This is a genomic window from Oleomonas cavernae, from assembly GCF_003590945.1.
Taxonomy (GTDB): domain Bacteria; phylum Pseudomonadota; class Alphaproteobacteria; order Zavarziniales; family Zavarziniaceae; genus Zavarzinia; species Zavarzinia cavernae.
This window is the reverse complement of sequence record NZ_QYUK01000011.1, coordinates 3,067,732-3,124,374: the sequence shown is the minus strand read 5'-3', so window position 1 is coordinate 3,124,374 and position 56,643 is coordinate 3,067,732. Positions and strand designations below refer to the sequence as shown.

The window sequence follows — 56,643 nt, the reverse complement described above, 5'->3', positions numbered from 1 at the left end:
GGTGATCATTGTTCGTGAGCGTGAACGGAGAATTCGTGGGGTGTGGCTTCTGGCTGATGGGTGCGGGGGGTAAGTTGTAGGGCATGAGCAAGCCGCCGAAGTGTGGCAACGCCGAATAAACAGGAGGACGAGATGGACCGTTATCTGGTGATTTCGGGCGATGGCCATGCCGGCCTGCCGCCGGAGAAGTATCGGGACTATCTCGACGCCAAGTACCACGCCGAATTCGACGAGCGGCTGCCCAAGGAAATCGCTATGCGCGCGGCGATGGAAGAAAAGCTGCTGGTCAAGGAATTCAACGACAAGTGGCGCGCCGCCTGCGGCGACGACATCTACGGCGTCTGGGACAGTGCGATCCGCGACAAGGTATTGGACGGCGATGGTGTCGCGGCCGAAATCCTGTTCCCCGATGGTATCACCGAGCGCAACGCGCCGCCTTTCGGCGCCGACGTCGGCCTGCGCTGCCAGGGCGCCAACCCCGAACTGCTGTGGGCAGGCGCGCGGGCGCATAACCGCTGGATGGTCGATTTCGTCGCCATGTCGCCGCTGCGCCGCATCGGCCTTGCCATCATCCCGGTCGTCTTCGACATGGAGATGGCGGTGGCCGAGATCAAATGGGCGCATAAGAACGGCTTGAGGGGCGTGCTGTTCCCCTGCATGACCGACGGCTACGACCCCTACAATCACCCCAAGTACGACCCCGTGTGGGCGGTCTGCGAAGACCTGAACATGGGCATCCATTTCCATTCGGGCGCCTCGCCGCCGCTGGCGCCGCTGCCCGGCGCGATCGGCTCGTTCCTGATGGAGTTCCCCTTCTGGATGACCCGCTCCATGTGGCAGATGATCTTCGGCGAAGTGTTCGAGCGCTTCCCCAGGCTCAAGGTCGTCTATACCGAGGGCAGCGAATTCTGGTTCCCCTGGATGGTCAAGATGATGGACATCCGGGCCAGCGTGAAACACACGTCGGGCAAGCTGGGCGATTTCCGCGCCAAGCTGACCATGCCGCCGTCTGGTTACTTCAATCGCAACATGTGGGTCGTCGCCTCGGCCCTGGCCGACCGCGATACCATGACCGCCTGTTACGAGCTGGGCCTCAGCCGTGTCATCTGGGGGTCGGACTATCCGCACCCCGAGGGCTGCTGGCCCCGCACCAAGGACAAGATGATGGTGAGCCTGGGCGGCCTGCCGGAAGCGGACCTGGAGCAGATCTTCTGGAAGTCGGCGGCCGACGTCTACGACCTGGACCTGCCCGCCCTGAATAAGATAGCGGCCAAGATCGGGCCTGAGAAACAGTGGCTGGCCACGCGCCAGGCCGCGGAATAAGGGGCGGATCATGGCCGAACGTTTTCCGATGGATATTCCCTACGGCTGGTTCTTCATCAGTTACGCCGATGAACTGGCCCCGGGCGAGGTGAAGACCGTCCATTATTTCGACGAGGAACTGGTCCTGTTCCGCACCAAGACCGGCAAGGCCGGCCTGATGGAAGCCTATTGCGCCCATCTGGGGGCCCACCTGGGTCATGGCGGCACGGTGGATGGCGAGACCCTGCGCTGCCCCTTCCACGCCTGGGCCTATGACACCCAGGGCTGGGTCAAGGATGTGCCCTATGCCAAGAAGCTGCCGCCGATCACCACCCGGCGGCCGTGCATGAAGGCCTATCCGATCACCGAGAAGAACAATGTGATCTGGGCCTGGTACCACCCGGAAAAGGTCGAGCCGTTCTTCGACGTGATCGAGCACGAGGAGATCGGCGCCGACGATTGGGAGGAGCTGGACCGCTACTATTGGGTGGTCCATTCCAATCCGCAGGAGATCGCGGAGAACGGCGTCGACATCGCCCACTTCCGCTATGTCCACGGCATGGACGACGTGCCCGAGGGCCACACCACCTATGACCGGCACATCCGCCATTCGATCGCCGAGGGCCAGCGCACGCTGCCCATGCCCGACGGCGAGATGAAGACCTTCCCGACCAAGGTGGTCACGGTGCAGAGCGGGGCGGGCCAGAAATACACCCGCATCACCGGCATCACCGACACGCTGCTGATGGTCCTGGTGACGCCGATCACCAAGGAAAAGATCGAGCTGCGCTTTGCCTTCACGCATCGCAAGTTCGACAAGGAGAGCATGGAATACAACATCGCCCGCATGGCGATCGCGCTGGTCATCGGCCAGACCGGCGTCGAGGGCGACATTCCGATCTGGAACCACAAGATCCACCGCAAGAACCCGATCCTGTGCGACGGCGACGGCCCGATCATGCCGTTCCGCGAATATTTCGAACAGTTCTACCTCCCCGCCCAGCAGCGCGAGGCGGCGGAGTAGCAAGCGTCTGAAGGCCACCGAACAACCACGGCCGGGGAGCGTCGCCTCCCCGGATTACCTGGGCTTTGCCCGCAGAATCAAAAGGGGAAACGATCATGGCACGTGTGCGTTACGTCAAGGATGTGGTGAAGCCGGCCGGCGGCACCGGCGGGGTGGCGTCGGCCTCGATGCGGACCAGCGTGCGGACCTTCCGCGCGGTCTATGAGACCGATCCCGAGATCGTCGCGGCCCTGCTGCCCCAGCCGCTGGTGCCCGGCGCCGAGCCGCAGATCTTCATGCAGTTCGCCCATGTGATCATGCATGTCTCCGACACGCACAAGATCGAGATCGGCGCCACCACCGTGGGCGTCGCCTCGGAACACGAGGGCACCAAGGGCTGGTACGTCCTGTCCATGCCGATGGAAGGCGAGTTCGTCGTCATCACCGGCCGCGAATATTTCGGCGAGCCCAAGAAGATCGGCAAGGTCGACTTCGACAAGAGCGGCGACAAGATCAAGGTGGCGGTTACCCGCAACGGCATCAAGTTCATCGAGATGGAAGGCACCATCGGCGAGGCCAAGGGCCCGGCCGACTTCACCGAGCATTTCTTCTGCTACAAGGGCATGCCCGCGATCACCCGCAAGGGCGGCTTCGACGGCCCGGTGTTCCTGACCCAGCTCGACTGGGAGCGCAAGTACACCAACATGAACAAGGTGACGGGTACCATCACCCTGCACGAGAGCCCCTATGACCCGATCATCGACGTGCCGGTGAAGCGCATCGTCGAGATGGCCTATTGCGAGGGCGGCTCGATCACGAGCGGCAAGATCCTGCGCGAAGTGCCGGCGCAGTGGGTCGAGCCGTTCTGGCATCAGCGCTTCGACGAGCCCGGCACGGTCGGCATCGAGGTGCCGCTCGAGTCCGAGAAGAAGGTGGCCAATGCGTGATCTGAAGGGGAAAGTCGCCGTCGTCACCGGCGGCGCCTCCGGCGTCGGCCTGGCCCTGGTGCGCCTGCTGGGCCAGCAGGGCATGAAGATCGCCATCGCCGACATCGACCAGGCGGCGCTCGACGCCACCGTCGCGGAACTGACCGCGGCGGGGGTGCCGGCGATCGGCGTCAAGGCCGACGTCACCAAGGCGGAGTCGGTCGATGCCCTGGCCGACAAGGTCTTCGCGGCCTATGGCAATGTCCACCTGCTTTTCAACAATGCGGGCGTCGGCCTGGGCGAGGCCCAGCGGCGGATCTGGACCCTGCCGGTGAAGGACTGGGACTGGGGCTTTGCCGTCAACCTGATGGGCATCGTCCACGGCATCCGCGCCTTCGTGCCGCGCATGCTGGAAGCCGGCGACGAGGGCATGGTGATCAACACCTCCTCGGCCAACGGCGGCCTGTTCGCCCTGCCGGCGACGCCGATCTATGCCGCGACCAAGGCGGCGGTGACGGCCCTGACCGAGACGCTGCAATTCCAGTTCCTGATGGACAAGACCAGGCTGCGCGCCGCCGTCCTGTTTCCGGGGCCCAATGTGGTCAACACCCGCATCCACACCTCGGCCCGGGTGCGGCCACAGGAGTTCGCGTCGGGCAATGGCGAGAGCAAGCCGGCGCCCTACAACACCATGCGCGAACTGGTCGAGGCGACAGGCCTGAAGATGGCCCTGACCGAGCCCGAGGATGTGGCGTCCTTCGCCCTGGAAAGCGTGCAGGCCGACCGCTTCTGGATGTTCCCGCCCAGCGATGCGCATAATGCGATTCTTCGCAGACGGGTAGAGAACATCATCGAGCGTGGTGACCTGCCCATTCCGAACATGGGGATTTGATGGCCGACACGGTTCGTTTTTCCAGCCCTCGCGACCTGATCGGTCGCGAGGGTGCCGCCCTTGGCACCTCTGACTGGGTCCTGATCGACCAGGACCGGGTGAACAAGTTCGCGCAAGCCACGGGCGACTTCCAGTGGATCCATGTCGACGTCGAGAAGGCCAAGGCCGGCCCCTTTGGCGCCACCATCGCCCACGGCTACCTGACGCTCAGCATGGTGGCGTTCTTCCAGCCGCAGATCGTCGATGTCGGCCCCATGCGCATGGGGGTCAATGTCGGCACCGACAAGGTGCGCTTCCTCTCGCCGGTCAAGGTGGGCTCGCGCATCCGGGCCAAGGGCGAGTTGCTCAAGGCGCAGGAGACCCCGGACGGCGGCATCCAGGCCACGATGAAGGTGACGATCGAGATCGAGGGCAGCGACAAGCCCGCCTGCATCGCCGAAGCGGTCAGCCGTTATTATCCATAAAACCATTCCCTGTCAGTCGTCATCCCGGCCTTGAGCCGGGATCTTTGGACCAGTGTTCAAGGTGCTTGAGCGTCACAAGATCCCGGCTCAAGGCCGGGATGACGAGGCGGGGAAGAAGAAATTGAGGGAGAGAAACCATGCGTGAGGCCGTCATCGTCTCGACCGCCCGCACCCCGATCGGCAAGGCTTTCCGTGGGGCATTCAACGATACCGAGGCGCCGGCGCTCTCGGGTCATGTGGTGGCCGAGGCGGTCAGGCGCGCCGGCATCGAGGGCGCCCGGGTCGAGGACTGCATCATCGGCTGCGCCGGCCAGCAGGGCACGCAGGGTTACAATATCGGCCGCCTGAGCGCTGCCGCCGCCGGCCTGCCCGATAGCGTCGCCGGCATGTCGGTCGACCGCATGTGCGCCTCGGGCCTGATGGCGATTGCGACAGCGGCCAAGCAGATCGTCGACGACGGCATGGAGGTGACCGTCGGCGGCGGGGTCGAGTCGATCAGCCTGGTGCAGAACCAGCACAAGAATGCCTTCCGCGCCCGCTCGGAGTCGGTGGTCGCCCGCTCGCCCCACATGTACATGCCGATGATCGAGACGGCGGAAGTGGTCGCCCGGCGTTACGGCATCGGCCGGGCGGCGCAGGACGCCTATTCCCTGCAAAGCCAGAGCCGCGTCGCCGCCGCCCATGCGGCCGGCCGCTTCGATGCCGAACTGGCACCGCTGACCACCCGCATGGCGGTGGTCGACAAGGACACCAAGGAAACCTCGTACCGCGAGGTGACCTTGAAGTTCGATGAAGGCCCGCGCGCCGATACCACGCTGGAAGGCCTCACCGCGTTGAAGCCAGTGTTCAAAGACGGCAGTGTTGTCGCCACCGGCGACTTCATCACCGCCGGCAATGCCAGCCAGTTGTCGGACGGCGCCTCGGCCAGCGTCCTGGTCGAGGGCAAGCTGGCGCAGAAGCTGGGCCTGACACCGCTGGGCGCCTACCGCGGCATGACGGTGGCCGGCTGCAACCCCGACGAGATGGGTATCGGCCCGGTTTTCGCGGTGCCCAAGCTGCTGGAGCGCCACGGCCTGAAGGTCGACGACATCGGGCTGTGGGAATTGAACGAGGCCTTCGCGGTCCAGGTGCTCTATTGCCGCGACCGGCTGGGGATTCCCGACGAGCGCCTGAACGTGGACGGCGGCGCCATCGCCGTCGGCCACCCCTACGGCATGTCGGGCGCCCGCCTGGTGGGCCACGCCCTGATCGAGGGCAAGCGCCGCGGGGTGAGATATGTCGTCGTCACCATGTGCGTGGGCGGCGGCATGGGGGCTGCCGGTTTGTTCGAGGTTTATTGAGCCCGTTTACAAACTCGTCATCCCGGCCTTGAGTCGGGATCTCGTGCCGGAGCAGGCGCCGGAAACACTGGTCGGGAGATCCCGGATCTGCGCTTCGCTTCGTCCGGGATGACGAGGCGGGGAGATCTGCTGCCACGGATATGAAACGCCGCTAGGCTAGGTTCCTGTACCTTTCAGGAGCCGCCGATGCCCGTCACCCCGTTCCGCCAGCTCAAGGCCGTGGTTTTCGATTGGGCCGGGACGATGGTCGATTTCGGCTCGCGGGCGCCCATGGGGGCTTTCGTCGAAGCCTACAAGCGGCTGGGCGTCGATATCTCGATCGCGCAGGCGCGCAAGCCCATGGGCCTGCCCAAGCGGGCCCATATCGCCACCCTGATGGCCGACGCGGACATTGCCGCGCGCTGGCAGGCGGCCCATGGGCACCTGCCGGGCGAGGCCGATATCGACCAAGTCTACGCGGTTTTCGTGCCGCTGAACGAGGCGGTGGTGACCGACTATGCCGACCTCATTCCCGGTGCCGTCGAGACTTATCGATCGTGCCGCACGCGGGCCTGAAGGTCGGCTCCACCACCGGCTATGTCCGCTCGATCATGGAGCGGCTGGTGCCGATCGCTGCTGCGCAAGGTTACACACCCGACAACCTGGTGTGCGCCGGCGACCTCGCCGATGGCCGGCCGGGACCGCTGATGATGTACCGCACCTTTGCCGATCTCGGGGTGGCACCGCCCCACACGGTGGTGAAGATCGACGATACCGAGCCGGGCATCCTGGAAGGCAAGGCCAGCGGCACCTGGACCGTGGGCCTCAGCATCTCGGGCAACATGGTCGGGCTGTCCCTGGACGAGTGGACGGCGCTGGACCCGGCCGAACAGGCGCGGCTGCGGGCCAGGGCGGAAGCCAAGCACAATGCCCTGGATGTCGACTATGTCATCGATTCCGTGGCCGACCTGATGCCCGTGCTGGAGGATATCGACCTGCGCCTGTCGCGCGGCGGGCGGCCCAATCCCTAGCGGGCAATGCCGTGCAGCATGGCCTCGACCGACAGGTCCAGGAACTTGTCGAGGGGCGTCCACTCGAAGTCGGCATGGGTGATCATCAGCGAGACCATGCCGTGGCCGGTGGCCCAGACGACCTCGGCCAGCGCATAGGGATCGTCGCCCTTCAGCCGGCCCAGGGCCATCAGGCGCTCGATCTCGCCTTCCAGCACGGCGAAGGCGCGCATGCCGAAACCCTCGTCTTCCCCCGGGGGCGGGGCACCCGGGCGGCGGCGGTGGCCCTTGGGGAACTTGTCGCGCTTCAGCGACGCGATATGGCTCATGAACACCAGCTTGTAGATGTCCGGATTCTCCAGCCCGAACATCACATAGGCGCGCATGATGCCGCGCAGGCGGGTGAAGGGGCCTTCGCGCTCGTCGTCGGGGGCGGGGGCTGCATCGCCGATCGCGATCAGGCCCTTGAAGAACTCCTGGCAGACCGCCAGCAGCAGGGCCTCCTTGTCCTCGAAATGGTGATAGATCACCGGCGAGGTCACCCCGGCCATGGTGGCGATACGCCGGATCGAGGTGGCCTCGACGCCTTGTGTCACGAACAGTTCCTGGGCGACCGCCAGGATCTGGGCCCGGCGATCCTCGGCGGCGAGGCGGCGCTTGACCTGCGAATTGGGCATGAGAGGGGTGCGGCGAACCATGGCTTGACCCTAGCGCGGATCGGAGTAACTTAACAGCGTAAACTTATCGCTGTTAACCGGAGTTGGACATGCGCCAGAGGCTCTTGCCGATCGGGCTCGCTTTTGCGGGGCTGCTGGGCCTTGCCGCCTGCGGCGACAGTACCGCCCAGACGACGGCTGGGAAAACCCAGCCGGATCAGCCGGTTGCGGCCGCGACTGTCGAACTGGCGCCGGACGCCACGGCGGTGCGCGGCACCGGCATGGTGGCCTACAAGCGCGAAGTGGTCCTGTCGTTCAAGATCACCGGCATCATCCAGGGCTTCAACGTCGACATGGGCGACACGGTCCTGGCCGGGCAGAAGCTCGCCATCCTCGATGCCGCCGAGATCAATGCCCAATGGCGCGAAACGGTCGCCAGTGTCGAGAAGGCGCAGCGCGATATCGATCGCCTGGCCCCGCTGGTCGGCAACGGCTTTGCCACCCAGGCACGGCTCGACGATGCCAGGACCGCCCTGAAACTGGCCCTTGCCGCCCGCGACGCCATCGAATTCAACCGCAGCCTGGCCGAGATCAGGGCGCCTGCCGACGGCATCGTGCTGTCGCGCGAGGTCGAAAGCGGCCAGATCGTGCCGGCCGGCGCGGCGATCCTGACCCTGGGCGACACGGCATCGGGCCATGTCGTGCGGGTGGGCCTGGCCGACCGCGACGCGGTCAAGATTTCCCTGGGCGATCCGGCCACGGTGAAGGTTCCCGGCATCGAGCGGCCGCTGGCCGCCCATGTCTCGCGCATCGCGCCCAAGGGCGACATGCGCACCGGCACCTTCTTCATCGAGCTGGCGATCGACGACAGCGGCCGCGCGCTGCCCTCGGGCCTGATCGCCGATGCCCTGATCCACCCGGCCAGCGCCATCAACACCAGTATCGTCGCCATTCCGACCTCGGCCATCCTCGAAGGCTTCGGCCCCGAGGGCACGGTGTTCGTGATCGATCCTGCGACCTCGACCGTTACCCGCCGCCGGGTCGTCTTCGGCAGCCTGTCGGGCGGCATGGTGCAGGTCCGCGAGGGCCTGAGCGTGGGCGAGCAGGTGGTCTCCGTCGGGGCCGGCTATCTGCGCGAAGGCGACAAGGTGCGGGTAACCGACCTCATTGCCCTGCGCGACGAAGCGCCCGCGTCGGCCACGAAGTAGGGCGGGCGGATCATGGGGGGTATCGGCGCGTTCTCGGTCCGCCAGTGGCAGTTCACCCTGGTGATGTTCGCGATGCTGGCGGCCATGGGCATTTCGGCCCTGTTGTCGATTCCGCGGGCGGAAGATCCCAATTTCCCCACCCCGATCGTCTCGATCGTCGCGGTCCTGCCGGGCGCCGATCCGCTGGACATGGAAAAGCTGGTCACCGACCCGATCGAGGATGCGGTCGACGGCCTGGACGACCTCGACCACATCGAATCGAAATCGCGCGACGGCGTCGCCGGGATCACCGTGCATTTCGACTGGGATTCGGACACCGAGCGGAAATTCGACCAGGTGGTGCGCGAGGTCAACGCCATCCGCCCCACCCTGCCCGACGGCCTGGTCCGCCTGGACATCAAGAAGATCCAGACCTCGCTGACCAATTTCGTGCAGATCGCGCTGGTCTCCGAAACCGCCTCCCCGCGCGAGTTGGAAGAGCGTGCCGACGATCTCAAGGACCTGATCGACCGGGTGCCGGGCGTGCGCGAAACCGAAATCTGGGGCGAGCCGCGGACCGAGGTGCGGGTGGCCCTGGACCTGGCGCGCCTGGCCACCCTGGGGCTGCCCGCCTCGGCCGTCGCCGACGCCCTGAAGGCCGAAGGCGCCAGCATGCCGATCGGCGCCATCCACGCCGGCGCGCGCCGCTTCAACGTCAAGGCGACCGGCGACTTCAAGACCCTGGAGGATGTCGCCAACACGGTCATCACCGCCCATGACGGCATGGCCCTGAAGGTCGGCGACGTCGCCACCGTCTCCTGGGCCGCCGACGAGCCGACCCATGTCACGCGCTACAACGGCCTGCCGGCGGTGTTCATCACGGCGAACCAGAAAGACGACCAGAACATCTTCGCCATGCGCGACGGCATCTATGCCGTGCTCGACGATTTCGAGAAGCAGCTGCCCTCGAACATCACGCTGGAGCGCGGCTTCGACCAGTCGGTCAGCGTCGATCACCGGCTTTCGAGCCTGTTCCGCGACTTCGCCATCGCCTTGGGGCTGGTCCTGCTGACCCTGCTGCCCCTGGGCGTCCGCGCCTCGCTCGTGGTCATGATCTCGATCCCGCTGTCCCTGGCCATCGGCGTCTTCCTGCTGAAGACGGCGGGCTTCTCGCTCAACCAGCTCTCCATCGCCGGCTTCGTGCTGGCGCTCGGCCTGCTGGTCGACGATTCGATCGTGGTGACCGAGAACATCGCCCGCCACCTGCGCCAGGGCGTGGAACGCGGCCGGGCGGCGATCGCCGGCACCAGCCAGATCGCAGTGGCCGTGGTCGGCTGCACGGCGACCCTGATGCTGGCCTTCCTGCCCCTGCTGTTCCTGCCCGAGGGCGCCGGCAAGTTCACCCGCTCGCTGCCGGTCTCGGTGCTGTTTACCGTGGCGGCCTCGCTGCTCGTCTCGCTGACCATCATTCCCTTCCTGGCCAGCCGTATCCTGTCGCGTCACGAAAGCCACGACGGCAACTGGCTGCTGCGGGCGATCATGCGCGGCATCCATCTGCTGTACCGGCCGCTGCTGCATGTCGCCCTGGGGCGGCCGCTGCTGACCTGCGTCGTCGCACTCGCCCTGTTCGCCGGCTCGGTCATGCTGGTGCCGCGCATCGGCTTCTCGCTGTTTCCGCCCGCCGATTCGCGCCAGCTCCTGATCGATGTCGACCTGCCCGACGGCGCGCCGCTGGCCGAGACCCAGGCAGCCGTGCGCTTTGTCGAACGCGAGGTGGCGGCGACCCCGGGCGTGCGCTGGAACATGTCCAATGCCGGCCACGGCAACCCGCGCATCTACTACAACGTGATCCCGCGCGAGGAAGACCCGACCCATGGCGCGGTGTTCGTCGAACTCGACCATTGGGACGGCCGCACCAGCCCGGCGGTGATCGACGATTTGCGCCGCCGCCTCGACCGCTATCCCGGCGTCCAGGTCGTGGTGCGTATCTTTCAGAACGGCCCGCCGATCGAGGCGCCCATCGCGCTGCGCGTAAAGGGGCCGCAGATCGACACCCTCAAGACGCTGGCCGCCGACATGACGCGCGTGATCGAAAGCGTGCCGGGCACCCGCGACGTGGTGAACCCGCTGCGCCTCGACCGGACCGACCTCGACCTGGGCATCGACCAGAACAAGGCGGCGGTGCTGGGTGTGCCCGCCGGCGCCGTCGACCGGGCCGTGCGCCTGGCCCTGGAGGGCGAGGAGGTGGCGAGCTACCGCGAGGCCGATGGCGACGATTTCCCGGTGATCGTGCGCGCGCCGGTCGAGGAGCGCCACGACCTGGATGCCCTAGGGACGGTCTATGTCCCGACCGCCAGCGGCGCCACACCCCTGTCGGCCGTGACCGATCCGCGTTTCGAGGCCGGTCCCGCGCGGATCGACCGCTATGACCGCGAACGTTCCGTCACCATCACCGCCTTCACCATGACCGGCTATAATACCGAGCGGGTGACCACCGAGGTCATGAAGGCGATGGCCGAGCTGCAATTGCCGCCGGGCTATCGCCTGACCGTGGGCGGCGAGGCGGAGGCGCGGGCCAAGAGCTTCGCCGGCCTGTCGACCGCGGTCATGGTCGCCATTTTCGGCATCTTCGCCGTGCTGATCCTGGAGTTCCGCAGCTTCGCCTCGACCGCGGTGGTGGCCGGCGTCATTCCGCTGGGCATGATCGGCGGCTTCGTCGCCCTCTACCTGACCGGTTACACGCTCAGCTTCACGGCGATCATCGGCTTCATCGCCCTGATCGGCATCGAGATCAAGAACTCGATCCTGCTGGTCGACTTCACCACCCAGTTGCGCCGCCAGGGCGTCGGCCTGAAGGAGGCCATCGAGCAGGCGGGCGAGATCCGCTTCCTGCCCGTGTTCCTGACCTCGCTGACCGCGGTCGGCGGCCTGCTGCCGCTGGCGCTCGAAGGCTCGGGCCTCTACTCGCCGCTCGCCGCGGTGATCATCGGCGGCCTGGTGACCTCGACCTTCCTGTCGCGCCTGGTCACCCCCGCCATGTACCTGTTGCTGGCCCCCAAGAAGTTCGAGGCCGAGGCCCCGGCCGGCCTGCCCCACGCGGCGGAGTGATCCCATCATGCCCTCTCCGCCGCGTGGCGGGGGAGAGGGAGGGGACCCGTCGCGTCAGCGACGGGGAGGGTGAGGTGGTGGATCGGGACAGATCACGCCTTATGCCGTCGACCCACCTCACCCAACCCTCTCCCCCTGAAGGGCGGAGAGGGCTAACCGGACGCAGGATGTTACGGCAGGGCGGTCGGCTTTGGCACGTCCCTGGGTTTGCCGCGGCGGATGCTGGCGGCGTAGAGGGCGGCCAGCAGGACGATGGCGGCCAGGGCGCCCAGGGTTGCGGGCGTCGACCAGACGTCCCAGAAGCGCTCGATCCGGGCGCCGGCGGGGTCGGACTTGCTGTAGCCGACGGTGACCCGTTCGCCGGGCTGGAAGGCGCCGGGCTCGACCGTGTGGTCGACGTAATCGATGCTGACCCCGTCGGCGGTGGTGAAGCGCACCACTGGGGCGGTTCCTTCCAACCCGACCACCTCGCCCCGGCTGTGGGGGAAGCGGCCCAGGGTATCGACCACGGCCTGATATTCCAACCAGGCCAGCACGGTAACGGCGAGACCGGCGGCAAGCAGGCCGGCGCGCACGAACCAAGGCAGGCGGGGCAGGTCCTCGGGCCGCCGGCGCGGCGCGGTCAGCCAGGCAAAGCCCAGGAGGAAAACCAGGAAGCCGCCACCGGCGGGCAAGGCGGAGGGCGACCAGATCGCGACGAGATCGCCCGATTGCGCCAGGTCGGGCCGGCCGGGCGGGTAGACCAGGCGCACCGGCACGCCCATGGCAGCGGCAGGCCGGTCGACCGGGGGCAGCTTCACCTCGACCGTGCCGCCGTCGGGCACCGACAGCTTGACCACTGGGATGAAGCCTTCGGTGCCGGCCGGGGCGGGATCGTAACGGGCCAATTGCCCGATCACCTCCTCGACCTTGTCCATGCGCTGCCAGGTGGCGAGGCCTTCCTCGACGCCCAGCCAGATGAAGATGCCGCCGGCAACAATCAGGATCAGACCAAATAGCCGCATCATCTCAAGGCACCCTGCGTCCACGCTGCGCCAGGACATGGAACAGCACCGAAAGACCGATAAAAATAGCGGCGAAGATACCGAATACCAGGGTGATCAACCACCGGGTGAAAAAGCCGCCGAAGGCCGCGTTGTGCGGATCGGCGGGGTCGTAGTCGACGCTCAGCGTCTCGCCCACCTCATAGGCGCTGGGGGTGGTGCAGGTCTGGCTGGCGATTTCCACCTGCTCGCCCCGCCGGGTGGTAAAGGCGATCACCGGGCAATAGGTGGTCCGGTAGCTGCCGTTGCCGCTGCGCAGGCGGCTGGTTTCGAGCCTGACCACGGTCGCGATGGCCTGTTCGCTGCCGCCTTTGCCAAGCTGCAGCCAGACGGCCACCGCGACCACCGCCACAAAGGCGACGGCCATGCCGAACACGATCCAGAAGGCCAAGCGGAAGGTCGACACGCACCTGTCCCCCCAACAGCAGCGAACGCCAGCGCGATGCTGCGACGGGTGCGGTCGCCCGAACAAGCAAAATCAAAGATGCAGGGTAACGTGGACGATGTCGGGTTCGCCCGGGATCGCCTCGGCCTCGAAGCCCAGTTCGGCGGCCAGGGTCAGCATGGTGCGGTTCTCGCGCAGCACCTCGCCGTAGATCTCGGTCAGGCCACGCTCCCGGCCATAGGTGATCAGCCGCTCCATCAGGAAGCGCCCAAGGCCGCGGCCGATCCGGTCGGAGCGGACCAGGATCGCATATTCCGCCCGCTCGCCGTCGGCATCGGCGACCAGGCGGCCGGTGCCGAACCATTCCGCCTCGCCCGGCGGGCCGTCGCCGACCAGCACGAAGGCCATTTCGCGGTCGTAGTCGATCTGCGTCAGCTTGGCCGCGAAGGCATGGCTCAACTCCTTCATCGGGGCGAAGAAGCGCAGGCGCGTGTGTTCCGGGCTGACCGCGCCGAAGCCGGCGATCAGCGAGCGTTCGTCCTCGGGCCGGATCGGGCGGATGATGTAGCGGTCGCCCGCCTCGTCGACGACTTCGCCCTCCAAGGCCTTGGGATAGGGCCGGATGGCCAGGCGGCGGCTGCCGGGCAGGCGCGGCTCGGCCAGGCGCAGGCGGGCATCCAGGACGATGAGGCCGGCGGGATCGGCGATCATCGGGTTGATTTCCAGCTCGACGACCTCGGGATGGTCGATGGCCAGTTGGGCCACCCGCATCAAGGCCAGCTCGACCGCGCGCTGGTCGACGGCGGGCCGGCTCGGCCCCTTGGCCAGCAGGGCCGAAACGCGGGTCCGGCCGATGGCGTGGCGGGCCAGGGCCAGGTTCAGCGGTGGCAGCGCGATCGAGCGGTCGCCGATCACCTCGGCCGCCGAACCGCCGTGGCCGAACACCACCGCCGGGCCGAACTCGGCATCCTCGACCAGGCCGACGATCAACTCGTGGCCGTCGGGCCTCGCCACCATCGGCTCGACCGTGAAGCCTTCGACCCGGGCCTGGGGCGCCCGCTGGGCCACACGCCGCAGCATCAGCTCGGCGGCACGGCGCACATCCTCGGGCTCGTCCAGCCCCAGGGAGATGCCGCCGACCGATTTGCGGTCGATGGGGTCGAGGGTGGCGATCTTCAGGGCGACGGGGCCGGCGATGGCGCGGGCCTGTTCTTCCGCCTCGCGCGGGGTGGCGGCGAAGCGGGGCGTGTTGGTGTGAAAGCCGTAGGCGGCGATCAGGCGCAGGGCGGCGGGGCCATGCACCCATTCCCGCCCGGCGGCGCGATGGCTTTCGATTTCGGCGGCGACCGCGGCCGAATCGACCGAGAAGTCCGCCGGAATCGAGGCCGGCGTTTCGGCCAGCAGTTCCTGGTTGCGGCGATACTCGACCATGTGCATGACCGCCCGGACGGCCTGCCGCGGGGTTGAAAAGGTGGGAACGCCGGCACCGCGCAGGGCCGCCCGGGCGGCCCGCGCCTCGGTCTCGCCCATGAAGCAGGTGATCAGGCGCGGGTGCCGCCGGGTGCCGAAGCCGCCCACGATCTCGGCCACCGCCGGCAGGGCCGCGCTGACGGCAGAGGGGGTGTGAATGACCAGCAGGCCGTCGATGCCGCGGTCGGCCGCCAGGATCGGCACCGCCTGGGCATAGCGTTCGGGCGGCGTGTCCGGCCCCAGGTCGATCGGGTTGAGGTCGGACTTCAGGCCGGGGACCGCCGCCAGCGCGGCCAGGGTCTCGCTCGACAACTCGGCCAGGCGGGCGCCGCGATCCAGCAGGTGATCGGCCGCCATCAGGCCGGCGCCGTAGCCATTGGCCAGCACCGCGATGCGATCGCCCATGGTGGCCCCCGGGAAGCCCAAGGTGGCGGCGGCGTCGAACAATTCCTCGATCGCCTCGACCCGCACGCAGCCGGCCCGGGCGAACACGGCATCATAGATGGCGTCGCTGGGGGCCATCCGATGGACCACGGTGCCGGTCACCGCCGGCGGCGGGTTGTGGCGCCCCGATTTCAGCACCACCACGGGCTTGACACGGGCGGCGGCGCGCAGCGCCGACATGAACTTGCGCGGCCGGGTGACGTCCTCGATGTAGAGGATGATCGCGCCGGTTACCGGGTCGAGCGCCAGCCAGTCCAGCACGTCGGCCAGGTCGACATCGCATTTGGCGCCCAATGAGACCGCCCGCGAAACACCGATGCCGTGGCCGGCGGCCCAGTCGATCAGCGTGTCGAGGATGCCGTTGGAATGGGTGACGAAGGCCAGGCGCCCGGGCGGCGGCATCACCGGCGAGACCACCGCCTGCAGGCCGATGGAGGGCACCGCCAGGTTGAAGGCGCCGGGGCCGACGATGCGCAGGCGGAAGGGCCGCGCGGCATCCAGCATGGCCTGGATCACCCCGGGATCCTCGGGCGGGACGCCGACCGCCAGCACCGCCCGGCAGCCACGCTTGCCCAGGGCCTCGATCAGGCCGGGCGCGCGGTCGAGATCGCCGTTGAGAACGGCCAGGTCAGGCCCTTCGGCCAGGCTCTCGATCGCCTCGATGGTGTCCTCGGCGACCAGCAGGCGGCCCTTGAACGGGGCGCGGGTGATGCCATTGGCGATGGCGGCAGCGACGCTGTTGCAGGGTTCGGCTGGTCCCAACAGGGCGACAACCCGCGGATTGAACAACTGTTCGAGATGGCGCACGGTCATGCCCCCATGATTCCATGTTTGGCGCCGCTCGTCGCGTGACCTTATGGCGACGGCGCCCAGCCCACGAGAACAGACGATGAAGGCAATGCTGGCGAGCAGCCTGGGCCAGGGCCCCAAGGGACTGCGACTGACCGAAATCCCCGATCCGGTGGCGGGTGCGGGCGAGATCGTGATTGCCGTGCGGGCGGCCGGGGTGAATTTCGCTGACAGCCTGATGCTGGCCGGCCGCTATCAGACCAGGCAGCCGTTGCCCTTCGCCCCCGGGCTCGAGGTGGCGGGCCTGGTCGACCAGGTCGGCCCCGGCGTCGGCGGCCTTGCCGTCGGCGACCGGGTGCTGGCGATTCCGCCCTGGGGCGGTTACGCCGAGAAGGTGGCGGTCGACGCCGCCCGGGCGGTGAAGATCCCGGCGGCCATGGATTTCACCATCGCCGCCGGCTTTCCCGTGGCCTATGGCACCTCGCACCTGGGCCTGTGGCATCGCGCCCGCCTGAAGGCGGGCGAGCGGCTGCTGGTGCTGGGCGCGGCCGGCGGCGTCGGCCTGACCGCCGTCGAACTGGGCGTGCTGATGGGGGCTGAGGTGATCGCGGTCGCCAAGGGGCGCGCCAAGCTCGATGTCGCGGCGGCGCAGGGCGCCCATCACCTGATCGATTCCGAGGCCGGGGACCTCAAGGCCGAAATCCTGAAGGTTACCGGCGATGCCGGCGCCGACGTGATCTACGATCCGGTCGGCGGCGCGCTGTTCGAGGCCGGGCTGAAGGCGGCCGCCTTCGAGGCACGCGCCCTGATCATCGGCTTTGCCAGCGGCGAGGTGCCGCAGATCGCCGCCAACCGCCTGCTGGTCAAGAATATCGATGCCGTGGGCTTCTGGTGGGGCGCCTATGCCGACAAGGCGCCCGGAATCATGGCCGACAGTTTCCGCACCCTGATCGGCTGGTGGGAGGCGGGCCGCCTGAACCCCCATGTCTCCGATACTAGGCCGCTCGAGAAGGCGGCCCAAGCCCTCGACCTGGTCCTGGAACGCCGCTCGACCGGCAAGGTGGTGATTACAGTCGGGGGTAAGACGCACCGCGCGCCTGCTATGGCAGATGCGGGATCAGCACCGGTTCCAGCGTCCGGCCGTCCTTGCGGGCCGGCCAGTCCTGGCGGAAGGGGGCGGTGTTGTGGGCGAACTGGGCGGCGGTCGCGGCCCAGGTGAAACCCAGCGCGTAGCGGCGGCAGGCATCCGGGTCGAGGGTCAGGGCCTGGCGGCAGGCGGCGCCCAGGTCCTGGTCCATGACGCCGACGTGCGGCGCCAGCACGTCCAGGGGGCCGTGAACCGGGAAGGCGGCTACCGGCAGGCCGCAGGCCAGGGCTTCCAGCATCACCAGGCCGAAGGTGTCGGTCAGCGAGGGGAAGACGAAGACGTCGCCGGCGCGGAAATGGGCGACCAGATCCTCGCCATGGCGGGCGCCGGCAAAATGGGCTTGCGGATAGGCCGCCTTCAGCCGGGCCATTTCCGGCCCGTCGCCGACCACCAGCTTGGAACCGGGCAGGTCCAGGGAGAGGAAGGCGTCGATGTTCTTTTCCACCGCCAGGCGGCCGACATAGGTGAAGATCGGCCGGGGCAGGTGGGGCAGCAGGTCCTTGGGGCCGGGGGTGAAGCGGTCGAGGTCGACGCCGCGCGACCAGGGGCGCAGGTTGGTGAAGCCGCGGCCGTGGAGTTCCTGGTGCAGCGAGCGGGTCGCCACCATCAGCCCGCGCGAGGGGGCATGGAAATGCCGCACCAGGCGGAAGGTCAGGCTCAAGGGCACGCCGAAGCGCGCCTTCACATATTCGGGAAAGCGGGTGTGATAGGCGGTGGTGAAGGGCAGGCCGCGCTTCAGGCACCATTTGCGCGCGGCCCAGCCCAGCGGGCCTTCGGTCGCGATGTGGATGCCGTCGGGGCGGAAGCTTTCGATCAGCCGGCCCAGGCGCCGGCGCGGGGCGATGGCCAGGCGGATTTCCGGGTAGGTCGGCATCGGCACGGTGCGGAACCGGTCCGGTGTCACGAAGCCCACCACATGGCCCAGCTTGGCCGCCTCGCTCGCCACCGTGTCCAGGGTGCGGACGACGCCGTTGACCTGGGGGTACCAGGCGTCGGTGACGATCAGGATGCGCATGGGTGCCAGGGTCGAGGGCACGCTCGCGGTCTCGATCACGGCGATCGTTTCGGTAAAGGCGTTCATTGAGCGCTGACGAGGGCCTGTTGCTTCTGGCGGGGCTTGAGCCGCTCGCGTTCGTATTCGGGCGCCCAGTGAATGATCTCCAGCCGGCCGTCGGCATGTTCGACCAGGGCGGTGCAGCTTTCCACCCAGTCGCCGTCGTTGCAATATTCGATGCCGTCGATCTTGCGGATCTCGGCATGGTGGATGTGACCGCAGACGACGCCGTCGGCATGGCGCCGGCGCGCCTCCTCGGCCACCGCCACCTCGTAGCTCGAGATGTACTCGACGGCGTTCTTCACCCGGTGCTTGAGATAGGCCGACAGCGACCAATAGGGATAGCCCAGGTGGTTGCGCACCCAGTTGAACCAGATGTTGAGGGTCAGCGCCATGTTGTAGGCCCAGTCGCCCAGGTGGGCCAGCCACTTGGCATACTTCACGATGCCGTCGAAATGATCGCCGTGCAGCACCAGGAACCGGCGGCCGTCGGCACTGGTGTGGACCGCTTCCATCATCACCGCGACCCCGCCGAAATGCAGGTCGACATAGGCCCGGGCCATCTCGTCGTGGTTGCCGGGAATGTAGATCACCTTGGTGCCCTTGCGCGCCTTGCGCAGCACCTTCTGGATGACGTCGTTGTGGCTCTGCTGCCAGTACCACGACCGGCGCAGGCGCCAGCCGTCGATGATGTCGCCGACCAGATAGAGATATTCCGATTCGGTGTGCTTGAGGAAATGCAGCAGCATGTCGGCCTGGCAGCCGCGGGTGCCCAGGTGGATGTCCGAAATGAAGATGGTGCGGTAACGCTTCTTGTTGCGACCGCCGTCACCATCGTCGTCGTGATCGGTTTCGGTCACGGTGGCGGCGGCCGACAGCGCGGCCACGGAATCGAGGGATGCCTCGCGGTCCTGGCGCCGGGCCAAGGCCGGCATCATCCGTGTCAGCAAAGCGCAATCCTCTCGTCACAAATCCAAGTATTTGGTTGCCATCAATTGTGGATACCACAATATTTTGATATTTGAAGATGTCTTGACTAAAAATCATTCCGGTGTTGCCGTGAGTACCCAAGAAATGACAGAATCATGAAGTTTATTTCAGTATCATGACAGTATTGATGGCGATCGCGGCCCGGCGGCTTGCAGTGATCTATAACCCCACGGCGGGGCAGCGTCGCCTGCGTTTTTTCCGCGTGGTCCTGGGCCACCTGGAGGCGATGGGCCTGGTGGTGGAACTGGTCGAGACCCGGGGCCCCGGCCACGCCACCGAGATCGCCCGGTCGCTGGCCACCGGCGCCGGCCGGGCGGATATGGTGGTGGCCGCCGGCGGCGACGGCACGATCAACGAGATCATCAACGGCCTGGCGGGCGGGAACCTGCCGCTGGGCTGATTCCCCTGGGCACCGCCAATGTGCTGGCCCTGGAACTGGGGCTGCCGCGCACGCCCGGGGCGATTGCCCAGACCCTGGCGGCGGGCCTGGCACGGCCGATTCATCTGGGGCGGGCGACCTCGGCCCTGGGCTCGCGCCATTTCGCCATGATGGCCGGGGTCGGCTATGACGCCCATGTGGTGGCCGGGGTGTCGCGGGCGCTGAAACGGCGGGTGGGCAAGCTCGCCTATGTCGTCGAGATGCTGCGCCAGCTCGGCCACTTCCATTTCCGCCCCTATCGCCTGGCCTTCGACGGCGCCGCGCCGGTCGAGGCCGCCTCGGCGATCCTGGCCAACGGGCGGCGCTATGGCGGGGCCTTCGTCTGTGCCCCGCAGGCCGATCTGGGGCTCGAGCGGCTGGATGCCTGCCTGTTCGGGCGGGGCGGGCGGCTGGCAGCGGTGGGCTATGGCTTTGCCCTGGGCCTCGACCTGATTCCGCGCCTGTCCTCGGTGGTGCTGCAGCCTTTTCGCGAGGTGATGATCGACGGGCCGGCCGGCGATCCGGTGCAGGGCGACGGTGACATCATCGCCACCCTGCCGGCCCGCCTGACCGTCGCCGAGGCCCGCCTCGCGGTGGTGGTGGCCGCGCCGGCAATCGGTGATTCGGCCGGGGCGGCGATGCTCCCTGGTCAGGGATAGTTGCCGCCGCTCTGGCGGCAACCTGGAGGCGCCGGTCTGCGTTGCGGGGAAGCTGTCACACTCGCTTCAATCTTTCGAGGAAGCGCTCTAATTTGAAATTTTATTGTTATCTCAGTGGTTTGTGGCCCTTCTCACAATTTTGTTGAGAACGGGGCTTGGCAATGCCGCAGTGCAATGTCATATTGTGCATCGCGGCATCAGCTTGCTGGTGTCGCTGCCCTTCCTGGGCGTTTCCTCCCTAAACTTGGGCCACGTTTCGACGTGGCCCCTTTTTTTGCCCGGTCGCTGGCGGGCCGATCTCTGGGGAACTCAGGCGACCAGGGCGCGCTGCATCAGCACGCTGTCGAGCCAGCGGCCGCGCTTCAGGCCGACATTGCGCAGGGTGCCCACCGGGGCGAAGCCCAGCGCCGCATGCAGGGCGATCGAGCCGGTATTGCCGCTGTCGCCGATCACCGCCACCATCTGGCGAAAGCCGCGTGCGCTCGCCTCGTCGATCAGGCGGCTCAGCAAGGCCCGGCCGATGCCCGGCCGACCGCCGCGGGGGCGACATAGACCGAATCCTCCACCGTGTAGCGATAGGCCGAGCGCGGCCGATAGGCGCCGGCATAGGCATAGCCCAGCACGCTGCCAGCATCGGGATCCACCGCCACCAGATAGGGAAAGCCGCCGTCCAGCAGCACCCGCAAGCGGCGGGTCATCTCGGCCGGGTCGGGCGGGGTTTCCTCGAACGAGGCAAAGCCGGTGGCGACATGATGGGCATAGATCGCCTGGATCCCCGCCACATCGTCGATGGTGGCGGGGCGCAGCAGCGCAACCGTCATGGAGCCGGTTTCAACTGGCTGGCGGGCAGGCCGGCCAGGGCCGCGATCAGGCGGTCGAGATCGCCGTGCACGCGGGCGAAGCCGTCGTTGGGTTCCAGCCGGGCCTCGTCCATGTAGAGGCTGCGGTTCAGCTCGATCTGCAGGGCGTGGCGGCCCCGGCGCGGCCGGCCGTAGTGATGGGTGATATAGCCGCCGGCATAGGGGTCGTTGCGCCCGACCCGGTAGCCCAGGTCGCGTAGCAGGCTTTCCGCGGTTTCGATGACGATGCCGGCGCAGCTCATGCCGAAGCGGTCGCCCAGCACGATGTCGGGCCGGCCGCGGCCGGCATCGCGCTCGCCCGGGCTGCCCATCGAAGGCATGGAATGGCAGTCCAGCAGCACGGCATGGCCGTGCGCCGCCTCGGCCCGGGCGATCGCCTGGGCCAGGGCCTGGTGGTAGGGCCGATAGCAATGGGTGATGCGGGCCTCGGCCTCGGCGAAGACGAGCTTGTCGCGGTAGATCTCGGCACCGTCGGCGACCACCCGGGCGATGGTGCCAAGCCCGCCCAGCACCCGCAGCGAACGGGTATTGGCGAAGGCCGGCAGGGCATCGCGGAACATCGCCGGGTCGAGTTCGTAGGGTTCGCGGTTGGGATCGACATAGGCACGGGGAAACAGCGCCCGCACCATGGTGGCGCCGCGGGCCGGGGCGGTCTCGAACAGGCGATCGACGAAGCAATCCTCCGAACGGCGCAGGCTGATCGGATCGAGGCGGGACTGGCGCAGGAAATCGGCCGGGTAGTCGGCCCCCGAATGGGGCGAGCTCAGCACCAGGGGGGCGGCGGCAACGTCGGCCGCCGGCCCGGTTACGGCCACGGCCGCATCGCCCGCGCCCAGCGAGCGCAGCGGCGACGGCAGATCGGCGGTGGCGAGCGAGGCAATGGACAAGGGGCAGGTCTCGTGCCGGTCTCGGGCATGTCGTTGTTGTTCTACCCTAGCATGGTCTGAACCGCGCCTCAGGTGAAGAGCCCACCTGCCGATCAGGGGGTAAGCTTTCCCGATTGCCGGGCCGGCCGCGCCAGGGCGTGGTTGAAAAGGGGTTGCAGGGTCATCCGCTTTCCCTTATACCCCGCTTCCTGGACCGACGCCCTGCACCCACCGCGTCGATCCTTCGCATGGTCCGGACGCGTAGCTCAGTGGGAGAGCACTACGTTGACATCGTAGGGGTCGCTGGTTCAATCCCAGCCGCGTCCACCATCCAAAACCTTTTAGCCCCGTGCGCGGCTTGCCGCCGTCAGGGCACCCGCAGCCAGCTCAGGAAGACGTCGACCACGAGTTCGGCATGGGCCCGCACCATCTCGTCGCTGAGCGCGTCGATGCCGTAGCGCGAGGACAGCATGGTCGAGAAGGCGAAGAAGCCGTTGACCGCGCCCTGGAGCATCGGCAGGAAGTGCGCCGGATCGACCTTCCTGATCTTGCCCGTCTCGGCCACGGCGTTCAGCAGGCCCTCCACCAGGGTGAACATCGGTTCGACATAGGTGGTGGTCAGCCATTTCGCCCGCTCGGTCCCGCGCACGACTTCCTGGATGATGATGTTGGTTACCGCGTGGTTGCGCGCGCAATAATAGGTGAAGCGGCGCAGGACGACGCTGAGCTGCGCGATCTGGTCGAGGTCGCGCAGTTCGAAATTGATATTGGCGAATTCCGCCGAAAGCTTGCCCATGGCGTGGGCGACGGCCGCCTGCCACAGCTTTTCCTTGGTTTCGAAGTGATAGTGGATCAGCGGCTTGGCAACCCCGGCCTCGCGTGCGATGTCGGCGATATTGGTGCCCTCGAAGCCGTTGCGGCCGAAAATCTGCAGGGCCAGGTCCAGGATCGATTCGGTCGCCGGTACGCCGCGGTCGCGCAGCCGCGGGCGCCCGGCGCTGCGCCGTACTTTCGGGGTCGTGCCTGCTTCCGCCACCTTGGCCATCAATTCACCGCTTTCGATCAACGCGAATGACTGACCATACCGTCTAATTGTTCGCGGGGCAGTGGCTTTTCGGCCGCAGGGCTCGCCGCTTAGGTCCGCTCAGGAGGCCTGCGCCTGCACCGCGATTCCCAGGCCGCGCGGGTCGATCTCCTCGCCCAGCGGATCGACCGTGGCACCCTGTGGTACGACCGCCGCCAGCGCCTTGAAGGCCACTGGATTCCCGTCGGGATCGCGATAGACGACGCTGGTGGCAAGCAGGTTGCGCAAGGCGCGTTCGGGATAGATGTTCACCCGCTCGAGCCGGCGGCAAAGGCCGGCCAGTGCCGCCTCGTCGGACACGGCGAAGGCCGGGCCGGCGATGCCGGCCACCTCGCGCGGCCGCGGCGCCTGGGCCGTGGCGACCAGAATGAGGGTCGTGCCGGCGCCGGTGCGCAGCCAGCATTGGATGGCATCGCGGTGGATCACCTCAGCGTCCAGCACGATCTGGTACCAGCGGATCATGGCGACGTGGCGGCGGCTTTGGAGTTCGATGGCGTCGAGGCGCAGCGGATGGCCGGTCATGATGTGTCTCCGGGCCTTCAGCCGAAAGCCTGTGCGAGGGTCGAGAAGGCGGCGGCCAGCGCCAGGGCCGGGGCCACCGGCAGTTCGCGGGCGCGCCAGGCGACGTGGCCGTCCGGCCGCACCAGGATCGCGCCGCCGGGATCGATGCCGCGGCGGCTGGGCCAGCGATGGGCGGGCTGGGCATCGACGCCGTCGTCCCCGTCCGCCACGGTCACCAGCCGGACCGGATAGAGCAGGCGGCCGGAGGCTTGCGCCAGCGCGCGGGTCCAGGGTTCCGCCCCGGCGCTGTCGGTGATCAGGGTGAAGGTCGCGTAATCGATCAGGTCATGGCTCGACTTCAGCACGCCCTCGTGATCGATCCAGCCATGGGCCAGCTTGATGCCGGGCACGCTGCCCGGCCGATACTCGGTATCGGACGGCGACAGTTCACCCGGTTCGACCGGACAGGGCAGGGTCAGCGCGCCGTGGTAGCGATAGCCGAGGTCGACCGCGTGGGCGCCGCCGAAATGGGCGCGCTGGCCCTCGGCCGCCGCGCCCAGGCGCTGGCGCATGCGCCGGCCGCGGGCATCGTCGGCTTCCAGCCGCGCGATCTTGCGCAGGCCCAGGCGCGGCAGCACCTCGGCGATCTTCAACTGGAACCGGTGCGGCAGCCCCCGAAACCAGGGCCGTTCCATCATGGCGTGCAGGCGGCGGACGTCGTCCTGGCGCAGGGCCACGGCCGCGTTGATCTGGTCCATGTCGTCCTGGTTCTTGACGCTGCGCGCGCAATTCCGGTGGGCGACCGCCTTGCGCTCCACGTCGTAGCTGTCGAGCAGGGCATCGCCGGCGTGGCCGTCGATCACCGCCTTCAACTTCCAGATCAGGTTGTGGACATCCTGCACGCCGGTGTTGATGCCGTAGCCCCCGGTGGGCGGGAAGCGATGCGCGGCGTCGCCCACCAGGAAGACGCGGCCTTCGCGCATCCGCTCGGCCACCTGGGCGGTCATGGCCCAGCCGCCGATCGACTGGATCTTGACGTCGACCGCGGGCGTGCCGATCGCCGCGGCGATCAGCCGGCGCCAGTGCTGCTCGTCGAACTGCTCGGCTTCCTGCGGCGGGTGCAGCATGGCCATCAGGATCCACTCGTCGCTCAGGTGGCGAATCAGGGGGCCGACGAGATGCCGGTTGTAGATCCAGTAGATCACCGCCGGCCGGCAGCGGATGAAGCGGTCGAGATTGGCCTTGAAGTTCACGCTGGCGACGCGGGCCAGCAGGGGGCCGGGCATGCCGATCCCCAGGCCTTCGCGGATCGCACTGCGGGCACCGTCGGCCGCCAGGCAGTAGCGGGCGGTCAGGCGTCCCGCCCCCTCGGTGTCGATCGTCACCTGGCCGCCGTCCTGGCCGACGCGGCCGACCTTCGTGCCCTTGTGGAAGTCGATGGACGGGCTGGCCTCGACCGCGCGCCACAACTGGGCTTCCAGCCGGCTCTGGGGGTAGTGCAGTTGCCGGCTGGGGCTTTGCGACAGCAGCTCGGCCATTTCCGTCGGGTCTTGCGGAATCAGGCGGATCCGGGCCAGTTCCGTGCCGGCCAGGCTGGCACACCAGACGATCAGGCGCAGTTGCTCGAGCGAAGCACTGTCGTTGCGGATCGACGCTTCGAGATCGGGGGCAATCTGGCGCCAGATCTCCAGCGAACGCTGGTTGAGCACGTGGCCGGCGGGATAGCCGATGGGGGCCGCGCGCCGCTCGATCAGGGCGGTGCGCAAGCCGGCCTTGGCGGCCAGCAGGGCGGCGCTCAGGCCGACCGGGCCGGCGCCGACGATGGCAACGTCATAGGTATCGCTCATGCCGCCGCCTCGCCGATCATGGCGGCCGGATCGATCGCGATCAGGATCTTGCCGCGGGCGGGGGCCTGCCCGACCTGGGCAAAGGCACGGTCGACGGCCTCGAGCGGCACCGTGCTGCCGATCACCGGGCGCACCATGCCGCTGGCGACCCAGCCGCCCAGCCGGGCAAGCTGTTCACCCGAGGGACGCATGTAGACCCAGTGATGATGCTTGCCGGCGGCCAGGCGCCAGCGCAGCCGGGCCACGCCCATCCAGGCCACCGACGCGGCAAGCCCGACGGGCGCGCCCAGGCGATCGGCCAGGGTCAGGGTGGGCGAAATCAGGCTGACATAGGTGCCGCCGCGGCGCAGGACCGACAGGTGCGGGGCCTCTTCCAGGCGCTCGCCCTTGGGGGCCACGGTGTTGACCACCAGGTCCAGATCCTTCAGCACCTCGTTGAAGTGCTCCGCCCGGTAGTCGATGGCGCGGTCCGCCCCCAGGCTTCGGACGAAATCCGTGTTGCCGGCGCTGCAGGTGGTGGCGACCCAGGCGCCCCAGGCATGGAAAATCTGTACCAGGAGCGAGCCCACCCCGCCCGAGCCGCCATGGACCAGGATGCGGCGCCCCGCCGCCGTCTTGGCATCGAGGCCGCAGGCGGCGAGGACGGCCATGGCCGTCATGCCGGCGTAGGGCAGGACGCAAGCCTCGGCCATCGAGACGCCGCGCGGGATCTTGCAGGCGAAGCGCGCGGGCACCGCCGCGGCCTGGGCGTGAAACCCGCCGAGATACGGCATGGTGACCGCCATGACCGGATCGCCGAGGGCAAAGCCGGTCACGTCCTTGCCGATTGCCGTGACGTGGCCCGCCCCCTCCAGCCCCAGGAGGCGCGGGCCGCGGCGACGCAGCCACTTGAACAGCGCTTCGCCATAGTTGTCGCGCATCATGGTTTCGATCGGGTTGACCGAGGTGCCGGCCAGGCGGATGACGATCTCGTCGGCCCGGGGCAGCGGCTGGGGCAGGTCGGCGCGGGGGACGAACTGGCCGTGTTGCCCGCCGGCGTCGAGGACGATGCCTTTCATGACGGCTTCACCACGCGGTTGCGCAGGGTGCCGATCCGCTCCAATTCGATCTCCACCACGTCATCGGGTTCGAGGAAGCGCAAATCCTCGATGCCGCAGCCGTGATCGGCGGCCCCGGTGCCGAAGAAGGTGCCGGGGACGATCAATTCCTCGTCCGAGGCGACTTCGATCATGCGCTGGATGGGATGGCACATGTGGCTGGTGGACGAACGGCCGCGCACCTCGCCATTGACCCGCACCTCCATCTTCAGGTCGTAGGGGTCGGGAATTTCGTCGGCGGTGACGACCCATGGCCCCATGGCGTTGCCGGTGTCGAAATCCTTGCCCTTCACCGGCCCGACGCCGCGCATGATCTCCTGCATCAGCACGTCGCGGGCGGAAAAGTCGTTAAAGCAGGTGTAACCGAAGATATGGCTCGCGGCATCGTTGGCCTTGATGTTCTTGCCCCGGTTCCACAGCACCACGCCCAGTTCGAGCTCGTAATCCATCAGCTTGGTGTAGTGCGGCCACTGCACCGGCTGGTCGTGGCCGCTGACCGAGAGGTGGTTGCCCTTGTAGTAGAGCGGCCGCTGATAGAAGCGCTTGGGCACCTTCAGCAGGTTCAGCCGCTTGACCAGGCCGCCGAACCCGCGCCCGGTGCGCATGGTCACCGCCGCCTCGAAGGCCCGCTTGATATGCTTGTCGTAGACGCTGAAGCACAGCATGCGCGGCGGGGTCAACGGCGGCGCGAAGCAAAGCCCTTCCAGCGGCAGCATGGCGGCCTCGGGGCGCTGGTCGTCCGCGGTCTCGTGCAGCGCCCGCGCCTTGTCGAGGCCCGCCGGCCCGGCTTCGATCAGGGCCAGCAGGGAGGCGTAGATCGGCTCGGCGGCGCCGTGCAGGGCCTGCGCCGCGGCATCGAGGTCGATCATCGCCTTGTGGTCGGCGGTCAAGGCGCACAGGCGGGTCCGATCACCGATCAGCAGGCTGGAAAGCTTCATGATGGCTCCATATTTATTCTAGAAAGAATAAATTTTTATCCTCTTAAATGTCAACTGGCCTTGGGCACGATCGTGACCGGCAGGCGGGCGAAGCCCCACATGCCGATATCCTTGTCGACCACCCGTTCCGGCGGGTTCGCCGGGTCGAGGCCGACGCCGTCGATCCGGCCCAGCAATTCGGTCAGGGCCAGCCTGACCTCCAGCCGCGCCAGTTGCGCGCCCAGGCAGATGTGGATGCCGCGCCCGAAGGCCAGGTGGCGGCTGGCCAGCTTGCGTTCGGGATCGAACTGGTGCGGGCAGTCGAAGCGGGCGCCGTCGACATTGGCGGCGCCCAGCATGACGATCAGTTGCGCGTTTTCGGGCAGGTCGACGCCGGCCAGCGTTACCGGGCGCGTCGTCCGGCGCAGGGTGCGCTGGAGCGGTGCATCCAGGCGCAGCAGTTCCTCGACGAATGTCTCGATGCGGGTTGCATCGGCCTTGAGGAAGGTGAGAAGGCCGGGATCCTGGGCCAGCCGGTAGATCGCGCTGGCCAGGGTGTTGGCGGTGGTCTCGTAGCCGGCCACCAGGATCTGCTGCGCCGCGCCCAGCGTCTCGCGCAGGCTCAATTCCCCGCGCTGGAACGGCGGGATCAGCAGGTCCGCGACCTCGTTGCCCGGCCTGGCCAGGCGCTGCTTGAAGATCTTCAGCACCTCGACCTGGAAATCGATCGCCAGGTGGGCGAGTTCGGGATGATGGGGCAGGCCCGTGCGCGGATAGCCGGGCTTGTCGGCCATCGGGTTGGGAAACCTGCCCTGGGGCCGGCGTTCCGAGGCGGGCATCAGGAACAGCAGGCGCAGCAGCGAAGGAATCGCCCGCCCCAGCCCGACGATCTGGCGCCAGCGTGCCCGCAGGCCCTTGGGCAGGGGCCGGCCCGGCCCGCCGTAGGGGATGGCAAGGCGGATCGCGGCATCGCCATAGCGGTGCAGGCGGGCCAGGTCGGCCTCGCCATCGGGGAAACCGAACATCCGGGCGATCACGCTCAGCGGAATCGGGTTGGCCCACAGGGCCATGAGGTCGCCGCGTCCCTGCCGCAGCAACTCGTCGGTGCGGCGGCGGACCACCGCCTCGATATAGGGCGTCAGTTGTTCCAGGGCTTTCCTGGTGAAGATGGACTGGACGGCGCCGCGCACGCGGGCATGCGGTTCCGGCCTCATCGCCGACATGATCGGCACCTCGCTGCCCGGAAAGGGCTGGCCGTCATAGGTGCCGGGGTCCATCAGCACGTCGACGACCGTGTCGTAACCGCTCACGAGGTAGAAGTTCGGGTGGTCCGGCAGGGCCGTCACCGGCCGGGCGTTGAGCCGGTCGTAGTGCGGGTGAGGGCAACGCCGGATGTCGGCGCTCAACGGGTCGAAGGGCGCCTCCTCGCGGCCGGCCGGCAGATCTCCCCTCATGGCGCCTCTCTCACATTGTGTATAATAGTTTATTCTCTCAGATATAATTTTATGTCAACATCCACTTGCGCACGGTCCGCGGCAGCGCCGCCACCGCCCGACAGCCTCGCCGAGTGGCCAAATAATACAACCAAGAAATATAAAATATTCTTCATATCGGTAGTATTTTGAGTTTACAGGGCGGTGACCGCGGGCCACCCTCGCGCTTCGAAGCCCGTCAAAGGGCCCAGGGATAAAGGGGAGTGCGCATGAAGGCGGTGGCGGTAACGCTGGCCGGGCTATTGGCCTTGGCTGTTGTGGGCGGCGCACAGGCGAAGGTTTCGCAGGCCGAGGCCGACCGGCTGGACAAGGACCTGACGCCCCTGGGCGGCATCCGCGCGGGGAACGCCGACGGCTCGATCCCGGCCTGGGACGGCGGCCTGACCGCGCCGCCGACGAGTTATGTGCCGGGCAAGCACATGACCAATCCCTACCCGGACGACAAGCCGAAGTTCACCATCACCGGGGCCAATGCCGAACAGTACAAGGACAGACTGACGGCGGGCCAGCAGGCCATGCTGAAGCTCTATGCGACCTACAGGCTGCCGGTCTACCAGACCAGGCGCTCGTGCGCCCTGCCCGAGCGGGTCTACGAGGCCAACAAGAAGAACGCCGTCACGGCGACCATGACCGAGGACAACAACGGCCTGAACGATGCCCTGCTGGGCAACCCGTTCCCGATCCCGAAATCGGGTGTCGAGGTGATCTGGAATCACCGGCTGCACTACCGCGGCTTCAAGTTCCGCCGCTATTTCGCGGCCGCCCTGGTCGCCCGTGACGGCGCCTATGACACGGTGAAGGGCCGGGATTTCGGCATCATCCATTACTCGGGGCCGGGCCTGAGCGAGGTGGGTGACGTCAGCGATATCAAGCAGCTCAACAATATCTTCGTCTCCTACCTCAACTTCATCACCTATCCGCCCAAGGCGGCGGGGACCATCCTGCTGGTGCTCGACACCATCAATGCCAAGGAACTGCCGCGCCAGGCCTGGCTCTACAACCCGGGCACCCGCCGCGTCATCAAGGCGCCCAATGTCGCCTACGACAACCCGGCGCCGCAGACCGACGGCCTGGCCCCGGCCGATACCTTCGACATGTATAACGGCGCGACAGACCGCTACACCTTCGACCTGAAGCCGATGCGCGAGATCTACATGGGTTACAACGCCTATGAGCTGACCTCGCCCGCGCACAAGTACAAGGAACTGCTGACGCCCAATCACCTGAACCAGGATTTTGCCCGTTACGAGCTGCACCGGGCTTTCGTGGTCGATGCCAGGCTGAAGGAAGGGACGCGCCACAGCTATGGCCGGCGCACCTTCTTCGTCGACGAGGACGGCTTCAACATCTCGCTGGTCGATGCCTATGACACCCGCGGCTCGCTGTGGCGCATGCAGGACGGCCCGATCATCAACTACTACGAGGTGCCGTTCTGCTCGTCGGCGCTCGAGATCAATCACGACCTGCAATCAGGCAAATACGTGGTGTTCGGCCTCAAGGGCGAGGAAAAGCCCGTCGAGAGCAAACCGACAGGCATCGACAATTCCATGTTCACGCCGGACGCCATCAGGCGCCTGGGCGCGCAATAGCGGCAATCGGCACTGGCCTGGGGGGATACCATGACGTCGACGATTCCTGCCGCGCGCCGGCGCGGCCTCAAGCTGTCGCCCGCCTCCTGCGTGAGCGCCGCCGCCATGGCGGCCCTGCTCCTGGGGACGAGCGCCCTGGCCTATGAGTTCGAGATGGGCGACGAACTGACCGGCACCATCATCACCACCCTGTCGGTCGGCGCGCAGATGCGCATGGCCGACCGCGACCCCCGGAATGTCGGCTATTCCAACGGCGGGCGGATGACCACGTCGGACAGCGACGACGGCAACCTGAACTACGACAAGTACGACCTGACCTCGCAGGTTACCACGATCACCTCGGAGATGCGCCTGAAGTGGCGCAACTATTTCGGCGTGCTCAGCGGCACGGCCTTCTTCGATTCGATTGCCGCCAACAACGACCTGGCCGTCAACGGCCCGCCGGAGCGGCCCTATCGCGGCGAATATTCGCCCGAAGCCAAGGACTACGCGGCCTGGGACGCCGAATTCCGGGAATACTATGTCGGCGGCAATTTCTCGCTCTTCGACCGCACCCTCACGGTCAAGGCCGGCAGCCAGATCCTGAACTGGGGCGAGGCGTTCTTCACCCTGAACGGCATCTCGGTCATCAATGCCTTCGACGTGAACAAGGTGCTGAGCCCGGGGGCGGAGCTGAAGGACGCCCTGATCCCCACCCCCATGATCGATGTCACCTATGAGGTGGCCGAGGGGCTTACGGCCGAGGCCTTCTACACCCTGGACTTCGAGGCCGTGAGGCTGCCCGCCTGCGGTGCCTTTCTCAGCTTCAACGACAATATCTGCCGCGGGGCGGAGGGGACCTCGGCCCAGACGGACTACGGCGATACCCGTGCCTATACCGTGGGCCGCGACGATTTTGCCGACTACGATACGCCGCCTTATCCCTACGGCAGCGGCCCGCAGGCGGTTTCCGTCGGCATCCCGATCCTCACCGACGACGAAACCTCGGGCGGCAGCTTCGGTGCCTCCTTGCGCTATTTCTCGCCCGACCTGAACAACACGGAATTCCAGTTCTACTATGCCAATTACCGCAGCACGCTGCCGGGGCTCTATTTCAAGGCCCCGGAAACCTATGCCAACGGCACCGGCGAGCTGAACCTCACCCAGGCCGTGCCCGGCCTGCTGAACACGATCGTGACGAAACTGGGCGTGGAGCAGCAGGAACTGGTCGTTGCCGCGCTGAAGGCCCTCGACCCCACGCTGCAACTGACCGGGGATCTGCTGACCGACCTGACGGACCCGGTGGTCTCGCCCCTGCTGGCCCAGCTTCTCGATCCCAGCGTGGGCACCTTGCCGCGCAGCGTGGTGTTCGAGAACATGGACGGCAGCGCCATCTACAAATACTACCCCGACAATGTGCAGATGCTGGGCTTTGCCTTCAGCACCACGGAAAGCTCCACGGGCATCGCCATCAACGGCGAGTTGTCCTTCAAGCACGGCGTGCCGGTCATCGTCTCCGGCCCGCTGTTCCTGACCCAGGCGCTCAATCAGTTGGGCGGCGTGCCGCTCGACAATGCCGCCTACGGCGCGCAACTGGGCTTCGGGCCGATAACCGGCAGCAATTTCGGCATCGCCCCCTATATCGAAGGGCCGGGCGGCGAGTTCGACGGCCAGCAGATTCCCGGCCGCGTCATCTATGGCAGCGAGCTTCACAATGTCTGGCAGGCGGCGCTGCGCTTCACCAAGATCTTTGGCGGCACCGACCTGCTGGCCCGCGTAACCGGGGCGAACTCGATCATCGGCCTGGTCGAGTTCGGCGGCATCCACGTCGACCTGAACGAGGGCACGCCCTATGCGGCCTATGGTCAGACCGGCTTTACCGATTTCTATGCCCGCTCGCTGACGGTTGCCGGCATGCCCCTGACCCAGCCGGTGGAGGCGACCTCCCAAGGCTTTCCCTTCGTGCCGACCGGCCACACCCCGTCGCAATGGTCGGGCGGTGTGCAGGGCATCTTCTTCTTCGAGTATCCCGACCTGATCGGCGACATGACGGTAACCCCGTCGATTGCCTTCTCGACCGGCCTGTTCGGCATCACGCCGACGCCGCTGCCCGGCTTCGTCAAGGGCATGACCTCGCTGATGTTCAGCGTGAAGACGGATATCACCCAGCAATTCTCGGTGACCGCCAATTTCCTGAAATCCTTCGGCGCCGGCGGCGGTTACAGCGGCTCGCGCAACCCGTTCATCGACCGTGATTTCGTCGGCGTGGTCGCCACCTACCAGTTTTGACCTAGGGGGATCGGCGGTCTCGCTGTTTGGCCGCGGCCGCATGGCGTGCGCGTCTGGACACCGCGAACCGCTTCGCCTGCCTGATCAAGGCAAGGAGCAAACCCACGCCGAGCAAGGTCGCGATGATCATGGCGGATCCTCGGTCAGGTCTTGACGCCGAGGCGCTTGGCGAGCTGGACCAGGCCATAGATGAAGGTGCCGAAATAGGCGCGCGGTGCCGAACTGCCGTCCTGAGGGCCGATCTCGATCCGCCGCTTCAGCACGTCTTCGGATTCCCCGGCCATCAACCGCGCCCGCAAGGCGGAAGGGTCGAAGGGCGTGCCGATCGGATTGTTCTCGAAGTCGCCCTTCATGGCCCATTGGGTCAGGGCTTCGATCGAGTCGAAATTGTCCACCTGCAACTCGATGAAGCCGCCGTCGGGGTCCTCGTAGTAGAGCGACGTGGTCGGCCCGTGGTTGATGCACCAGGCAGGGTCGATCCCCTCGCGCTTCAGCCTGGCATGGGTTTCGAGCAGGTCGCCCAGGCTGGCATAGGTGAAGGCGATGTGATCGACGCCGGCGCGGTGCTTGGCCCGGCGCCCGACCACGGGCATGTTGGCGATGGCGACGCGGTGGTGTTCGCCGTCATAGGTCATGAAGGTGATGCGCTGGTTGGCGAAGCTGATCTGGGCATTCAGCACCGTCTGGTACCAGGCGACCATGCGTTTGTACTGGGCCGTGCGCAGGACGACATGGGCCAGCATCTGCGGCGCGATCACGCCACGCTCGCGTGCCGTGGGCGGCAGGGCGGAGGTGCGCTCGGGCGCCATGTTTTGGGCAGCGTGCATTGATCGTCACCTTCGGCTTCCACAGCCCTGGTTCAATACCACGGCGGGGTGCGATGATTCAAACTCCAAAATACGATAAATTAGTCTTTGATGAAGAATTATTGCAGGCTACGATGCCGATCGACGGAAGAATAAAATGCCGTGGAGGGACCTGTGACCGAGCAGCTAGCCAGGCTGGACGCCTTGCCATTTCGCCTGATGCCCATGACCCCCACCATCGGGGCGGAGATCGACGGCATCGACCTGCGGGAGGCGCTTTCCGACGCGGTCATTGCCGGCCTGCGCGCCGCGCTGCTGGACCGCAAGGTCCTGTTCTTCCGCGACCAGGATATCACCACCGAGCAGCATCTGGCCTTTGCCCGCCGCTTCGGCGCGTTGGAAGTACACCCCTTCGCCCCCTGCAAGCCGGGCTATCCGGAAGTTCTCGCCATCACCCATGACGAGAGCAACCCCGGCCGCGAGAACGAATGGCACAGCGACGTCACCTGGCGCCTGGAGCCGTCCCTGGGTTCCATCCTGCGCGGCATCGAAATGCCCCCCGTCGGCGGCGACACGCTGTTTTTGCGACATGTATGCGGCCTATGACGGCCTCAGCGACGCGATCAAGCAGCAGATCGAAGGCCGCACCGCCGTCCACGGCACGGAATTCTTCCGCCGGGAATTGCGCCTGCGCGGCCTGCCCGAGGAACTGTTCGACGAGGCACGCAAGCGGTTCCCCCTGGCCGAGCATCCGGTGGTCAGGACCCATCCCGAGACCGGGCGCCGGGGCCTCTACGTCAACCGGGCCTTCACCGAGCATATCGTCGGCATGGAACGGGCCGAATCCGACGCCCTGCTCGAACATCTCTACATCCAGGCCAAAGCCCCGGAATATCAATGCCGTTTCCGCTGGCGCCAGAACTCGATCGCCTTCTGGGACAATCGCGCCTGCCAGCACTATGCGGTGTCGGACTACTGGCCGCAGGTGAGACGGGTGGAGCGGGTGACCGTGGTCGGCGACAAGCCCTATTGACGCTCAATCGTCTTGGAGCCTGGGGAGGGGGCGTGCGTCCTTCGAGACGCCACGCTTCGCATGGCTCCTCAGGATGAGGAGAGTCTTTTTGCCATAAAGATTCTCCTCATCCTGAGGAGGCCCGAAGGGCCGTCTCGAAGGACGCACGACGTCTCTGCCAGGCGCCCCTATGGCGAGCCTTCAATCGAATTCCGAGCCGTCGTCCTTGTCGCCGTCCGACAGTTCGGCGAGGACAGCGGCATTGGTCGCCGCGTTCAGGCGGGTGAGCAGGTCGCGATGCGGTTCAGGGTTCACCGCCAGGTTGACCAATTCGTCCGGATCGGCCTGGGTATCGTAGAGTTCCACGTCGTTGTCGCGGAGCAGCGCGCCGAGATCGGCCGGCGTGTTGTGCTCCTCGCCGCCGAAATAGCGGGCGAACTTGTAGCGGCCGTCGTAGAGGCCGCGGAACAGCGCCCGGCTGCGCAGCGACGGGCCCAGTTGCCCCGACAGGATGGCATCGACATAGACCTGCGGCATGCCGCCCTCGCGGAATGACGCCAGGGCCTGCTTGGCGAACGGCGGATCGGCCCAGATGCCGACGCCGAAATAGAACAGCATGCCGCGGTCGTCGCGCGCGGATTTCCCGCCAACCGTGCCGATCGCCGGCGACAGGTCGATGCCCTTGAGGTCGGGATAGCGCGAACGGCGCTCGCCGTCTTCCAGGCCGGCCATGCTCAGGATCGTGGGGGCGAGATCCAGGGCACTGCCCAGGGCCGCGGTGTCGCGCCCCGCCGCGATGTCCGGGTGATGGACGATCAGGGGCACGCGCACATTTTCCTTGTAGATGCAGGGGCCCTTCTCGCGCAGGCCATGGGCGCCGGCCATCTCGCCATGATCGGACGACAGCAACACGATCGTGTTGTCGGCGAGGCCAGCGGCGGCCAGCGCGTCCAGCACCACGCCGACATACTGGTCGACGTCGCGGATGCAGTTGAAATAGTAGTTCTGCGCGCGGGCCCAGGCCGCCTCGTCGCCGATCCGGCCGAACACGGTATTGTTGATTTCGCGGAACGCCCGGTGTGCCCAGGGCTTGGTCGACAGGTCATCCGCGTGGTGGCTGCGCGGCAGGGCGACGGCAAGATCTTCCGTATAGGGCCACAGGCCAGGGGCCTCCCGCAGCGGCTGAAGCAGGTCGGGCAGGGTCTGGGTCGCCCGCTGTTCGCCGCCGGCGTCGAAGAACATCATGTCGTGCGGGTTGACCAGGTTGACGGCCAGGAACCAGGGCTGGTCGTCGCCCAGGGACCTGGCCTTGCCGTGCAGCCACTGCACGGCCTCGCCGGCAATCTCGCGGTCGTGGATGAAACCGTCCCAGACCCCGCCCAGGCGGTCGCCCATCACCGAATAGTCGGAGAAGCCGAACGGCTCCAGGGCATCGGTCTTGGTCGGGTAGGCGAACAGTTGCGTATCGAGGATGACGTAGAGCGGTGAGAGGTGCCACTTGCCCTTATAGGCGGTGTAGTAACCCTGTTCGCGCAGCATGGTGCCGATGGTGCTGATCGAGGTGTCGAGTTCCGCCGGCAGGGTCGTGCCGGGATTGCCCAGCACGCGGGTGTATTTGGTATGGCGCCCGGTATAGATGACCGAGCGCGAGGGCGAACAGGGCGCGGTGGTGACATGGTAATTGGTGAAGTTCACCGACCGCGCGCGCAGCCGCTCGTGATGGGGCAGCGACAGGGTCGCCGGCAGGTCGACATCGGCGCGCTCCTGATCGGTCAGGATCATCAGGATGTTGTGCCGCCGGCCCCGATGGATCGCCGGCGCGGGCGCAGCGGCGGTTTTGCCCCGCGCCACCTCCTCGCGGCAGCCGGCCAGTCCGGCCAGGGCGCTGGCACCCAGCAGGAATTCCTTGCGGGTAAGGCCACGCGGCTTGTCGCCGTTGCCGCCGCCAAAGCCGGTGTCCGCCATCAAGCATTCCTATTCTTATCGTCTAAATATTACTCCCATAGAATATAATTAACTGCAAGGGGTGGTGCTGGCCTTCACCGATAGCGCGCGATGCCTAAGTCGCTGGTGTCGATGTCCGGCGTCTTGCCCGAGATCAGATCGGCGAGCACCCGGCCGGAACCGCAGGCCATGGTCCAGCCCAGGGTGCCGTGGCCGGTGTTGAGGTGTAGGTTGCGATACCTGGTGGCGCCGATGACCGGGGTGCCGTCGGGCGTCATCGGGCGCAGGCCGCACCAGAAACTGGCCTGGGCGAAATCGCCGCCCTGGGGGAACAGGTCGCTGGCGGAATGAACCAGGGTGGCCTGCCTGGCGTTGCGCAGGGCGAGGTCATAGCCGCTGAGTTCCGCCGTGCCGCCGACGCGGATGCGCTCGCCCAGCCGGGTGATCGCCACCTTGTAGGTTTCGTCCATCACGGTCGACACGGGCGCGGCGGCGGCCTGCGTGACGGGCAGGGTGATCGAATAGCCCTTCACCGGATAGACCGGCAGCGACAGCCCGATCGGCTTGAGCAGCAGCGGCGAATAGCTGCCCAGGGCCACGACGTAGGCGTCCGCGGTAACCGGCCCGCCGGCGGTTGCGATCGCGGCGATGCGGTCCCCCTCGGTCGTGAGGCCCTGGATGTCGACACCGTAGCGGAAGGTGACACCCAGCGCGGCGGCGAGGCCGGCCAGGCGGGTCGTGAACATCTGGCAATCGCCGGTCTCGTCGCCCGGCAGCCTGAGGCCGCCGCGGATCTTCTCGCGGACGGCGGCCAGGGCCGGTTCGGCAACGGTGCAGCCGGCCGGATCGAGCACCTCGAAGGGCACGCCGTAGTCCTTCAGCACGGCAATATCGCCCGCCGCCCCGTCGACCTGGGCCTGGGTGCGGAACAACTGCAAGGTGCCCTGGGTGCGCTCGTCATAGGCGATGCCGGTTTCGGCGCGGAGCGCCCGTAGGACGTCACGGCTGTATTCGGCCAGCCTAACCATGCGGCTCTTGTTGAGGGCATAGCGGGCGCTGGTGCAGTTGCGCAGCATCTGTGCAATCCAGATCCACATGGCCGGGCTCAGCTTGGGCCGCACCACCAGGGGACCGTGCCGCATCGTCACCCATTTCACCGCCTTGAGCGGCACGCCCGGCCCGGCCCAGGGCGAGGCGTAACCAGGCGAGACTTCGCCGGCATTGGCAAAGCTGGTCTCCAGGGCAGGCCCCGGCTGGCGGTCCACCACCACCACCTCATGGCCGGCCTCGGCGAGATAATAGGCCGAGGTGACGCCGATCACGCCGCTTCCCAGGATGGCAATCTTCACGACATGGCTCTCCGTTGTCTGGCGCCCTCAACCATAGACGCGGCGAGAGCGTTGTCCCAGGCCGCTGACATCGCCGGAAAACCGTTCAGGGAGACGCGCGCTCAGAGCGGGCGCACCAGGGCGACCTTGAAGGCGTGGAATTCGCCGTCGTCTTCGCGGATCGACACATATTCGCCGGGAACGAAGCGTTCGTCGTTGAAGCGGAAGCCCGCCTCGTCGTCGGCGCTGCCCGGGCCGTAGTCGATATACCACTGGCCGCCCGGCCGCCGCGCCAGCTTGCCGACGGCATCGTCCCGGTCGGGACGGAAGCGCCTGACGTGGCACAGGTGGGGATCGGCACGCCAGGCGACCGGGTCGAGATGGCCGTCGAGGGTGAGCGGGGCGACGATGTCGTAGCCGTGATGGCTGTCGCCGTCGGGATGGCCCGATTCGCGGGCCAGTTCCAGGTGGAGGTGGTGGAACCCTTCGGGCAGGGTGGTCATGGCGTGATATCCCAACTGTCGCTTGTGCTCGGGGTCAGTGGCTGAACAGGCAGCAGACCGGGCTGTGGCCCAGCATCTCGCGCGTCGCCCCGCCGAAGACCCATTCGCGCATGCGGGCGTGGCCATAGCCGCCCATGACGACCAGGCCGGCGCGCTCCCGCCCGGCAAAGGCGATCAGGCGATCGGCCACGGACCCGGCCTGCGCCGGCAGGACCACGGGGTCGGCATTGACGCCGTGACGACCAAGGAACGCCGCCACATCGCCCAGCCGGCGCTGGGACTGCTCGATCTCGTCGTCTTCGCAGATCTCCGCCACGGTGACTTTCGCGGCGATCTGCAATAGCGGCAGGGCATCGACGACGGCCCGGCGCGCCTCCCGGCTTTCCTTCCAGGCGATCAGCACCCCCGAGGGGGCCGTGTCGGGCGCTGCCGCCGGCGGCACGACGAGAACCGGCCGGCCGGCATTCATGATCAGATCGCCCGGCTCCAGGGCCTGGCGGTGCCCGTCCTGCGGGCGGTCGCGGCCGACGATGATCAGGTCGGCGGCGCGGCTCTCGTGGGCGAGCACGGGGGTGGGGAGGCGGAGGGCGCTGCGCCATTCGGTCCGGCATTTGTGCGCGGCGGCCGCGGTGTTGAAGATCTCCTCGGCCTGCTTGATGCAGGCCTCGGCTCGGTCATGCTCCTGCTGCAGGAAATCGATGACCATGCCGCCCGTGGTATAGGGATCGGTCAGCGGCATTTTCATCGGGCAGGCGGCCACGCCGATCAGGGCGGCGTCGAAGCGATCGGCAAGCGTGCAGGCGAATTCGACACGGGCGGCCGCGTCAGGGCCTTCATCCACGTGTACCATCAGCGTCTTGTAAGCCATCGCGTTCACCCTGGCAGCGCTCGTCTAGGATTCATTGACTCAACAATGCCCGGCTGGTGCGGCGGCGTGTTGATGCAGGTCAAGGGCCGGGGCGAATGGGCGACCCATGGTGATCTCGAGGCGCTTGCCCGACGGAGACGGATCATGCCGATCGACAATCAGGACGAGGCCATCGAGTTCGTGCAGTCGCCAGGTGTCGTCGGCGCCGGTGCTGCCGACCAGCGCATGGTCGTCACCCTGATCTCGGTCGTCGTGCTGGCCGGCACGCGCGCCTTCAAGCTCAAGCGCGCGGTGACGCTGCCCTATCTCGACTTCTCGACGCCCGAGCGCCGGCTCGCCGCCTGCAAACAGGAGCTTGCGCTGAACGCGCGCACCGCCCCGGGCTTTACTGCGGGGTTCACCGGATCACGCGTGAGCGAAACGGAAAACTCGCCCTGGACGGCGAGGGGGCGCTGGTCGATGCCGTGCTGGAGATGGCGCGCTTCGAGCAGAGCGGGCTGTTCGACCAGATGGCCCGGGCCGGCAAACTGACGGCCCCGCTGATGACCAGGCTGGCCCGGCGGATCGCCGCTTTCCACGCCAGCGCCACCGTCGATCACGGCGGCGGCGGGGCGGCACGCATGGCGACCGTGCTCGATCTCAACCGGCGTTCGCTGCAACTGGCCGGGGTGTTCTCGGCGGCCGAGCGCGAGCGCCTCGCAACGGCGCTGCAGGCGGCCCTCGACGCCCACGCGGCCCTCCTCGACGCCCGCGCCGGGGCGGGCCTGGTGCGGCGCTGCCATGGCGACCTGCACCTGCGCAACATCTGCCTCATCGACGACGAGCCGACCCTGTTCGACTGCCTGGAATTCGACGAGGCGCTGGCCACCGTCGACGTGCTCTACGACCTGGCCTTCCTGCTCATGGACCTGTGGCACCGTGGCTTGGGCGACCTCGCCAACATCGTCTTCAATCGCTATCTCGACCAGGTCGACGACCAGGAGGGGCTGGCCCTGCTGCCCTTCTTCATGGCGGTCCGGGCGGCGATCCGCGCCCAGGTAGCGGCCGGGCAGGTGGCGGAGAACGACGACGAGGCCACCGGCCTGGCGGCGGAAGCACGGGCCTATTTCGCCCTGGCGCTCGACCTGCTCGAACCGCGTCCGGCCCGGCTTGTCGCGGTCGGCGGCCTGTCGGGTTCGGGCAAGTCGACGGTGGCGGCGGCGATCGCGCCCGGAATCGGCCCGGCACCGGGCGCGCGCATCCTCTCGAGCGACCGCATCCGCAAACACCTGTTCGGTGTCTCGCCCGAGACCCGGCTGCCGGCGGAAGCCTACCGGCCGGAAGTCTCGGTCACCGTCTATGGCGCCATCGGCGAGGCCGCGGCGGCGGTCCTGCATCAGGGGCACGGCGCCGTCGCCGACGCCGTGTTCGAGCACCTGGCGGAGCGGACCAGCATCGCCAGGGTCGCCGCCGATGCAGCCGTTGCGTTCGACGGCCTGTGGCTCGACGCCCAGCCGGAGGTACTGGTCCAACGGGTGAGCACCCGCAGGGGCGACCCGTCGGATGCCACGCCTGAGGTCATCATGGAGCAGCTTCGCCGGTCGCCGGCGGCGATCGACTGGCCCCGGGTCAAGACCGATGCCGACCGCGAGGCGGTCTGTGCCACGGTTCGCCGGGTCATCTGCCAACCGGGCCCGGCAACGCCGGGTTGATCTCGGTCAAGGCGCCTGTCGGCCATGCGCCTAGCCTGCCCTCACTCGAAACGAGGAGTAGGCGTCATGGCGAAAACGATGCGGGCCGCGGTGGTGACGGCCCTGGGCAAGCCCCTGGTGATCGAGCAGGTGCCGATCCCGGTGCCAGGCCCCGGCGAAGTGCTGGTCAAGGTGATGGCCTGCGGCGTCTGTCATACCGACCTGCATGCCGCCGAGGGCGACTGGCCGGTGAAACCCACCCCGCCCTTCATTCCCGGCCACGAGGTCGCGGGCATCGTCGCGGCGCTGGGGCCCGATGTGACCGGGCTGAAGCTGGGCGATGCGGTGGGCGTGGCCTGGTTGCACGACGCTTGCCTGGCTTGCGAATACTGCGAAACCGGCTGGGAGACGCTGTGCGAGCATCAGCACAACACCGGCTATAGCTGCAACGGCGGCTTTGCCGAATATGTCATCGCCTCGGCCGCCTTCGCTGCCCGCCTGCCCGCCGGCATCGACTTTGCCCAGATCGCGCCGATCCTGTGCGCCGGCGTCACCACCTACAAAGGCTTGAAGGAGACCGAGGCGCGTCCCGGCGAATGGGTGGCCATTTCGGGCGTCGGCGGCCTGGGCCACATTGCCATTCAGTATGCCAAGGCGATGGGGCTGCATGTCGCGGCCCTCGACATCGCGCCCGAGAAACTGGCCCTGGCGCGGGCGGCCGGCGCCGATATCGCCATCGATGCCCGTTCGCCCGAGGCCGTGGCCGAGGTCCTGGCCGCGACGGGCGGCGGTGCCCAGGGCGTGCTGGTGACGGCGGTTTCGCCGCCGGCCTTCGCCCAGGCGCTGAAGCTTGTCCGGCGCAAGGGCACGGTCAGCCTGGTGGGCCTGCCGCCGGGCGATTTCCCGACCCCGATCTTCGAGGTAGTGCTGAAGCGCATTACCGTGCGCGGCTCGATCGTCGGCACCCGCCGCGACCTGGACGAGGCCATCGCCTTCGTGGCCGACGGCAAGGTGCGGGCCGAGATCCACAAGGCACCGCTCGAGGACATCAACGCCATCTTCGCCAGGCTCAAGGCAGGGGCGATCGAGGGCCGCATGGTCCTCGACTTCGCCGAACCGGTGGCTGGCCGGGCGCCTGCGGCGGCGCTTGAGTCCGCCTAGAGGCGCGTAACCACCCGCATGGCTGCCGTGAGTCACAAGATGATCTGCATCAAAGTGGCCGCGGCTGGAGAGCGCTAGCTAGTCGGGTCGCCGGCCACCACACGCCGGCGACCCGATCTCGTGCCGTTGGAGTAAGCCGTTGCGCCGTCGCCCCATCTCATTTCTTGTCGCGGCTTTTCTGGCCCTTGCCGGTCAGGCCGCGGCGGCGGATCAGGATAGCCTGGGCGACCGGCTGAACACGCTGTGGGACAGACTGGGTGGCGACAAGCTGCCGGCGGACATTGCCACGGCCAACGGGCGCATCGAGGCGGAGCAGGTGCTGGTCGCCACCAAACTCGCCGGCCGGGTGATCGAGGTTCTGGTCGACGAGGGCCAGACGGTCGAGGCGGGGGCCGTGGTGGCCCGCATGGAGGTGAGCGACCTGCAGGCGCAGCTCGCCGGCGCGCAGGCGCAGGTTCGCCGTGCCGAAAACATGATCGCCGAGGCCCAGGCGGCGATCACCCAGCGCGACAGCGAACGCACCCTCGCCCAGCAGGAATTTCAGCGCGCCGCCTCCCTGTTCGCGCGGGGTTACGGCACGCAGCAGCAGGTCGATATGCGGCGCAGCCAGCTCAACGTCGCGCAAGCCGCGCGCAGCGCCGCTGTCGCCGGCCTCGATGCGGCGCAGGCCACGGCGGACGCGGCGCGCGCCGATGTCGCGCGCATCCACTCGCTGCTCGACGATGCGGTGCTGACGGCGCCGCGGCGCGGCCGGGTCGAATACAAGCTGGTGCAGGCCGGCGAGGTGGCGGCGGCGGGGGCGCCCATCGTGACCCTGCTCGACCTGTCCGACGTTTATATGACGATCTTCGTGCCGGCCCGCGTCGCCGGCCGGATCGCCATGGGGGACGAGGCGCGGATCATCCTGGATCCGGCGCCCGAATATGTGGTGCCTGCCACCGTCTCGTTCGTCGCCGCCGAGGCGCAGTTCACGCCCAAGTCCGTCGAAACCGCCGACGAGCGCGAAAAGCTGATGTTCCGCGTCAAGTTGCGCATCGCGCCGGCTTTGCTGAAGCAATTCGAGGCCCGGGTAAAGGCGGGGGTGCGCGGCGTTGCCTATGTCCGGACCAGCGCCACAACGGCCTGGCCTGATGAACTGGCTGTGAAGTTGCCGCAATGACCGGGTCGCTGTCCGGCTCGACGGCGTCGCCCATCGCTATGGCCCGGTGACGGCACTCGACGCGGTCGGGCTCGCCATTCCGGCCGGCTGCATGGCCGGCCTCATCGGCCCCGACGGTGTCGGCAAATCGACCCTCTTGTCGATCGTCGCCGGTGTAACCAAGGTGCAGCACGGCGCGGTCACGGTGCTGGATGGCGACATCCGCCGCCGCCGGGCGCGCCGCGCGGTCGGCGCCCGCATCGCCTATATGCCGCAGGGCCTGGGCCGCAATCTGTACCCGACGTTGAGCGTCACGGAAAACCTCGATTTCTTCGGCCGCCTGTTCGGCCAAGGGGGCGCCGAGCGCCGGGCGCGCATCGGCGAGCTGCTGGCCGCCACCGGCCTCGAGCCGTTCCGGGATCGGCCGGCCGGCAAGCTCTCGGGCGGCATGAAGCAGAAATTGGGCATCTGCGCCGCCCTGATCCACGATCCCGACCTCCTGATCCTCGACGAGCCGACGACCGGCATCGATCCTTTGTCGCGGCGGCAGTTCTGGGACCTGATCGCCCATATGCGCGCACGCCGGCCCGGCATGACCGTGCTCGTCGCCACGGCCTATATGGAGGAGGCGGAGAGCTTCGACTGGCTGGCCGCCATGCATGGCGGGCGGATCATCGCCACCGGCAGCCCCGACGACTTGAAGCGCACCGCCGGCGAGGCGACCTTGGAGCGGACCTTCGTCGCCCTTCTGCCCCAGGACCTGCGCACCGCGGACACCGGGGTGACGATAGTTCCAAGGGTTCCGGACGGCGGCGTGCCGGCGATCGAGGCGGAAGGTCTGACGCGGCGCTTCGGCGCCTTCACCGCCGTGGATCATGTCAGCTTCAGCATCGGCAAGGGGGAGATCTTCGGCTTCCTGGGGTCGAACGGCAGCGGCAAGAGCACTACCATGAAGATGCTGACCGGCCTGTTGCCGGCCAGCGAAGGGACCGCGCGCCTGTTCGGCCAGCCGCTCGACGCGCGCGACATGGCCACCCGCCGGCGGGTCGGCTACATGTCGCAGGCCTTCTCGCTCTACAACGAATTGACGGTGCGGCAGAACCTGGTGCTGCACGCGCAGTTGTTCCAATTGCCGGCAGACGGGATCGCCGCGCGGGTGGCGGAAATGCTGGCCCGCTTCGACCTGGCCGAGGTCGCCGACGGGCGGCCCGAGAGCCTGCCCCTGGGGATCCGCCAGCGCTTGCAGCTCGCCGTTGCGGTCATCCATCGCCCCGAGGTGCTGATCCTGGACGAGCCGACCTCAGGCGTCGACCCGGTCGCCCGCGACAATTTCTGGCGCTCCCTGATCGAGCTGTCGCGCGAGGAGGGGGTGACCATCTTCCTCTCGACCCATTTCATGAACGAAGCGGAACGCTGCGATCGCCTCTCGCTGATGCACGAGGGCAGGGTGCTGGCGGTCGGCAGCCCGGCCGAACTGAAGGCGGCGCGCGGCAGGGACAGCCTGGAAGAGGTCTTCATCGGCGTGCTGGAGGAGGCCGGCATGGGCCGCGACGGCGAGCCGCCGCCGCCCGCCGCCTATGCCAAGGGCGCGGCGCGGCCGTGGCGGATCGATCCGCGCCGCCTGTGGGCCTATGCCTCGCGCGAAACGCTGGAGATCCTGCGTGATCCCGCACGTCTCGCCTTCGCCCTGCTCGGGCCGGCCCTGCTGCTGCTGACCTTCGGCTACGGCATTTCCTTCGACGTCGAACACCTGACCTTCGCCGCCTTCGACCAGGATCAATCGGCACAGAGCCGGCAGTTGCTGGAGAGTTTCCAGGGCTCGCGCTATTTCGACGAACAGCCGGCGATCACCTCGACGCAAGAGCTCGAGACCCGCCTGAAAAGCGGCGAGTTGAAGCTGGCGATCGAAATCCCCCCTGGTTTCGGCAAGGACCTGCTGCGCGGCTTGCAGCCCGAAGTCGGGGTCTGGCTGGACGGCGCCATGCCGTTCCGGGCCGAGACCACGCGCGGCTATGTCACCGGCCTGGCGCAGGCCTATCTGGCCGACGAGGTGGTGCGGCGCACCGGCACCGAGGCGACAGCCTCCCCGGTCGGCATCGAGACGCGCTTTCGCTACAACCAGGCCTTCAAGAGCACGAATGCCATCGTTCCCAGCGTGATCATGCTGATGCTGGTCCTCATCCCCGCGATCATGACCGCGCTGGGTGTCGTCAAGGAAAAGGAAACCGGCTCGATCGCCAATTTCCAGTCGACCCCGGTGACCAAGGTCGAGTTCCTGCTGGGCAAGCAACTGCCCTATGTCGCCATCGCCTTCGTCAGTTTCCTCACGCTGGTGCTGCTCACCCTGTTCGTCTTCGGCGTGCCGCTCAAGGGCTCGTTCGTGACCTTGGCGGTGGCGTCGCTCGCCTATGTCTTTGCGACCACCGGCTTTGGCCTGTTCGTGTCGAGCTTCGTGCGCAGCCAGGTCGCGGCGATCTTTGCCACCGCCATCATCGTGATCATTCCGGCGGTGAATTTCTCGGGTCTCATGGTGCCCGTGTCCTCGCTTCTGGGCGGGGGACGCCTGATGGGCCTGGCCTTCCCCGCCGCCTGGTACCAGCCGGTCGCCGTGGGGGTCTTCGCCAAGGGGCTGGGGTTTGCCGAGCTGTGGCCCAATATCGCCGTGATCGCCCTGTTCGGCATCGGCTTCATCGCGGCGGCCGTGCTCGCCCTGCGCAAGCAGGGGGCGTGAGATGCGCGCCCGGCTGCTCAGGATCCTGCGCCTCGGCATCAAGGAACTACACAGCTTGCGGGCTGATCCGGTCCTTGTCGTGCTGATCGTCTACACCTTCACCGTGGCCATCTACACGGTGGCGACAGGAGCGAAGTTCGAGGTCGAGAATGCCGCTGTCGCCGTGGTGGACGAGGATCACTCGATGCTCTCCATGCGGCTGCGCGATGCCCTGCTGCAGCCCTTCTTCAAGGAACCCGTGGTCATTGCGGCCCCGGATATCGACAAGGGCATGGCCTCGGGCCGCTTCGTCTTCGTGCTGGAGATCCCGCCCCGGTTCGAACAGGACGTGATGGCGGGCCGCCATCCTTCGCTCCAGCTCGATATCGATGCCACCGCCATGTCCCAGGCCGGCAACGGCGCCGCCTATATCCAGAGCATCGTCTTGGGCGAGGTGGCCGCCGCCGCCCCCGGCACGGCACAGGCCCAGCCGATCAACCTGGTGGTGCGGGCCAAATTCAACCCGAACCTGAAATCGGCCTGGTTCACGGCTGTCATGCAGATCATCAACAACATCACCATGCTGGCGGTGATCCTGGCCGGGGCGGCGCTGATCCGCGAGCGCGAGCACGGCACCATCGAGCATCTGCTGGTCATGCCGGTGCGACCGCTCGAGATCATGCTGGCCAAGATCTGGGCCAACGGCCTGGTCATCGTCGCGGCGGCGACCTTCTCCCTGCTGGTGGTGGTCGAGTGGCTGCTGGCGGTGCCGGTGGCCGGTTCGCTCGGCCTGTTCGTCGGCGCCTGCCTGATCTACCAGTTTTCGGTCACCGCCCTGGGCATCCTGGTCGCCACCTACTCGACCTCCATGGCCCAGTTCGGCCTGATCGTCCTGCCCATGCTGATCGCGATGAACCTGTTGTCGGGCAGCACCACGCCGATGGAAAGCATGCCCGGCTGGCTTCAGGATGTAATGCAGATCGCCCCGTCGACCCACTTCGTCGCCCTGTCCCAGGCGATCCTCTACCGCGGCGCGGATGCAGGGCTCATCTGGCCGCAGTTGCTGGCCCTGGTCGCCATCGGCGGGGCGTTCCTGGCCCTGGCGGCCCTGCGCTTCCGCAAGGCCCTGCTCAGCGCGCAATAAGCGCCGACTTGATCCGGGTCAAGGCGGCCCGGCGCCAATGCCCCCCCAATGCGATCAATAGCGTCAAACGCAAAGAAGGAGACCAGCATGGCGACCACGGATTTCCGCGCCGCGACCCTGATCAACATCGCGGTGGTGGTCCCGGTCCTGGTCGCCCTCCTGAACTGGCCGCTGCTCGCAGCCGAGATCCCGCACGTCGCGGCGGGCAACGGCACCATGCCGAAATTCTTCGGCCGGGAAAGCGCGCGCGGCGTGCCGGCGGCATCGATCGTCTTCGATCAGGCCGAGAACCGCATGCATACGATCAAGGCCATTCTCGTCGCCACGATAGGGGGCTGAGATGCGGATCGTGGCGGCACTCGGCGGCAATGCCCTCCTGCGGCGGGGCGAGCCGCTGACGGCGCAGAACCAGCGCGCCAGTATCCGGCGCGCTGCCGCGGCCCTGGCGCAACTGGTCGAGGCCGGCCACTCGCTGATCATCACCCACGGCAACGGTCCGCAGGTCGGCCTGCTGGCCTTGCAGGCAGCGGCCGGGCCGGCGGACGGCGCCTATCCGCTCGACGTGCTGGGGGCCGAAAGCGAGGGCATGATCGGCTACCTGATCGAGCAGGAGTTGAGCGCGCTGCTGCGGACCAGGCTTGTCGCCACGCTCCTGACCCAGGTGAAGGTCGCGACCGACGACCCGGCCTTCGCCCGCCCGACCAAGCCCATCGGGCCGGTCTATGACGAGGCGACGGCGCACCGGCTGGCCCGGGAACGGGGCTGGCACGTCGCCCCCGACGGCAAGGCCTGGCGGCGCGTCGTGCCGTCGCCCAGGCCGATCGCCATCATGGAGGCGCAGGTCATCGCCTTGCTGGTCAAATTCGATGTCGTCGTCATCTGCACCGGCGGGGGCGGCATCCCGGTGGCCGAGCAACTGGGCGGCAGTCTTTGCGGCGTCGAGGCGGTGATCGACAAGGATCACGCCAGCGCCCTGCTGGCCCGGCAATTGGATGCCGACCTGCTGCTGCTGCTGACCGATGTCGAGGCGGTCTTCCAGGATTTCGGCACGCCGGCCGCACGGCCGATCAGGCGGGCGAACCCCTCGACCCTCGCGGCCGGGGCTTTCCCCGAAGGCTCCATGGGGCTGAAGATCGCCGCCGCCGCCGCCTTTGCGGCGGAAACCGGCCGCAGCGCCGCCATCGGCCGGCTCGAGGATGCCCTGGCGATTGCCTGCGGCGAACAGGGTACGTGGATTGCCGGCAGCGAAAATGATGCCTTGGTGACGCCGATCCCGGGCCGGCTTGAGCCAGATCATGGTGGCGCCATGTGGGCACCCCTAAAATGAGGGGCGAGGAGTTGCACAATGCCCTACACCTACCAGGTCGGTCCGCTGACCGCCGAGCAAGTCGATCCCGCCTATTGCGTCGCCAGGCTGTTCGCGGGCGCGCTTTCGCTCGAGCAATGGCGGTCGTTCTGCCGGGCTGTGCTCGAGCGCGAAGGGCAGCAGGGCGAGCACGATCAAATTCATGTCGCGACGAATGCCAGGGGCTATATCCACGGGTTGTGTATCGGCTCCGCCACGATGCATCCCCGCCGCGGCCGCATGCTTGATGTCTGGTTCTTTGCCGTGATGAGCGTCGGCGACGAGGCCGGCCTCGCCGGCGAGATGGTGCAATATCTGCGGGCGGTGGCCAAAGCCGGTGCCTTTGATGGCCTGCGCATCCAGACCTTCGGGCAGGCCGCCTTGAGCCGGCATCTGGACCTGTACGAAAGCGAGCACCCGGACGACGGACTGCCCATGGTATTGGAGCCCCATGCCTTCATCCCCGGCAGTTTGGCGCCTCAACCCATGGATTTGCCGGTGAAGACATAGCCGATACCCCGGACCGACTTGATCAAGGCCGGGCTCTTGGGGTCGGCTTCGATTTTCTTGCGCAATCGTGCGATCTGCGCGTCGATCGTGCGGTCGAACGCTTCGTGCGCCCGGCCGCGCGTTAGATCCATCAGCGCTTCCCGGGTGAATACCCGCCCCGGGTGTCTCGCCAGCACCACCAGGATGTCGAACTCCCCCGTGGTGAGCGTGATTTCCCGGTCCTGGGCCGACACGAGCTGGCGCCGGTCGAGATCGAGCCGCCAGCCGTCGAAATGGAAGACTTCGGTCTTGTCCCGCTTGCTCTCGGGAGCGGCCGCGGTGCGCCGCCGCAGGACGGTCCGCAGCCGGGCCAGGACTTCGCGCAGGTGGAAGGGCTTGGCGATGTAGTCGTCGGCCCCGACCTCGAGGCCGACGATCCGGTCGACGACGTCGTCGCGCCCGGTGAGCATGATGATCGGCACGTCCGATTGGGCCCGAATTTCACGCGCCAGGCCCAGGCCGTCGTCGCCGCCGGGCAGGACGAGGTCCAGCAGGATGATGTCGACGGCACCTTTCAGCAGGCACGCGCGCATCTCATGGCCGTCGGCCGCCGTGCTGACGCGGTAGCCTTCGTCTTCGAAGTAGCGCACGAGCATTTGTCGGATCCGCGGGTCGTCGTCGACGACCAGGATGTGCTCGGTGCGGATGGCGGGGTCGGGCATGATCAGGCCCAGGCGAGAAGGGGTGTCAAGATGGCCCTGTTACACTCTGTTACACAATTGCACCGACGGTAACACGCAGATCGTTCTGCCGTCACGCGGCCCGGTTCAACTCCCAATGTCCGACGCAGACATAGTCCGACGCAGACACAGGGAAGTCCCATGTACGCCGAAAACTCGCTCTCGCAGGCCCGCGCCGCCACCAAGCCCTTCACCGGCGAACAGCCGGCAGCGGCGAGCCTCGAGGGGCTGTTCAGCAACCAGCCGGTGGAACGGATCGAGACCGGTGCCGCGATCTTCTGGGAAGGCGATGCCGCGGACCATGTCTTCGCCGTCGTCGAAGGCGTCCTGCGCATCCACAAGCTGCTGCCGGACGGCCGCCGGGTCATCACCGGCTTCATCTACCCGGGCGACCTGGTCGGCATCTCGCTGCGGGACCGCTACCTCTATACCGCCGAGGCGGTGACCCCGACCCGGTTCCGCCGCTTCGGCCGCAACCGCTTCCAGGAGGAAATCAACAAGTCGCCCGAACTGCGCCCGCAGCTTTTCGCGCGGCTGTGCGACGAGATGGCGGCGGCCCAGGACCAGATGGTCCTGCTGGCCCGCAAGAGCGCGGAGGAGCGGGTCGCCAGCTTCCTGCTGATCATCGCCAACCGCCTGGCGGGCGACCAGCGCAGCCCGGTGATCGACGTTCCCATGACCAGGCTCGACATGGCCGACTACCTGGGCCTGACCATCGAAACGGTCTCCCGCACCATGACCAAGCTCGCCAGCCGCGGCGTCATCGCGCCCTGCGGCCGCCATGCCGTCACCATTCGCAAGCTGGAAATGCTTGCGCTGCTTGCGGGCGAGAGCGATGAGGACGATAACCGCTGGACCAGCAACACCTATACGCAGCAGGCGGTGTGGCCGCACTGACGCGTAGCGAGGCCTGTCCAAGTTGATTGATGCAATCGAGCTCCAGGTCACCGACGACAGCCGCCTCGACGAAATCGTTCGCGTCCTCGATGGCACCAACATCATCGTGCATGACGATGGTGGGGTGATCAGCCGCTGGACCGCCGGTTGCGAGCAGCTCTACGGCTGGACCCGCGACGAGGCGGTGGGGCGCAAGGTCCACGACCTGCTAGGCACGATCTTCCCCGAGCCGCAGGAGGCGATCAAGCAGCGGCTGCGCCAGTACGGGGCCTGGGAAGGCGAGCTCGTGCACCGCCACCGCGACGGCCATCAGCTTTGGATCGCCAGCCGCTGGGTCACGCTTTCGACCGGAGACCAGACGGGGCTCTCGGTCCTGCAGACCAACAACGACATCAGCGACCTGAAAGGCGCTCAGACCGATCTCGCCGAGCGTCAGGCCCATCTGGTGTCGATTCTCGACACGGTGCCCGAGGCCATGGTCGTGATCGACGATGCCGGCATCATCACCTCCTTCAGTTCCGCCGCCGAGCGGTTGTTCGGCTACGGCGCGGACGAGGTCTGCGGCGAGAATGTCCGTATGTTGATGCCCTCACCCGATCGCGAGGCGCATGACGGCTATATCGGGCGGTATCTGACAACCGGGGAGCGGCGCATCATCGGCTATGGCCGGGTCGTCACCGGCCTGCGCAAGGACGGCACAAACTTTCCCATGGAACTGGCGATCGGCGAGGCGGTCAGCGGCGGCCGGCGCATCTTCACCGGTTTCATCCGCGACTTGACCAGCCGCCACCGCATGGAAGAGGAATTGCGCCAGGCCCAGAAGATGGAGGCGGTCGGCCAGCTCACCGGCGGCATCGCCCATGATTTCAACAACCTGCTGACCGTCATCAGCGGCAATCTCGAGATGATCGAGGCGCGTCTCGACAACGAGAAGCTGCTCGTCCTGCTGCGTGAGGCGCAGGATGCGGCCGACGACGGCGCCAAGCTGACCGGCCAGTTGCTGGCCTTCGGCCGGCGCCAGCCGCTGAATCCCAAGCTGGCCGACGTGGGCCAGCTCGTCTCGAATTTCGCCGACCTGCTGCGCCGGACGCTGGGCGAGACGATCGAACTGCGCACCATTGTGACCGGCGCCTCGAACCAGGCCCTGGTCGATGCCTCGCAGCTCCAGAACGCCTTGCTCAATCTCGCCCTGAATGCCCGCGATGCCATGCCGCGCGGCGGTAAGCTGACGGTGGAGATTTCGCGCGCCCGGCTCGACCTCGACTACGCGCAGATGTATCCCCAGGTTCGCACCGGCACCTATGTCCTGGTCGCGGTGACCGACACCGGTGCGGGCATGACCGACGAGGTCAAGCAGCGGGCCTTCGAACCCTTCTTCACCACTAAGTCCGTGGGCGCCGGGACCGGCCTGGGCTTGAGCATGGTCTATGGCTTTGCCAAGCAATCCGGCGGCCATGTCCAGATCTACAGCGAGGTCGGCCGGGGTACCAGCGTGCGGCTGTTCCTGCCGGTGGCCGGCGCCGATGCCGAAGACGCGGCCGCGTCCGGCCAGGGCCATCAGGGTTCGGGCGGGATACAGCGCGGCCACGAATGCATCCTGGTGGTGGAGGACGACGCGCGGGTGCGCCGCGTCGCGGTCGCCCGGCTGAAGGACGCGGGCTACAACGTGATCGAGGCGGCCGCGGGGATGGAGGCGCTGGCCGCCATCGAGGCGCACCCCGAAATCCGCCTGCTGTTCACCGATATCGTCATGCCCGGCGGCATGGCCGGCGACGAACTGGCCAGGGAGGTCCGCATCATCCGTCCGGACGTGAAGATCCTGTTCACCTCGGGCTATGCCGAGCCCAGCGTCGCGGGCCGGGAACTGGCGGAAGCCGGCAGCTGGCTCAAGAAGCCCTACACCGCCAAGGAACTGGCGGCACGGCTGCGCGAACTGCTCGACTGACGCCGGCGGCGTGCAAACGCATGTGACAAGTACCGTTATAACCCCCTCCGCCCGCTTGCGGGGGAGGGGCCGGGGAGGTGGGCCGGGCCGCTTGGAGATGGCGGTGTTTTGGCCCCGCGACCTCCTCACCCAACCCTCTCCTCCCGTGGAGGAGAGGGCTTTGCACCCTGCCGGTCATCGCTGCAGGACATAGGTGCCGGGGGCGTCGGCCAGCACCGGACAGCCTTTGGCCGCGTTGCCCATGGGCGGGGGGGCTACCTGCGCGGCGGGCGAACGCGCCGCCAGCCAGGCTGCCCAGGCCGGCCACCAGGAACCCTGATGAACGGGGGCGGCCGCGACCCATTCGTCCGGGCTGTGGCACAGGTCGTCGGCCAGCTTTTCCAGCATCCTGTAGTGGCGGTGGGGTGTCCGGGTTCGCTGACGATACCGGCATTGTGGCCGCCGCTGGTGAGGACGAACGTAACCGCGGTATCTGCCAGGTAATGGAGCTTGTAGACCGAGCGCCAGGGGGCCACGTGGTCGCGCTCGGTTCCCACGGCGAACATGGGCGCGCGGATGTTCTGGATCGCGATCGGCTGCCCCTCGACCAGATAGCGGCCGCTGGCCAGGTCGTTGTGCAGGAAGAGCTGGCGCAGATAGTCGGACTGCATCCGGTAGGGCAGCCGCGTCGCATCGGCATTCCAGGCCATGAGGTCGGACATCGGCGTGCGCTCGCCCATCAGATAGTCGTGAACCACGCGGGACCAGATCAGGTCGTTCGAGCGCAGCATCTGGAAGGCGCCGGCCATCTGTGTCGCCTCGAGGGTGCCATTCGCCCACATCGCGCTTTCGAGGTAGGCGACCTGACTGTCGTCGATGAAGAGCTGCAGTTCGCCCGGCTCGGTGAAGTCGGTCTGGGCGGCGAACAGCGTGACCGAGGCCAGCCGGTCGTCGCCCGCTTCCGCCATCGCTGCGGCCGCGATCGACAGCAGCGTGCCGCCCAGGCAATAGCCGGCGGCGTGAACCTTGCTGCCGGGCACGATCCTGCGGATCGCCGCCAACGCCGCCATGACGCCGAGGCGGCGATAGTCCTCGAGCGAGATGTCCCGGTCCTCGGGCGTCACGTTGCGCCAGGAAATGCAGAACACCGTGTAGCCTTGGCCAACCAGGAAGCGGACCAGCGAATTCTCGGGCGACAGGTCGAGGATGTAATATTTCATGATCCAGGCCGGCACGATCAGGATCGGCTCGGCATGGACGCTCGGGGTTGCGGGCTGGTACTGGATCAGTTCGATCAGCCGGTTGCGGAACACGACCTTGCCCGGTGTCGCCGCGACGGTGGCGCCGACCTGGAAAGCCTCGGTCCCGACCGCTGGCCGGCCGGTGATCTGGCGGCTCACATCCTCGGCCCAGTTCCGGTTGCCTTGCAGCAGGTTGCCGCCGCGGGTGGCGGCGGTCTGCTTGAGGATTTTCGGGTTCGCCCAGGGCAGGTTGGCCGGCGATACCATGTCCAGCCACTGGCGCAGCGCGAAGGCGACCACATCCTGGTGATGCGGCGACACGCCCGGCACGTCGGTGGTGGCATTGTGCCACCACTGCTGGGTCAGCAGGAAGGCCTGGTACCAAAGGCGGAACGGCATGGCCTGCCAGGCTTCGTCGCCAAAGCGCTCGTCGCCCGGCAGCGGCTCGATGCAGGAGGGGGCGCCGGGATCGGCGGCGCCGCTCTGGAGATGGGTCAGGAACCGGGCGTATTTGCGCCAGCCCTTGACCACCAGTTCCGCCTGCTTGCCCGGCGCCGCGGCCAGGTGAAGGGCCCAGTCGGCGAAGGCCAGGCCCAGGGCGGCGGGCGACAGGCCCGCGGTCATCTTGGCGGCAAGGGCGCCGGTCAGGCGATCAATGGCGCGAAAACGCTCGCCCGACTCTGTGGTATCCGGCGGTGCCGAGGCGAGAAAGGCTTTCGGGGTGGGCTGGTCCATTGCTCGGCTCCTCTACGCAACTGCGCCGGAATTTAGGTGCTGGCGCGAAAGTCGTGTTGACCAGGATCAACGTGGCGCGCGCACGGCCATGCGAAAGATCGAGCCACACCAGTCGGCGATTGAACGGGGGCCGTATGCCGTCATCCGATTCTCGCAGTGACCGTAACATGGGGAGGCGATCATGATTGTTGAACAGGTGATGACAACGCCGGTGTTCAGCGTGAAGCCGTCGATGCCGGTCAGCGAGGTCGTCAAGCTGATGCTCGAGCGGCATTTCAGCGGCCTGCCCGTGGTCGCCGAAGACGGCACGCTGGTGGGCGTGGTCAGCGAGGGGGACTTCCTGCGCCGGGCCGAACTCCAGACCGAGCGCAAGCGCTCGTGGTTCCTCGAATTCCTCGCCAGCCCCGGCAAGATCGCCGACGAATATGTCCACAGCCATGCCCGCAAGGTCGAGGCGGTGATGACGACCAATGTCGTGACCATCGGCCCGGACGCACCGCTGCGCGAGGCGATCGACCTCATGAGCCGGCGCCGGGTCAAGCGCCTGCCGGTCGTGCGCGACGGCAAGGTCGTGGGCATCGTCACCCGTGTCGACGTGCTGCGCGCCCTGGCCGGTGCCATGCCGGCGCAGGCTGCCGACGATATCGACGACGCGCATATCCAGGGCGCGATCATGGCGGAACTCGCCGGGCAACCCTGGGGTGTCAAAGGCACGATCAAGGTGCGGGTGACCGATGGCGTGGCCACCCTGGGCGGGACGATCTTCGACGAGCGCGAGCGGCTTGCCGTCCAGGTCGCGGCCGAGAATGTGCCGGGGGTGAAGTCGGTGATCGATGAACTCGTCCTGATCGAGCCGATCTCCGGCGTCACCATTTTCCCCCGGGCAACGACACGCCCCCGCAGAGGTCGTCCTCGGGCAGTTGACCATGAGGGCCATGGTCCTTCGCGCCAGCGGGCAGCCGCTGGTGGCCGAGACCCGGCCGGATCCCGAACCGGGGCGAGGCGAGATCCGGGTGCGGGTCGAGGCCTGCGCCGTGTGCCGGACCGATCTGCACGTCGTCGACGGCGAGCTGCCCGATGTCCGGCTACCGGTCGTCCCCGGGCATGAGATCGTCGGCATCGTCGATCGGCTGGGGGCGGGGGTCGCCGTGCCGGCCCTGGGTACCAGGGTCGGCATTCCCTGGCTGGGCCACACCTGCGGTCACTGCCCCTATTGTGCCGACGGGCACGAGAATCTTTGCGACGAGCCGGTCTTCACCGGTTGCACGCGCGACGGCGGCTATGCCACCCATGTGGTGGCGGATGCCGCCTATGCCTTCGCCCTGGACGGCTTTGCCGATCCTGTCGCCGCCGCTCCCTTGATGTGCGCGGGGCTGATCGGCTGGCGCTCGCTCTCCATGGCCGGGGAAGGGCGCCGGATCGGCCTGTTCGGCTTTGGCGCCGCCGCCCATATCCTGACCCAGGTCTGCCGCTGGCAGGGGCGCGAGGTCTACGCCTTCACCCGGCCGGGCGACCTGCCGGCGCAGCACATGGCCTTGTCGCTGGGCGCCAAATGGGCCGGCAGCGCGCAGGAGTCGCCGCCCGACCTGCTCGACGCCGCGATCGTCTTCGCGCCGGTCGGCGCCCTGGTGCCGGATGCCCTGTGCGCCGTGCGCAAGGGCGGCCGCGTCGTCTGCGGCGGCATCCACATGAGCGATATCCCGCAGTTCCCTTACCGGCTGCTGTGGGAGGAGCGGCAGATCGTCTCCGTGGCCAATCTGACGCGGCGGGACGCGACCGAGTTCCTGGCGGTGGCGCGCGCGGCCGGCGTGACGACCACGACCACGGTCTACCCGCTGGAACAGGCCAACCAGGCGCTGGCCGATCTCCGGCACGGGCGGTTCCAGGGAGCGGCGGTCCTGGTGCCCTGATCGGCCCCTATTGGCGCAGCTTGGCCGCCATCCCCGTCGCCTTGGCCGTCTCCAGCAGCAACAGCACGGCCAGTGCCGCGGCGAAAGCCATGCCGATGTCGCCGAGGCCGAGCGGGCCAAAGTGAAACAACACAGCTACCTGCGGCACCCCCAGGACCAGGATCAGCATCGCCCCGGCGATGGCCATGACCGTCGACAGCGCGGCATTGGGCCGCGTCAGGGCCGTCAGCAGGGACGAGCTGAACGACCGGTCGACGATGATCAAGGCCACATTCGCCAGCACCAGGGTC

Annotated in this window: 51 protein-coding genes, 1 tRNA gene and 3 pseudogenes (2 of these 55 cut by a window edge); 32 read left to right on the top strand and 23 right to left on the bottom strand. The window is 67.5% G+C overall.

What is annotated here, in order from left to right:
• The 9 genes from D3874_RS18960 to D3874_RS29460 all read left to right on the top strand — a co-directional run.
• Positions 1-5, top strand: the final stretch of a protein-coding gene (locus D3874_RS18960) for an SDR family oxidoreductase (RefSeq protein ID WP_119779673.1). It extends 760 nt beyond the left edge of the window; the window shows 5 of its 765 coding nt (coding positions 761-765); the start codon falls outside the window, past its left edge; the stop codon is at positions 3-5.
• 127 nt (positions 6-132) lie between these two features.
• A complete protein-coding gene (locus tag D3874_RS18955) occupies positions 133-1,323 on the top strand; it encodes an amidohydrolase family protein (protein WP_119779670.1) in 1,191 nt (396 codons plus the stop codon).
• Between the two features lie 10 nt (positions 1,324-1,333).
• A complete protein-coding gene (locus D3874_RS18950) occupies positions 1,334-2,326 on the top strand; it encodes an aromatic ring-hydroxylating oxygenase subunit alpha (RefSeq protein WP_119779668.1) in 993 nt (330 codons plus the stop codon).
• A gap of 95 nt (positions 2,327-2,421) precedes the next feature.
• A complete protein-coding gene (locus D3874_RS18945) occupies positions 2,422-3,252 on the top strand; it encodes an acetoacetate decarboxylase family protein (RefSeq protein ID WP_119779665.1) in 831 nt (276 codons plus the stop codon).
• Positions 3,245-4,123: an SDR family NAD(P)-dependent oxidoreductase gene (locus tag D3874_RS18940; protein WP_119779662.1), complete on the top strand. Its 879-nt coding sequence runs from the start codon at positions 3,245-3,247 to the stop codon at positions 4,121-4,123. Before D3874_RS18945 ends, D3874_RS18940 begins: the two co-directional genes overlap by 8 nt.
• The gene (locus D3874_RS18935; RefSeq protein ID WP_119779660.1) at positions 4,123-4,587 is read left to right on the top strand and encodes a MaoC family dehydratase; all 465 of its coding nucleotides are present in this window, start codon (positions 4,123-4,125) and stop codon (positions 4,585-4,587) included. The genes D3874_RS18940 and D3874_RS18935 overlap by 1 nt, the downstream gene beginning before the upstream one ends.
• Positions 4,588-4,724: 137 nt before the next feature.
• Positions 4,725-5,927, top strand: coding sequence for an acetyl-CoA C-acyltransferase (locus D3874_RS18930; protein ID WP_119779658.1), 1,203 nt, complete (start codon positions 4,725-4,727; stop codon positions 5,925-5,927).
• Between the two features lie 186 nt (positions 5,928-6,113).
• Positions 6,114-6,482: a hypothetical protein gene (locus tag D3874_RS29465; protein ID WP_199699147.1), complete on the top strand. Its 369-nt coding sequence runs from the start codon at positions 6,114-6,116 to the stop codon at positions 6,480-6,482.
• Complete coding sequence (locus tag D3874_RS29460; RefSeq protein ID WP_199699146.1) at positions 6,464-6,937, top strand: HAD-IA family hydrolase; 474 nt, start codon at positions 6,464-6,466, stop codon at positions 6,935-6,937. The genes D3874_RS29465 and D3874_RS29460 overlap by 19 nt, the downstream gene beginning before the upstream one ends.
• Here D3874_RS29460 and D3874_RS18920 read toward each other — a convergent pair.
• Positions 6,934-7,614: a TetR/AcrR family transcriptional regulator gene (locus tag D3874_RS18920; RefSeq protein WP_119779657.1), complete on the bottom strand. Its 681-nt coding sequence runs from the start codon at positions 7,612-7,614 to the stop codon at positions 6,934-6,936. The genes D3874_RS29460 and D3874_RS18920 overlap by 4 nt on opposite strands.
• Positions 7,615-7,682: 68 nt before the next feature.
• Here D3874_RS18920 and D3874_RS18915 point away from each other — a divergent pair, with 68 nt between their 5' ends.
• Positions 7,683-8,780, top strand: a complete 1,098-nt coding sequence (locus tag D3874_RS18915) for an efflux RND transporter periplasmic adaptor subunit (RefSeq protein ID WP_119779655.1) — start codon at positions 7,683-7,685, stop codon at positions 8,778-8,780.
• A gap of 12 nt (positions 8,781-8,792) precedes the next feature.
• Positions 8,793-11,867: an efflux RND transporter permease subunit gene (locus tag D3874_RS18910; protein ID WP_119779653.1), complete on the top strand. Its 3,075-nt coding sequence runs from the start codon at positions 8,793-8,795 to the stop codon at positions 11,865-11,867.
• A gap of 170 nt (positions 11,868-12,037) precedes the next feature.
• Here the strand turns inward: D3874_RS18910 and D3874_RS18905 are convergent, their stop codons facing one another.
• The 3 genes from D3874_RS18905 to D3874_RS18895 form a co-directional block, all read right to left on the bottom strand.
• Entirely contained in the window at positions 12,038-12,874 is an 837-nt protein-coding gene (locus tag D3874_RS18905; protein WP_158596107.1) for a DUF3592 domain-containing protein, read from the bottom strand.
• 1 nt (position 12,875) lies between these two features.
• A complete protein-coding gene (locus tag D3874_RS18900) occupies positions 12,876-13,316 on the bottom strand; it encodes a DUF3592 domain-containing protein (RefSeq protein ID WP_119779649.1) in 441 nt (146 codons plus the stop codon).
• A 72-nt stretch (positions 13,317-13,388) separates the two neighbouring features.
• Positions 13,389-16,022, bottom strand: a complete 2,634-nt coding sequence (locus tag D3874_RS18895) for a bifunctional acetate--CoA ligase family protein/GNAT family N-acetyltransferase (RefSeq protein WP_119779647.1) — start codon at positions 16,020-16,022, stop codon at positions 13,389-13,391.
• Between the two features lie 76 nt (positions 16,023-16,098).
• On the opposite strand from D3874_RS18895, the gene D3874_RS18890 reads away from it, so the two are divergent.
• Complete coding sequence (locus D3874_RS18890) at positions 16,099-17,217, top strand: NADPH:quinone oxidoreductase family protein (protein WP_119779645.1); 1,119 nt, start codon at positions 16,099-16,101, stop codon at positions 17,215-17,217.
• Here the strand turns inward: D3874_RS18890 and D3874_RS18885 are convergent.
• Entirely contained in the window at positions 17,099-18,160 is a 1,062-nt protein-coding gene (locus D3874_RS18885; RefSeq protein WP_119782380.1) for a glycosyltransferase family 4 protein, read from the bottom strand. The two genes, D3874_RS18890 and D3874_RS18885, sit on opposite strands and share 119 nt — an antisense overlap.
• A 62-nt stretch (positions 18,161-18,222) precedes the next feature.
• Complete coding sequence (locus D3874_RS18880) at positions 18,223-19,149, bottom strand: UDP-2,3-diacylglucosamine diphosphatase (RefSeq protein ID WP_233560031.1); 927 nt, start codon at positions 19,147-19,149, stop codon at positions 18,223-18,225.
• A gap of 155 nt (positions 19,150-19,304) precedes the next feature.
• Between D3874_RS18880 and D3874_RS18875 the strand changes: the two are divergent.
• Both D3874_RS18875 and D3874_RS18870 read left to right on the top strand, forming a co-directional pair.
• Positions 19,305-19,642: pseudogene (locus D3874_RS18875) on the top strand (diacylglycerol/lipid kinase family protein); the annotation flags it as partial.
• A 93-nt stretch (positions 19,643-19,735) separates the two neighbouring features.
• Positions 19,736-20,266 carry a diacylglycerol/lipid kinase family protein gene (locus D3874_RS18870; RefSeq protein WP_408899996.1) on the top strand — a complete coding sequence of 177 codons (531 nt, stop codon included), beginning with the start codon at positions 19,736-19,738 and terminating at the stop codon, positions 20,264-20,266.
• Between the two features lie 309 nt (positions 20,267-20,575).
• Here the strand turns inward: D3874_RS18870 and D3874_RS32105 are convergent, their stop codons facing one another.
• The 3 genes from D3874_RS32105 to D3874_RS18860 are packed head-to-tail and all read right to left on the bottom strand — an operon-like array spanning position 20,576 to position 22,013.
• A complete protein-coding gene (locus tag D3874_RS32105) occupies positions 20,576-20,776 on the bottom strand; it encodes a GNAT family N-acetyltransferase (RefSeq protein ID WP_408899973.1) in 201 nt (66 codons plus the stop codon).
• Positions 20,770-21,087 (bottom strand): GNAT family N-acetyltransferase, encoded by a 318-nt coding sequence (locus D3874_RS32100; protein ID WP_408899972.1) that lies wholly within the window; start codon positions 21,085-21,087, stop codon positions 20,770-20,772. The genes D3874_RS32105 and D3874_RS32100 overlap by 7 nt, the downstream gene beginning before the upstream one ends.
• Positions 21,084-22,013, bottom strand: a complete 930-nt coding sequence (locus D3874_RS18860) for an N-formylglutamate amidohydrolase (RefSeq protein ID WP_199699145.1) — start codon at positions 22,011-22,013, stop codon at positions 21,084-21,086. Before D3874_RS18860 ends, D3874_RS32100 begins: the two co-directional genes overlap by 4 nt.
• A 234-nt stretch (positions 22,014-22,247) precedes the next feature.
• On the opposite strand from D3874_RS18860, the gene D3874_RS18855 reads away from it, so the two are divergent.
• Positions 22,248-22,322 (top strand) — tRNA-Val (locus D3874_RS18855).
• Positions 22,323-22,359: 37 nt separating this feature from the next.
• Here the strand turns inward: D3874_RS18855 and D3874_RS18850 are convergent.
• The 6 genes from D3874_RS18850 to D3874_RS18825 all read right to left on the bottom strand — a co-directional run bounded on the left by D3874_RS18850 (position 22,360) and on the right by D3874_RS18825 (position 28,892).
• Positions 22,360-23,037 carry a TetR/AcrR family transcriptional regulator gene (locus D3874_RS18850; protein ID WP_147385725.1) on the bottom strand — a complete coding sequence of 226 codons (678 nt, stop codon included), beginning with the start codon at positions 23,035-23,037 and terminating at the stop codon, positions 22,360-22,362.
• 99 nt (positions 23,038-23,136) lie between these two features.
• A complete protein-coding gene (locus D3874_RS18845) occupies positions 23,137-23,598 on the bottom strand; it encodes a VOC family protein (RefSeq protein ID WP_119779637.1) in 462 nt (153 codons plus the stop codon).
• 17 nt (positions 23,599-23,615) lie between these two features.
• Complete coding sequence (locus D3874_RS18840; protein WP_119779635.1) at positions 23,616-25,424, bottom strand: FAD-dependent monooxygenase; 1,809 nt, start codon at positions 25,422-25,424, stop codon at positions 23,616-23,618.
• A complete protein-coding gene (locus D3874_RS18835) occupies positions 25,421-26,482 on the bottom strand; it encodes a zinc-binding dehydrogenase (protein ID WP_119779633.1) in 1,062 nt (353 codons plus the stop codon). Before D3874_RS18835 ends, D3874_RS18840 begins: the two co-directional genes overlap by 4 nt.
• Positions 26,479-27,459 carry a fumarylacetoacetate hydrolase family protein gene (locus D3874_RS18830; RefSeq protein ID WP_119779631.1) on the bottom strand — a complete coding sequence of 327 codons (981 nt, stop codon included), beginning with the start codon at positions 27,457-27,459 and terminating at the stop codon, positions 26,479-26,481. The genes D3874_RS18835 and D3874_RS18830 overlap by 4 nt, the downstream gene beginning before the upstream one ends.
• A 50-nt stretch (positions 27,460-27,509) precedes the next feature.
• A complete protein-coding gene (locus D3874_RS18825; protein ID WP_119779629.1) occupies positions 27,510-28,892 on the bottom strand; it encodes a cytochrome P450 in 1,383 nt (460 codons plus the stop codon).
• A gap of 248 nt (positions 28,893-29,140) precedes the next feature.
• Here D3874_RS18825 and D3874_RS18820 point away from each other — a divergent pair, with 248 nt between their 5' ends.
• Positions 29,141-30,520: a DUF1329 domain-containing protein gene (locus tag D3874_RS18820; RefSeq protein ID WP_119779626.1), complete on the top strand. Its 1,380-nt coding sequence runs from the start codon at positions 29,141-29,143 to the stop codon at positions 30,518-30,520.
• Between the two features lie 30 nt (positions 30,521-30,550).
• Positions 30,551-32,788: a DUF1302 domain-containing protein gene (locus D3874_RS18815; protein WP_119779623.1), complete on the top strand. Its 2,238-nt coding sequence runs from the start codon at positions 30,551-30,553 to the stop codon at positions 32,786-32,788.
• 143 nt (positions 32,789-32,931) lie between these two features.
• Here the strand turns inward: D3874_RS18815 and D3874_RS18810 are convergent, their stop codons facing one another.
• Positions 32,932-33,615 (bottom strand): VOC family protein, encoded by a 684-nt coding sequence (locus D3874_RS18810; RefSeq protein ID WP_199699144.1) that lies wholly within the window; start codon positions 33,613-33,615, stop codon positions 32,932-32,934.
• A 153-nt stretch (positions 33,616-33,768) separates the two neighbouring features.
• On the opposite strand from D3874_RS18810, the gene D3874_RS30610 reads away from it, so the two are divergent.
• Positions 33,769-34,200: a TauD/TfdA dioxygenase family protein gene (locus D3874_RS30610; protein ID WP_233560027.1), complete on the top strand. Its 432-nt coding sequence runs from the start codon at positions 33,769-33,771 to the stop codon at positions 34,198-34,200.
• Positions 34,184-34,627: a TauD/TfdA dioxygenase family protein gene (locus tag D3874_RS30605; RefSeq protein WP_233560025.1), complete on the top strand. Its 444-nt coding sequence runs from the start codon at positions 34,184-34,186 to the stop codon at positions 34,625-34,627. The genes D3874_RS30610 and D3874_RS30605 overlap by 17 nt, the downstream gene beginning before the upstream one ends.
• A gap of 180 nt (positions 34,628-34,807) precedes the next feature.
• Here the strand turns inward: D3874_RS30605 and D3874_RS18800 are convergent, their stop codons facing one another.
• From D3874_RS18800 to D3874_RS18785, 4 genes are all read right to left on the bottom strand, one after another.
• The gene (locus D3874_RS18800) at positions 34,808-36,571 is read right to left on the bottom strand and encodes a sulfatase-like hydrolase/transferase (RefSeq protein ID WP_119779617.1); all 1,764 of its coding nucleotides are present in this window, start codon (positions 36,569-36,571) and stop codon (positions 34,808-34,810) included.
• 74 nt (positions 36,572-36,645) lie between these two features.
• Positions 36,646-37,899 carry a D-amino acid dehydrogenase gene (locus tag D3874_RS18795; protein WP_119779614.1) on the bottom strand — a complete coding sequence of 418 codons (1,254 nt, stop codon included), beginning with the start codon at positions 37,897-37,899 and terminating at the stop codon, positions 36,646-36,648.
• Positions 37,900-38,000: 101 nt separating this feature from the next.
• Positions 38,001-38,381 carry a hypothetical protein gene (locus D3874_RS18790; protein ID WP_119779612.1) on the bottom strand — a complete coding sequence of 127 codons (381 nt, stop codon included), beginning with the start codon at positions 38,379-38,381 and terminating at the stop codon, positions 38,001-38,003.
• Between the two features lie 34 nt (positions 38,382-38,415).
• A complete protein-coding gene (locus D3874_RS18785) occupies positions 38,416-39,231 on the bottom strand; it encodes a universal stress protein (RefSeq protein WP_158596105.1) in 816 nt (271 codons plus the stop codon).
• Positions 39,232-39,393: 162 nt separating this feature from the next.
• On the opposite strand from D3874_RS18785, the gene D3874_RS18780 reads away from it, so the two are divergent.
• The 9 genes and pseudogenes from D3874_RS18780 to D3874_RS18740 all read left to right on the top strand — a co-directional run bounded on the left by D3874_RS18780 (position 39,394) and on the right by D3874_RS18740 (position 48,927).
• On the top strand, positions 39,394-39,780 hold the full coding sequence (locus D3874_RS18780; RefSeq protein WP_147385724.1) for a hypothetical protein: 387 nt from the start codon (positions 39,394-39,396) through the stop codon (positions 39,778-39,780).
• Positions 39,723-40,940 carry a bifunctional aminoglycoside phosphotransferase/ATP-binding protein gene (locus D3874_RS18775; protein WP_119779604.1) on the top strand — a complete coding sequence of 406 codons (1,218 nt, stop codon included), beginning with the start codon at positions 39,723-39,725 and terminating at the stop codon, positions 40,938-40,940. The genes D3874_RS18780 and D3874_RS18775 overlap by 58 nt, the downstream gene beginning before the upstream one ends.
• Positions 40,941-41,006: 66 nt before the next feature.
• Positions 41,007-42,080, top strand: coding sequence for an alcohol dehydrogenase AdhP (gene adhP / locus D3874_RS18770; RefSeq protein WP_119779601.1), 1,074 nt, complete (start codon positions 41,007-41,009; stop codon positions 42,078-42,080).
• Positions 42,081-42,219: 139 nt separating this feature from the next.
• A complete protein-coding gene (locus tag D3874_RS18765) occupies positions 42,220-43,239 on the top strand; it encodes an HlyD family secretion protein (protein ID WP_119779600.1) in 1,020 nt (339 codons plus the stop codon).
• A gap of 10 nt (positions 43,240-43,249) precedes the next feature.
• Positions 43,250-45,949: pseudogene (gene rbbA, locus D3874_RS18760) on the top strand (ribosome-associated ATPase/putative transporter RbbA); the annotation flags it as partial.
• A 1-nt stretch (position 45,950) separates the two neighbouring features.
• Positions 45,951-47,072 carry an ABC transporter permease gene (locus D3874_RS18755; protein ID WP_119779596.1) on the top strand — a complete coding sequence of 374 codons (1,122 nt, stop codon included), beginning with the start codon at positions 45,951-45,953 and terminating at the stop codon, positions 47,070-47,072.
• Between the two features lie 87 nt (positions 47,073-47,159).
• Positions 47,160-47,411, top strand: a complete 252-nt coding sequence (locus tag D3874_RS29455; RefSeq protein WP_199699343.1) for a hypothetical protein — start codon at positions 47,160-47,162, stop codon at positions 47,409-47,411.
• A 1-nt stretch (position 47,412) separates the two neighbouring features.
• Complete coding sequence (gene arcC / locus D3874_RS18745) at positions 47,413-48,399, top strand: carbamate kinase (RefSeq protein ID WP_119779593.1); 987 nt, start codon at positions 47,413-47,415, stop codon at positions 48,397-48,399.
• Positions 48,400-48,417: 18 nt separating this feature from the next.
• Positions 48,418-48,927 carry a hypothetical protein gene (locus tag D3874_RS18740; RefSeq protein WP_119779591.1) on the top strand — a complete coding sequence of 170 codons (510 nt, stop codon included), beginning with the start codon at positions 48,418-48,420 and terminating at the stop codon, positions 48,925-48,927.
• On the opposite strand, the gene D3874_RS18735 is transcribed toward D3874_RS18740, so the two are convergent.
• Positions 48,897-49,628 carry a response regulator gene (locus tag D3874_RS18735; protein ID WP_119779589.1) on the bottom strand — a complete coding sequence of 244 codons (732 nt, stop codon included), beginning with the start codon at positions 49,626-49,628 and terminating at the stop codon, positions 48,897-48,899. The two genes, D3874_RS18740 and D3874_RS18735, sit on opposite strands and share 31 nt — an antisense overlap.
• Positions 49,629-49,787: 159 nt before the next feature.
• Here D3874_RS18735 and D3874_RS18730 point away from each other — a divergent pair, with 159 nt between their 5' ends.
• A complete protein-coding gene (locus D3874_RS18730; RefSeq protein WP_199699143.1) occupies positions 49,788-50,543 on the top strand; it encodes a helix-turn-helix domain-containing protein in 756 nt (251 codons plus the stop codon).
• Between the two features lie 22 nt (positions 50,544-50,565).
• Positions 50,566-52,488, top strand: coding sequence for a hybrid sensor histidine kinase/response regulator (locus D3874_RS18725; RefSeq protein ID WP_199699142.1), 1,923 nt, complete (start codon positions 50,566-50,568; stop codon positions 52,486-52,488).
• Positions 52,489-52,742: 254 nt separating this feature from the next.
• Here D3874_RS18725 and D3874_RS18720 read toward each other — a convergent pair whose 3' ends face one another.
• Positions 52,743-54,443, bottom strand: coding sequence for a PHA/PHB synthase family protein (locus tag D3874_RS18720; RefSeq protein ID WP_233560024.1), 1,701 nt, complete (start codon positions 54,441-54,443; stop codon positions 52,743-52,745).
• 181 nt (positions 54,444-54,624) lie between these two features.
• Between D3874_RS18720 and D3874_RS30600 the strand changes: the two are divergent.
• Positions 54,625-55,278 (top strand): annotated as a pseudogene (locus D3874_RS30600) (CBS domain-containing protein); the annotation flags it as partial.
• A 91-nt stretch (positions 55,279-55,369) separates the two neighbouring features.
• Positions 55,370-56,353 (top strand): zinc-dependent alcohol dehydrogenase family protein, encoded by a 984-nt coding sequence (locus tag D3874_RS30595; protein ID WP_119779587.1) that lies wholly within the window; start codon positions 55,370-55,372, stop codon positions 56,351-56,353.
• Between the two features lie 7 nt (positions 56,354-56,360).
• Here the strand turns inward: D3874_RS30595 and D3874_RS18705 are convergent, their stop codons facing one another.
• A protein-coding gene (locus D3874_RS18705) for a cation-translocating P-type ATPase (RefSeq protein ID WP_233560023.1) crosses the window boundary here: on the bottom strand, positions 56,361-56,643 show its end. The gene runs 2,318 nt beyond the window's last position; the window shows 283 of its 2,601 coding nt (coding positions 2,319-2,601); the start codon falls outside the window, past its right edge; its stop codon occupies positions 56,361-56,363.

Excerpts from the sequence above, each read along its gene's own strand:
- D3874_RS18785 (WP_158596105.1), bottom strand. The coding sequence starts at position 39,231 with ATGGTACACGTGGATGAAGGCCCTGACGCGGCCGCCCGTGTCGAATTC.
- D3874_RS18815 (WP_119779623.1), top strand. The coding sequence starts at position 30,551 with ATGACGTCGACGATTCCTGCCGCGCGCCGGCGCGGCCTCAAGCTGTCG.
- D3874_RS18790 (WP_119779612.1), bottom strand. The coding sequence starts at position 38,381 with ATGACCACCCTGCCCGAAGGGTTCCACCACCTCCACCTGGAACTGGCC.
- D3874_RS32100 (WP_408899972.1), bottom strand. The coding sequence starts at position 21,087 with ATGACGGTTGCGCTGCTGCGCCCCGCCACCATCGACGATGTGGCGGGG.
- D3874_RS18740 (WP_119779591.1), top strand. The coding sequence starts at position 48,418 with ATGCCCTACACCTACCAGGTCGGTCCGCTGACCGCCGAGCAAGTCGAT.
- D3874_RS18820 (WP_119779626.1), top strand. The coding sequence starts at position 29,141 with ATGAAGGCGGTGGCGGTAACGCTGGCCGGGCTATTGGCCTTGGCTGTT.
- D3874_RS18730 (WP_199699143.1), top strand. The coding sequence starts at position 49,788 with ATGTACGCCGAAAACTCGCTCTCGCAGGCCCGCGCCGCCACCAAGCCC.
- D3874_RS18780 (WP_147385724.1), top strand. The coding sequence starts at position 39,394 with ATGCCGATCGACAATCAGGACGAGGCCATCGAGTTCGTGCAGTCGCCA.
- arcC (WP_119779593.1), top strand. The coding sequence starts at position 47,413 with ATGCGGATCGTGGCGGCACTCGGCGGCAATGCCCTCCTGCGGCGGGGC.
- D3874_RS18935 (WP_119779660.1), top strand. The coding sequence starts at position 4,123 with ATGGCCGACACGGTTCGTTTTTCCAGCCCTCGCGACCTGATCGGTCGC.
- D3874_RS18910 (WP_119779653.1), top strand. The coding sequence starts at position 8,793 with ATGGGGGGTATCGGCGCGTTCTCGGTCCGCCAGTGGCAGTTCACCCTG.
- D3874_RS29465 (WP_199699147.1), top strand. The coding sequence starts at position 6,114 with ATGCCCGTCACCCCGTTCCGCCAGCTCAAGGCCGTGGTTTTCGATTGG.
- D3874_RS18920 (WP_119779657.1), bottom strand. The coding sequence starts at position 7,614 with ATGGTTCGCCGCACCCCTCTCATGCCCAATTCGCAGGTCAAGCGCCGC.
- D3874_RS18755 (WP_119779596.1), top strand. The coding sequence starts at position 45,951 with ATGCGCGCCCGGCTGCTCAGGATCCTGCGCCTCGGCATCAAGGAACTA.
- D3874_RS18955 (WP_119779670.1), top strand. The coding sequence starts at position 133 with ATGGACCGTTATCTGGTGATTTCGGGCGATGGCCATGCCGGCCTGCCG.
- D3874_RS18895 (WP_119779647.1), bottom strand. The coding sequence starts at position 16,022 with ATGACCGTGCGCCATCTCGAACAGTTGTTCAATCCGCGGGTTGTCGCC.
- D3874_RS18870 (WP_408899996.1), top strand. The coding sequence starts at position 19,736 with ATGATGGCCGGGGTCGGCTATGACGCCCATGTGGTGGCCGGGGTGTCG.
- D3874_RS18825 (WP_119779629.1), bottom strand. The coding sequence starts at position 28,892 with ATGAGGGGAGATCTGCCGGCCGGCCGCGAGGAGGCGCCCTTCGACCCG.
- D3874_RS18735 (WP_119779589.1), bottom strand. The coding sequence starts at position 49,628 with ATGCCCGACCCCGCCATCCGCACCGAGCACATCCTGGTCGTCGACGAC.
- D3874_RS18940 (WP_119779662.1), top strand. The coding sequence starts at position 3,245 with ATGCGTGATCTGAAGGGGAAAGTCGCCGTCGTCACCGGCGGCGCCTCC.
- D3874_RS30605 (WP_233560025.1), top strand. The coding sequence starts at position 34,184 with ATGTATGCGGCCTATGACGGCCTCAGCGACGCGATCAAGCAGCAGATC.
- D3874_RS18930 (WP_119779658.1), top strand. The coding sequence starts at position 4,725 with ATGCGTGAGGCCGTCATCGTCTCGACCGCCCGCACCCCGATCGGCAAG.
- D3874_RS29455 (WP_199699343.1), top strand. The coding sequence starts at position 47,160 with ATGGCGACCACGGATTTCCGCGCCGCGACCCTGATCAACATCGCGGTG.
- D3874_RS18830 (WP_119779631.1), bottom strand. The coding sequence starts at position 27,459 with ATGAAGCTTTCCAGCCTGCTGATCGGTGATCGGACCCGCCTGTGCGCC.
- D3874_RS18845 (WP_119779637.1), bottom strand. The coding sequence starts at position 23,598 with ATGACCGGCCATCCGCTGCGCCTCGACGCCATCGAACTCCAAAGCCGC.
- D3874_RS30595 (WP_119779587.1), top strand. The coding sequence starts at position 55,370 with ATGAGGGCCATGGTCCTTCGCGCCAGCGGGCAGCCGCTGGTGGCCGAG.
- D3874_RS18835 (WP_119779633.1), bottom strand. The coding sequence starts at position 26,482 with ATGAAAGGCATCGTCCTCGACGCCGGCGGGCAACACGGCCAGTTCGTC.
- D3874_RS18800 (WP_119779617.1), bottom strand. The coding sequence starts at position 36,571 with ATGGCGGACACCGGCTTTGGCGGCGGCAACGGCGACAAGCCGCGTGGC.
- D3874_RS18890 (WP_119779645.1), top strand. The coding sequence starts at position 16,099 with ATGAAGGCAATGCTGGCGAGCAGCCTGGGCCAGGGCCCCAAGGGACTG.
- D3874_RS18950 (WP_119779668.1), top strand. The coding sequence starts at position 1,334 with ATGGCCGAACGTTTTCCGATGGATATTCCCTACGGCTGGTTCTTCATC.
- D3874_RS18905 (WP_158596107.1), bottom strand. The coding sequence starts at position 12,874 with ATGATGCGGCTATTTGGTCTGATCCTGATTGTTGCCGGCGGCATCTTC.
- D3874_RS18850 (WP_147385725.1), bottom strand. The coding sequence starts at position 23,037 with ATGGCCAAGGTGGCGGAAGCAGGCACGACCCCGAAAGTACGGCGCAGC.
- D3874_RS18720 (WP_233560024.1), bottom strand. The coding sequence starts at position 54,443 with ATGGACCAGCCCACCCCGAAAGCCTTTCTCGCCTCGGCACCGCCGGAT.
- D3874_RS18915 (WP_119779655.1), top strand. The coding sequence starts at position 7,683 with ATGCGCCAGAGGCTCTTGCCGATCGGGCTCGCTTTTGCGGGGCTGCTG.
- D3874_RS18885 (WP_119782380.1), bottom strand. The coding sequence starts at position 18,160 with ATGCGCATCCTGATCGTCACCGACGCCTGGTACCCCCAGGTCAACGGC.
- D3874_RS18810 (WP_199699144.1), bottom strand. The coding sequence starts at position 33,615 with ATGCACGCTGCCCAAAACATGGCGCCCGAGCGCACCTCCGCCCTGCCG.
- D3874_RS18840 (WP_119779635.1), bottom strand. The coding sequence starts at position 25,424 with ATGAGCGATACCTATGACGTTGCCATCGTCGGCGCCGGCCCGGTCGGC.
- D3874_RS18945 (WP_119779665.1), top strand. The coding sequence starts at position 2,422 with ATGGCACGTGTGCGTTACGTCAAGGATGTGGTGAAGCCGGCCGGCGGC.
- D3874_RS18775 (WP_119779604.1), top strand. The coding sequence starts at position 39,723 with ATGGCGCGCTTCGAGCAGAGCGGGCTGTTCGACCAGATGGCCCGGGCC.
- adhP (WP_119779601.1), top strand. The coding sequence starts at position 41,007 with ATGGCGAAAACGATGCGGGCCGCGGTGGTGACGGCCCTGGGCAAGCCC.